The organism is Verrucosispora sioxanthis (genome assembly GCF_010560025.1).
GTDB lineage: Bacteria > Actinomycetota > Actinomycetes > Mycobacteriales > Micromonosporaceae > Micromonospora > Micromonospora palythoicola.
On sequence record NZ_SAIY01000004.1, the window covers coordinates 1 to 56,632 of the forward strand.

General features: G+C 71.0%; 53 protein-coding genes, 2 tRNA genes and 5 pseudogenes (1 of these 60 cut by a window edge). 21 read left to right on the forward strand and 39 right to left on the reverse strand.

Annotated elements, in window-relative coordinates:
- The first annotated feature begins 557 nt into the window (after positions 1-557).
- Positions 558-785, forward strand: coding sequence for a hypothetical protein (locus ENC19_RS12700; protein WP_093411487.1), 228 nt, complete (start codon positions 558-560; stop codon positions 783-785).
- Positions 786-789: 4 nt separating this feature from the next.
- Here the strand turns inward: ENC19_RS12700 and ENC19_RS12705 are convergent, their stop codons facing one another.
- The 6 genes from ENC19_RS12705 to ENC19_RS12730 all read right to left on the reverse strand — a co-directional run bounded on the left by ENC19_RS12705 (position 790) and on the right by ENC19_RS12730 (position 6,222).
- On the reverse strand, positions 790-1,587 hold the full coding sequence (locus ENC19_RS12705) for a carbon-nitrogen hydrolase family protein (protein ID WP_164447420.1): 798 nt from the start codon (positions 1,585-1,587) through the stop codon (positions 790-792).
- Between the two features lie 63 nt (positions 1,588-1,650).
- Positions 1,651-2,946, reverse strand: coding sequence for an ATP-dependent Clp protease ATP-binding subunit ClpX (clpX, locus tag ENC19_RS12710; RefSeq protein ID WP_164447421.1), 1,296 nt, complete (start codon positions 2,944-2,946; stop codon positions 1,651-1,653).
- A 208-nt stretch (positions 2,947-3,154) separates the two neighbouring features.
- Entirely contained in the window at positions 3,155-3,817 is a 663-nt protein-coding gene (locus tag ENC19_RS12715) for an ATP-dependent Clp protease proteolytic subunit (protein ID WP_164447422.1), read from the reverse strand.
- Positions 3,818-3,831: 14 nt separating this feature from the next.
- On the reverse strand, positions 3,832-4,473 hold the full coding sequence (locus ENC19_RS12720) for a ClpP family protease (protein WP_099850373.1): 642 nt from the start codon (positions 4,471-4,473) through the stop codon (positions 3,832-3,834).
- 170 nt (positions 4,474-4,643) lie between these two features.
- Positions 4,644-5,990 (reverse strand): trigger factor, encoded by a 1,347-nt coding sequence (tig, locus tag ENC19_RS12725; protein ID WP_164447423.1) that lies wholly within the window; start codon positions 5,988-5,990, stop codon positions 4,644-4,646.
- A 158-nt stretch (positions 5,991-6,148) separates the two neighbouring features.
- Positions 6,149-6,222: transfer RNA gene (locus ENC19_RS12730), tRNA-Pro, on the reverse strand.
- Positions 6,223-6,623: 401 nt separating this feature from the next.
- Here ENC19_RS12730 and ENC19_RS12735 point away from each other — a divergent pair.
- Positions 6,624-6,697: transfer RNA gene (locus ENC19_RS12735), tRNA-Gly, on the forward strand.
- A gap of 106 nt (positions 6,698-6,803) precedes the next feature.
- Here the strand turns inward: ENC19_RS12735 and ENC19_RS12740 are convergent.
- Positions 6,804-7,184 carry a VOC family protein gene (locus ENC19_RS12740; RefSeq protein WP_164447424.1) on the reverse strand — a complete coding sequence of 127 codons (381 nt, stop codon included), beginning with the start codon at positions 7,182-7,184 and terminating at the stop codon, positions 6,804-6,806.
- Positions 7,185-7,623: 439 nt separating this feature from the next.
- Between ENC19_RS12740 and ENC19_RS12745 the strand changes: the two genes are divergently transcribed.
- The gene (locus tag ENC19_RS12745) at positions 7,624-8,196 is read left to right on the forward strand and encodes a hypothetical protein (protein WP_164447425.1); all 573 of its coding nucleotides are present in this window, start codon (positions 7,624-7,626) and stop codon (positions 8,194-8,196) included.
- 29 nt (positions 8,197-8,225) lie between these two features.
- Entirely contained in the window at positions 8,226-8,507 is a 282-nt protein-coding gene (locus tag ENC19_RS12750; protein WP_208020893.1) for a hypothetical protein, read from the forward strand.
- 150 nt (positions 8,508-8,657) lie between these two features.
- Here ENC19_RS12750 and ENC19_RS12755 read toward each other — a convergent pair whose 3' ends face one another.
- Positions 8,658-9,671 (reverse strand): fatty acid desaturase family protein, encoded by a 1,014-nt coding sequence (locus ENC19_RS12755; RefSeq protein ID WP_164447426.1) that lies wholly within the window; start codon positions 9,669-9,671, stop codon positions 8,658-8,660.
- A 137-nt stretch (positions 9,672-9,808) separates the two neighbouring features.
- On the opposite strand from ENC19_RS12755, the gene ENC19_RS12760 reads away from it, so the two are divergent.
- Positions 9,809-11,089, forward strand: a complete 1,281-nt coding sequence (locus tag ENC19_RS12760) for a sensor histidine kinase (RefSeq protein ID WP_164447427.1) — start codon at positions 9,809-9,811, stop codon at positions 11,087-11,089.
- Positions 11,041-11,676 (forward strand): LuxR C-terminal-related transcriptional regulator, encoded by a 636-nt coding sequence (locus tag ENC19_RS12765; protein WP_164447428.1) that lies wholly within the window; start codon positions 11,041-11,043, stop codon positions 11,674-11,676. The genes ENC19_RS12760 and ENC19_RS12765 overlap by 49 nt, the downstream gene beginning before the upstream one ends.
- 23 nt (positions 11,677-11,699) lie before the next feature.
- Here the strand turns inward: ENC19_RS12765 and ENC19_RS12770 are convergent, their stop codons facing one another.
- Together ENC19_RS12770 and ENC19_RS12775 are read right to left on the reverse strand one after the other, a co-directional pair.
- Positions 11,700-12,758: a hypothetical protein gene (locus tag ENC19_RS12770; RefSeq protein ID WP_164447429.1), complete on the reverse strand. Its 1,059-nt coding sequence runs from the start codon at positions 12,756-12,758 to the stop codon at positions 11,700-11,702.
- Positions 12,755-13,084: a PadR family transcriptional regulator gene (locus tag ENC19_RS12775; RefSeq protein WP_164447892.1), complete on the reverse strand. Its 330-nt coding sequence runs from the start codon at positions 13,082-13,084 to the stop codon at positions 12,755-12,757. Before ENC19_RS12775 ends, ENC19_RS12770 begins: the two co-directional genes overlap by 4 nt.
- Positions 13,085-13,206: 122 nt before the next feature.
- On the opposite strand from ENC19_RS12775, the gene ENC19_RS12780 reads away from it, so the two are divergent.
- Positions 13,207-13,881, forward strand: coding sequence for a DUF1028 domain-containing protein (locus ENC19_RS12780; protein ID WP_164447430.1), 675 nt, complete (start codon positions 13,207-13,209; stop codon positions 13,879-13,881).
- A 223-nt stretch (positions 13,882-14,104) separates the two neighbouring features.
- On the opposite strand, the gene ENC19_RS12785 is transcribed toward ENC19_RS12780, so the two are convergent.
- A complete protein-coding gene (locus ENC19_RS12785) occupies positions 14,105-14,644 on the reverse strand; it encodes a hypothetical protein (protein ID WP_164447431.1) in 540 nt (179 codons plus the stop codon).
- Between the two features lie 110 nt (positions 14,645-14,754).
- Between ENC19_RS12785 and ENC19_RS12790 the strand changes: the two genes are divergently transcribed.
- Both ENC19_RS12790 and ENC19_RS12795 read left to right on the forward strand, forming a co-directional pair.
- Complete coding sequence (locus ENC19_RS12790; RefSeq protein ID WP_164447432.1) at positions 14,755-15,984, forward strand: GNAT family N-acetyltransferase; 1,230 nt, start codon at positions 14,755-14,757, stop codon at positions 15,982-15,984.
- A 28-nt stretch (positions 15,985-16,012) separates the two neighbouring features.
- On the forward strand, positions 16,013-16,339 hold the full coding sequence (locus ENC19_RS12795) for a hypothetical protein (protein ID WP_164447433.1): 327 nt from the start codon (positions 16,013-16,015) through the stop codon (positions 16,337-16,339).
- Positions 16,340-16,404: 65 nt separating this feature from the next.
- On the opposite strand, the gene ENC19_RS12800 is transcribed toward ENC19_RS12795, so the two are convergent.
- The 4 genes from ENC19_RS12800 to ENC19_RS12815 all read right to left on the reverse strand — a co-directional run bounded on the left by ENC19_RS12800 (position 16,405) and on the right by ENC19_RS12815 (position 19,357).
- Positions 16,405-16,872: a ribose-5-phosphate isomerase gene (locus ENC19_RS12800; protein WP_164447434.1), complete on the reverse strand. Its 468-nt coding sequence runs from the start codon at positions 16,870-16,872 to the stop codon at positions 16,405-16,407.
- Positions 16,873-16,941: 69 nt separating this feature from the next.
- Positions 16,942-18,138 (reverse strand): DUF1015 family protein, encoded by a 1,197-nt coding sequence (locus ENC19_RS12805; RefSeq protein ID WP_164447435.1) that lies wholly within the window; start codon positions 18,136-18,138, stop codon positions 16,942-16,944.
- Between the two features lie 112 nt (positions 18,139-18,250).
- On the reverse strand, positions 18,251-18,589 hold the full coding sequence (locus tag ENC19_RS12810; protein ID WP_164447436.1) for a hypothetical protein: 339 nt from the start codon (positions 18,587-18,589) through the stop codon (positions 18,251-18,253).
- Positions 18,590-18,757: 168 nt separating this feature from the next.
- Positions 18,758-19,357, reverse strand: coding sequence for a mycothiol-dependent nitroreductase Rv2466c family protein (locus ENC19_RS12815; protein WP_166458584.1), 600 nt, complete (start codon positions 19,355-19,357; stop codon positions 18,758-18,760).
- A gap of 239 nt (positions 19,358-19,596) precedes the next feature.
- On the opposite strand from ENC19_RS12815, the gene pepN reads away from it, so the two are divergent.
- Complete coding sequence (gene pepN / locus ENC19_RS12820; RefSeq protein WP_164447438.1) at positions 19,597-22,146, forward strand: aminopeptidase N; 2,550 nt, start codon at positions 19,597-19,599, stop codon at positions 22,144-22,146.
- 79 nt (positions 22,147-22,225) lie between these two features.
- Positions 22,226-22,789, forward strand: a complete 564-nt coding sequence (locus ENC19_RS12825) for a Uma2 family endonuclease (protein WP_164447439.1) — start codon at positions 22,226-22,228, stop codon at positions 22,787-22,789.
- A 78-nt stretch (positions 22,790-22,867) separates the two neighbouring features.
- Here ENC19_RS12825 and ENC19_RS12830 read toward each other — a convergent pair whose 3' ends face one another.
- From ENC19_RS12830 to ENC19_RS12905, 16 genes are all read right to left on the reverse strand, one after another.
- Positions 22,868-23,281: a DUF5130 family protein gene (locus ENC19_RS12830; RefSeq protein ID WP_164447440.1), complete on the reverse strand. Its 414-nt coding sequence runs from the start codon at positions 23,279-23,281 to the stop codon at positions 22,868-22,870.
- Entirely contained in the window at positions 23,268-23,570 is a 303-nt protein-coding gene (gene ctaJ / locus ENC19_RS12835; RefSeq protein ID WP_444968379.1) for an aa3-type cytochrome oxidase subunit CtaJ, read from the reverse strand. Before ctaJ ends, ENC19_RS12830 begins: the two co-directional genes overlap by 14 nt.
- A gap of 52 nt (positions 23,571-23,622) precedes the next feature.
- Positions 23,623-25,086, reverse strand: a complete 1,464-nt coding sequence (locus ENC19_RS12840; RefSeq protein WP_164447441.1) for an amidase — start codon at positions 25,084-25,086, stop codon at positions 23,623-23,625.
- A 57-nt stretch (positions 25,087-25,143) separates the two neighbouring features.
- Positions 25,144-25,572 (reverse strand): PIN domain-containing protein, encoded by a 429-nt coding sequence (locus ENC19_RS12845; RefSeq protein WP_164447442.1) that lies wholly within the window; start codon positions 25,570-25,572, stop codon positions 25,144-25,146.
- Positions 25,569-25,787: a type II toxin-antitoxin system VapB family antitoxin gene (locus ENC19_RS12850; RefSeq protein WP_164447443.1), complete on the reverse strand. Its 219-nt coding sequence runs from the start codon at positions 25,785-25,787 to the stop codon at positions 25,569-25,571. The genes ENC19_RS12845 and ENC19_RS12850 overlap by 4 nt, the downstream gene beginning before the upstream one ends.
- A 28-nt stretch (positions 25,788-25,815) precedes the next feature.
- The gene (locus tag ENC19_RS12855; RefSeq protein ID WP_164447444.1) at positions 25,816-26,844 is read right to left on the reverse strand and encodes an amidohydrolase family protein; all 1,029 of its coding nucleotides are present in this window, start codon (positions 26,842-26,844) and stop codon (positions 25,816-25,818) included.
- Positions 26,844-27,368 (reverse strand): 3-hydroxyanthranilate 3,4-dioxygenase, encoded by a 525-nt coding sequence (locus tag ENC19_RS12860; RefSeq protein WP_164447445.1) that lies wholly within the window; start codon positions 27,366-27,368, stop codon positions 26,844-26,846. Before ENC19_RS12860 ends, ENC19_RS12855 begins: the two co-directional genes overlap by 1 nt.
- Positions 27,365-27,796: a RidA family protein gene (locus ENC19_RS12865; RefSeq protein ID WP_164447446.1), complete on the reverse strand. Its 432-nt coding sequence runs from the start codon at positions 27,794-27,796 to the stop codon at positions 27,365-27,367. The genes ENC19_RS12860 and ENC19_RS12865 overlap by 4 nt, the downstream gene beginning before the upstream one ends.
- A 192-nt stretch (positions 27,797-27,988) precedes the next feature.
- Complete coding sequence (locus ENC19_RS12870; protein WP_164447447.1) at positions 27,989-28,762, reverse strand: 2-keto-4-pentenoate hydratase; 774 nt, start codon at positions 28,760-28,762, stop codon at positions 27,989-27,991.
- The gene (dmpG, locus tag ENC19_RS12875; protein ID WP_164447448.1) at positions 28,759-29,814 is read right to left on the reverse strand and encodes a 4-hydroxy-2-oxovalerate aldolase; all 1,056 of its coding nucleotides are present in this window, start codon (positions 29,812-29,814) and stop codon (positions 28,759-28,761) included. Before dmpG ends, ENC19_RS12870 begins: the two co-directional genes overlap by 4 nt.
- Positions 29,811-30,743 carry an acetaldehyde dehydrogenase (acetylating) gene (locus tag ENC19_RS12880; protein WP_164447894.1) on the reverse strand — a complete coding sequence of 311 codons (933 nt, stop codon included), beginning with the start codon at positions 30,741-30,743 and terminating at the stop codon, positions 29,811-29,813. Before ENC19_RS12880 ends, dmpG begins: the two co-directional genes overlap by 4 nt.
- Entirely contained in the window at positions 30,740-31,531 is a 792-nt protein-coding gene (locus ENC19_RS12885) for a 2-keto-4-pentenoate hydratase (RefSeq protein ID WP_164447449.1), read from the reverse strand. The genes ENC19_RS12880 and ENC19_RS12885 overlap by 4 nt, the downstream gene beginning before the upstream one ends.
- Positions 31,528-33,009: a 2-hydroxymuconic semialdehyde dehydrogenase gene (locus ENC19_RS12890; RefSeq protein WP_164447895.1), complete on the reverse strand. Its 1,482-nt coding sequence runs from the start codon at positions 33,007-33,009 to the stop codon at positions 31,528-31,530. Before ENC19_RS12890 ends, ENC19_RS12885 begins: the two co-directional genes overlap by 4 nt.
- Positions 33,010-33,029: 20 nt before the next feature.
- Entirely contained in the window at positions 33,030-34,361 is a 1,332-nt protein-coding gene (locus ENC19_RS12895) for an FAD-dependent oxidoreductase (protein ID WP_164447450.1), read from the reverse strand.
- Complete coding sequence (gene kynU, locus ENC19_RS12900; protein WP_164447451.1) at positions 34,358-35,641, reverse strand: kynureninase; 1,284 nt, start codon at positions 35,639-35,641, stop codon at positions 34,358-34,360. The genes ENC19_RS12895 and kynU overlap by 4 nt, the downstream gene beginning before the upstream one ends.
- Before the next feature lie 16 nt (positions 35,642-35,657).
- On the reverse strand, positions 35,658-36,551 hold the full coding sequence (locus tag ENC19_RS12905) for a tryptophan 2,3-dioxygenase (protein ID WP_164447452.1): 894 nt from the start codon (positions 36,549-36,551) through the stop codon (positions 35,658-35,660).
- 148 nt (positions 36,552-36,699) lie between these two features.
- Here ENC19_RS12905 and ENC19_RS12910 point away from each other — a divergent pair, with 148 nt between their 5' ends.
- The 3 genes from ENC19_RS12910 (at position 36,700) to ENC19_RS12920 (ending at position 38,644) form a co-directional block, all read left to right on the forward strand.
- Complete coding sequence (locus ENC19_RS12910) at positions 36,700-37,179, forward strand: Lrp/AsnC family transcriptional regulator (protein WP_164447453.1); 480 nt, start codon at positions 36,700-36,702, stop codon at positions 37,177-37,179.
- 73 nt (positions 37,180-37,252) lie between these two features.
- On the forward strand, positions 37,253-37,798 hold the full coding sequence (locus ENC19_RS12915) for a hypothetical protein (protein WP_235944772.1): 546 nt from the start codon (positions 37,253-37,255) through the stop codon (positions 37,796-37,798).
- Positions 37,799-37,810: 12 nt separating this feature from the next.
- A complete protein-coding gene (locus ENC19_RS12920; protein ID WP_164447454.1) occupies positions 37,811-38,644 on the forward strand; it encodes a class F sortase in 834 nt (277 codons plus the stop codon).
- A gap of 192 nt (positions 38,645-38,836) precedes the next feature.
- On the opposite strand, the gene ENC19_RS12925 is transcribed toward ENC19_RS12920, so the two are convergent.
- Complete coding sequence (locus ENC19_RS12925; protein ID WP_164447455.1) at positions 38,837-39,370, reverse strand: HNH endonuclease; 534 nt, start codon at positions 39,368-39,370, stop codon at positions 38,837-38,839.
- 250 nt (positions 39,371-39,620) lie between these two features.
- Between ENC19_RS12925 and ENC19_RS12930 the strand changes: the two genes are divergently transcribed.
- From ENC19_RS12930 to ENC19_RS12940, 3 genes are all read left to right on the forward strand, one after another.
- On the forward strand, positions 39,621-40,673 hold the full coding sequence (locus ENC19_RS12930) for a mechanosensitive ion channel family protein (protein ID WP_164447456.1): 1,053 nt from the start codon (positions 39,621-39,623) through the stop codon (positions 40,671-40,673).
- Positions 40,674-40,896: 223 nt separating this feature from the next.
- The gene (locus tag ENC19_RS12935; RefSeq protein ID WP_164447457.1) at positions 40,897-42,267 is read left to right on the forward strand and encodes an MFS transporter; all 1,371 of its coding nucleotides are present in this window, start codon (positions 40,897-40,899) and stop codon (positions 42,265-42,267) included.
- A 63-nt stretch (positions 42,268-42,330) separates the two neighbouring features.
- Positions 42,331-42,759 (forward strand): globin, encoded by a 429-nt coding sequence (locus ENC19_RS12940; protein WP_164447458.1) that lies wholly within the window; start codon positions 42,331-42,333, stop codon positions 42,757-42,759.
- A gap of 42 nt (positions 42,760-42,801) precedes the next feature.
- On the opposite strand, the gene ENC19_RS12945 is transcribed toward ENC19_RS12940, so the two are convergent.
- The 4 genes and pseudogenes from ENC19_RS12945 to ettA form a co-directional block, all read right to left on the reverse strand.
- A complete protein-coding gene (locus ENC19_RS12945; protein ID WP_164447459.1) occupies positions 42,802-43,386 on the reverse strand; it encodes a type III secretion system chaperone family protein in 585 nt (194 codons plus the stop codon).
- Between the two features lie 130 nt (positions 43,387-43,516).
- Positions 43,517-44,196, reverse strand: a pseudogene (locus tag ENC19_RS12950) (hypothetical protein).
- The gene (locus ENC19_RS12955; protein ID WP_164447460.1) at positions 44,193-44,636 is read right to left on the reverse strand and encodes an acyl-CoA thioesterase; all 444 of its coding nucleotides are present in this window, start codon (positions 44,634-44,636) and stop codon (positions 44,193-44,195) included. The pseudogene ENC19_RS12950 and the gene ENC19_RS12955 overlap by 4 nt, the downstream one beginning before the upstream one ends.
- Positions 44,637-44,650: 14 nt before the next feature.
- Entirely contained in the window at positions 44,651-46,327 is a 1,677-nt protein-coding gene (gene ettA / locus ENC19_RS12960) for an energy-dependent translational throttle protein EttA (RefSeq protein WP_164447461.1), read from the reverse strand.
- A gap of 343 nt (positions 46,328-46,670) precedes the next feature.
- On the opposite strand from ettA, the gene ENC19_RS12965 reads away from it, so the two are divergent.
- From ENC19_RS12965 to ENC19_RS12975, 3 genes and pseudogenes are all read left to right on the forward strand, one after another.
- Complete coding sequence (locus ENC19_RS12965; RefSeq protein ID WP_119579773.1) at positions 46,671-48,071, forward strand: alpha,alpha-trehalose-phosphate synthase (UDP-forming); 1,401 nt, start codon at positions 46,671-46,673, stop codon at positions 48,069-48,071.
- A 41-nt stretch (positions 48,072-48,112) separates the two neighbouring features.
- Positions 48,113-50,674 carry a trehalose-phosphatase gene (gene otsB, locus ENC19_RS12970; RefSeq protein ID WP_164447897.1) on the forward strand — a complete coding sequence of 854 codons (2,562 nt, stop codon included), beginning with the start codon at positions 48,113-48,115 and terminating at the stop codon, positions 50,672-50,674.
- Between the two features lie 687 nt (positions 50,675-51,361).
- Positions 51,362-51,957: pseudogene (locus ENC19_RS12975) on the forward strand (hypothetical protein).
- 357 nt (positions 51,958-52,314) lie between these two features.
- Here the strand turns inward: ENC19_RS12975 and cobA are convergent.
- From cobA to cobC, 3 pseudogenes are all read right to left on the reverse strand, one after another.
- Positions 52,315-53,565, reverse strand: a pseudogene (gene cobA / locus ENC19_RS12980) (uroporphyrinogen-III C-methyltransferase).
- Positions 53,566-53,682: 117 nt separating this feature from the next.
- A pseudogene (cobT, locus tag ENC19_RS12985) lies at positions 53,683-54,791 on the reverse strand (nicotinate-nucleotide--dimethylbenzimidazole phosphoribosyltransferase).
- Positions 54,791-55,873, reverse strand: a pseudogene (cobC, locus tag ENC19_RS12990) (Rv2231c family pyridoxal phosphate-dependent protein CobC). Before cobC ends, cobT begins: the two co-directional pseudogenes overlap by 1 nt.
- 121 nt (positions 55,874-55,994) lie before the next feature.
- Between cobC and ENC19_RS12995 the strand changes: the two are divergent.
- A protein-coding gene (locus ENC19_RS12995; protein WP_164447462.1) for a transglycosylase domain-containing protein crosses the window boundary here: on the forward strand, positions 55,995-56,632 show its 5' portion. It continues 1,495 nt past the right edge of the window; only the first 638 of its 2,133 coding nucleotides appear in the window; it begins with the start codon at positions 55,995-55,997; its stop codon lies off the right edge, out of view.

Here is a 56,632-nt window from a genome sequence, read left to right on the forward strand (position 1 = left end):
AACTCGGCTCCATCCAATGAAACCGCGTTTGGGGCAACCGCTCCAAACTATCCGAGCCGCGCTTCCAGGTCAACCTGAGAGATCAGGTTTCCGGAACTAAGCTCAGACCCACGCCACCGCTCGCCTTCCGGCGGTAACAGCTGTCGTGGAGAACCGCAGACCGGCCGATCATCGAAGATGACCCGCCCGGCTCCTGCCGGCCTCAGAACACTACCCGGTCGGCTTCGCGATCGCAACTCCATCTCGCAGAGTCGCCCCGCACCGCCCGGTCTCAGCCTCGCATCGACATGATCGTTGCGTAGCTGGCGCCCGTTCTCGGCCGGTTTGCCCCGGCCTCCCGCGTGCAGAGAGAAAGTTACGCGGACGCCCCGTAGAAGGCAAATCGGCCTCCATCGATGCACTGTTCGGTTCGACGCGGGCCGCTGGTCGTACGTGCTCTGCGATCGGCCCGACCTGCGGCACGGTGACCGAGAACTGGCCAAGTACGGGACGGAGTTCTCGCTGAGTGTCTTCGCGCCGACGACCACTGCGGGTTCCAACGTGCCAGAGTGTCTGGCATGGATGACGTGTCCCGGCCCGTGAGCCCGGTCCTCGCCGAGGACGCGCTGCTCGGCCTCCTGTTACCGATATGGCAGCTGCTCATCGGGGCGTTCGTACTCTTCGCGGTCCTCGTCTCGATCGGTCGCCTGGCCCGACGCGGCCCGTCCCGGATGAGTACCGCTCTCCTGATCACCGCCGCCGCCATCGCCGGCTTCGCACTCGTCGGTGTGTTGCTTCAGGGGTAGGGCCTCAGAGCCGACGGTTCGCCAGACTCGGCAACTCGGCACGGATCCGGTCAAGGCAACCCAGGTCGATGTCGGTCACCGCGAGCCCGGGTCCGTCGGGCACCTGGGACAACACCGTCCCCCACGGATCGACCACCATGCTCCGCCCGTAGCAGGTGCGGCCGGGCTCGTGATCGCCGGTCTGCCCGGCCGCCGCGACGAAGCACTGGTTCTCGATCGCGCGGGCCCGCAGCAGCACCTCCCAGTGGTCCCTGCCGGTGTGCATCATGAAGGCCGCCGGCACCACCAGCAGTCGGGCGCCGCCGACGGTGGCCAGTTGTCGGTAGAGCTCCGGGAAGCGCAGGTCATAGCAGATGGACAGACCCACCCGCAGCCCCTCGACATCGACCACGACCGGCTCGTCCCCGGGGGCCACCGTCGCGGACTCCCGATAGGAGACACGACCAGGTATTTCCACGTCGTACAGGTGGATCTTGCGATAGGCCGCGGCGAGCGTGCCGGAGCGGTCGAAGACCAGGGTGGTGTTCCAGGTACGGTCCGGATCGGGGCCGGCCTCGTGGAAGGAGCCGGCGATCAGCCAGACCCCGCGCCGACGCGCGGCGGCGGCGAAGAAGCTGCCCACCCGGCCGTCCACAGACTCCGGCGTCGGCATTCCGGCACTGGGGCCGAGATAGTCGACGTACTCCGGCAGCAGCACCAGGTCCGCGCCGGCCTCGGCCGCACGGTCGATCAGGCTTTCCGCGGCGGCGAGATTCGCCTCTCGGTCATGCCGGGAGTTGAGCTGGCAGACGGCGACGCGCATGGCTGCCAGCGTACGGGTGAGCGGGCGGCCGGGCACAGCCTGCGGTCGTGGCGCCAGCCGGGATCAGGCGGACTTCTCCTCGCGCTCGCGACGGGCGCGGCGACCCGTGAACTCGCGCGGGACAATCGTCGGGTTGACGTTCTCCAGTACCGCCTCTCGGGTGATGAGCACCCGGGCGGCGTCAGGGTTGCTGGGCACCTCGTACATCACGGAGAGCAGGACCTCTTCCATGATGGCGCGCAGCCCGCGGGCGCCGGTGCCCCGCAGCATGGCCTGGTCGGCGATTGCTTCGAGGGCCGGCCGCTCGAACTCCAGCTCCACGCCGTCCAACTCGAACAGGCGCTGGTACTGCCGGACCAGGGCGTTGCGCGGCTCGGTGAGGATCCGCACCAACGCGGTGCGGTCCAGGCTCCGGACACTCGTGATCACCGGCAGCCGACCGATGAACTCGGGGATCAACCCGAACTTGAGCATGTCCTCCGGCATCACCTGGCCGAAGATGTCGTCGGTGGAGCGGTCGGAGACCGCGCGGAGCCGGGCGCCGAAGCCGGTGCCTCCGTGCCCCGTCCGGGCCTCGATGATCTGATCCAGGCCGGCGAAGGCCCCACCGCAGATGAACAGCACGTTCGTGGTGTCAATCTGGATGAACTCCTGGTGGGGGTGCTTGCGACCGCCCTGTGGGGGCACGTTCGCGACGGTACCCTCGAGCATCTTCAACAGCGCCTGCTGGACACCCTCACCGGAGACGTCACGGGTGATCGACGGGTTCTCCGACTTACGGGCGATCTTGTCGACCTCGTCGATGTAGATGATGCCGGTCTCGGCCCGCTTGATGTCGTAGTCCGCCGCCTGGATCAGCTTGAGGAGGATGTTCTCCACGTCCTCGCCGACGTAGCCGGCCTCGGTGAGGGCGGTGGCGTCGGCGATCGCGAAGGGCACGTTCAACATCCGGGCCAGGGTCTGTGCCAGGTGGGTCTTGCCACAACCGGTCGGACCCAGCAGCAGGATGTTCGACTTGGCCAGCTCCACCCCGTCGGTGCCGGAGCCCGGAGCGCCAGCCGCCTCGGCCTGGATCCGCTTGTAGTGGTTGTAGACCGCGACGGCGAGCGCCTTCTTGGCCTGCTCCTGCCCCACGACGTAGTTGTCGAGGAACTGGCAGATCTCCATCGGCTTGGGAAGCTCTTCCCACTTCACCTCGCCGGACTCGGCCAACTCCTCTTCGATGATCTCGTTGCAGAGATCGATGCACTCGTCGCAGATGTAGACCCCGGGGCCCGCGATGAGCTTCTTGACCTGCTTCTGCGACTTCCCGCAGAAGGAGCATTTCAGTAGGTCGCCGCCGTCACCGATCCGTGCCACCTACGTTCTCCCTGCACTCATCGGCCGGAGCTCCGGCCACGACCTGCGGACGCTGACGCTCCGCCCGTCTTACTCCCGCCCCGTCGGTCGCCCGGCGAAGCGGTACGGACCCGACGTTACCCGCTGGCGGAGGTTTCTCCGACCCCCAAAACGGGTGTGTCAGAGGTCGGCCGGCAACGAGCCCGACCGACCTCTGCCCCAGTGCGGGTCAGCTGGCCGCGTTCGCGGCCAGCAGACCCTTCTTACGACTGGTGAGGATCGTGTCGACCAGCCCGTACTCGCGGGCCTCCTCGGCCGTCATGATCTTGTCGCGGTCGATGTCCTTGCGGACCAGGTCGACCGGGCGGTTGCAGTGCTTGGAGAGCATCTCCTCCAGCTGCGTGCGCATCCGCAGAATCTCCTTGGCCTGGATCTCGATGTCCGATCCCTGCCCGTAGCCGCCCTCAGTGGCCGGCTGGTGGATGATGATGCGCGAGTTCGGCAGGGCCATCCGCTTGCCCGGAGTGCCGGCCGAGAGCAGTACCGCGGCGGCCGAGGCGGCCTGGCCGAGGCAGACCGTCGAGATGTCCGGCCGGACGTACTGCATGGTGTCGTAGATCGCCGTCATCGCGGTGAACGAGCCACCCGGCGAGTTGATGTACATGATGATGTCCCGGTCGGGGTCCGTCCCCTCCAGGGTGAGCAGCTGGGCCATCACGTCGTTGGCCGACGCGTCGTCCACCTGGACGCCGAGGAAGATGATGCGGTCCTCGAAGAGCTTGTTGTACGGGTTGGACTCCTTGACCCCGTACGACGTGCGCTCGACGAACGACGGCAGAACATAGCGGTTGTGCACGGCCGCGAACTGGGGCGGCAGGCTCAGGTCGGTCATCGTCTGCTCCTCGATCAGCTCAGGGTCCCGGCGCCCTCGGGAACCTGGGCGGCTCCCGTGATCACCTTGTCGATGAAGCCGTAGTCGACGGCCTCCTGGGCGGTGAACCAGCGGTCCCGGTCCGAGTCCGCCTCGATCTGCGCCGGCTGCTGACCGGTGTGGAAGGCGACGCGCTCCTGGAACATCCGCTTGGTGTACAGCATCTGCTCGGCCTGGATGGCGATGTCGGCGGCGGTGCCGCCCATCCCACCAGAGGGCTGGTGCATCATGATCCGGGCGTGCGGGAGGGCGTAACGCTTGCCCTTCGTGCCCGCACAGAGCAGCAGCTGGCCCATGGACGCGGCCATGCCCATCGCCACGGTCGACACATCGTTGTCGATGAACTGCATCGTGTCGTAGATGGCCATGCCGGAGTAGACCGAGCCACCGGGCGAGTTGATCCAGAGGTTGATGTCGCGGTCCGGGTCCTCCGCGGCGAGCAGCAGCAGCTGCGCGCAGATGCGGTTGGCGACCTGGTCGGTCACCTCGCTGCCCAGGAAGACGATCCGCTCCTTGAGCAACCGGTTGTAGACCGAGTCGTCGAGGTTGCCAATGGTGTCACCGCCGCGGGCCTCGATCGCCCGTAGCGGCTTCGCTGGGATGTGCATGTCGGTCATGGCAGCCCTTCGCTCTCCGTACCGTCGTGTCCGACACTAACCGCTTGGCCGGTCGCCGGACTCCCGGTCCGGGCACTGTTCGCTCTCAGCGCAGCAGGCCGAAGGCGTACCCGGAAAAGGGATCGGGCCACCACCCACCGCGACCGGCGGACGGTGGCCCGACCCGGCGATCAGTGCTCGTGCGAGTGCTCCTGCTCGCTCGCCTCACGCAGCGCGTCCATGGTCACCACATTGCCGGCCGAGTCCTTGATCGTGATGCGCTCCATCACCGAGGCCAGCGCCTTGCCCCGCCGGACGTCGCCGTAGACCGCGCCGGCGGTGCCGGAGCGGACGAGCTGGTCGTAGTACTGCTGGGGGGCCATGCCGGCACGCTGGGCCCGGTGGACGATCTCGTGACCGAACTCGTCGTCGGAGACCTGCACGTCCTCGGCGTCGGCGAGGGTGTCCAGCAGCAGCTGGACCTTGACGCCCTGGGTGGCGGCGTCGGTCAGCTCGGCGTCGATCTGCTCCTCGGTCTTCTCCTCGGCGGCGAGGTAGTCCTCCATCGAGGCGCCGATGCGCTCCAGTTGGTCGGCCATCGCCTCCTTGCGGCTCTCCACCTCGTCGCGGATCACGCCTTCCGGCGCCGGCACGGCGGCGGCCTCGACGAGCTGCTCCAGGGCCTTGTCGCGGGCGGCGTAGATCTGCTCGACCCGCTTACCCCGGGTGACCCGCTCGCGCAGATCCCCCCGCAGCTCCTCGATGGTGTCGAACTCGCTGGCGAGCTGGGCGAACTCGTCGTTCAGCTCCGGCAGCTCCTTCTCCTTGACCGTCCGCACGGTCACCAGCACCTCAGCCTCACGACCGGCGAAGTCGCCGCCCACGAGCTGGGTGGTGAAGGTGGTGTCCTCGCCGGCGGAGAGGCCCACGACCGCCTCGTCCAGGCCCGGCAGGAGCTGCTTGCTGCCCACCTCGTGCGAGATGTTGCTGGCCGAGCCGCCGGGCACCTCCTCGCCGTCGACGGTGGCCCGCAGGTCGATCTGGACGTAGTCGCCCTCGGCGGCGGCACGCTCGACGGTCTTCAGGGTGGCGAACCGCTCACGCAGGCCGTTCACCTGCTCGTCGATCTCGCTGTCGTCGACCTGCAACTCGTCGACGGTGACCTCGATCGAGGCCAGGTCGGGCACGGTGATCTCCGGCCGGACGTCCACCTCGGCGGTGAAGTTGAGCGAGTCACCGTCGTTGAACTCGGTGATGTCGACCTCGGGACGGCCAAGAGTCTTCAGGTCGTGCTCACGGACCGCGGCGAGGATGTTCTGCGGGATCGCCTCCTGCACCGCCTCGTTGAGCACGGCGCCCCGACCGACCCGCTGGTCGATGATCGCCGGCGGCACCTTCCCCTTGCGGAAGCCGGGGATCTGGATCTGCTGGCCGATCTCCCGGTACGCCTTCTTGAGGCTCGGCTCGAGCTCGACGAACGGCACCTCGATGGCGAGCCGCACGCGCGTCGGGCTCAGAGTCTCGACGGTGCTCTTCACAGGCGTACTCCTTGACGGATCTCGGTTGATTCTGGGCGCACTTTCGGCCCATCGAGTGTAGGCGAGCCGGCACGCCGGACCAGCAGCGCCCGGGGCCGGCGGCGGGCCTGCCCCGGCCCGCCGGTCGTCCAGGTGCCGCCGTCTGGTGCTTACGGCAGTCGGGGTGGCGGGATTTGAACCCACGGCCCCTCGCTCCCAAAGCGAGTGCGCTACCAAGCTGCGCCACACCCCGTGGCGACGAGCAGTCTATGCCGTCCCTCCGACAACCGGATGCCGGGGCGTCACCCAACGCGCCGAACGAGGACAAATCAGACACCGGCGCTCCAGGGCGGCTGGGCGGCTGGGCGGCTGGGCGGCTGGGCGGCTGGGCGGCTGGGCGGCTGGGCGGCTGGGCGGCTGGGCGGCTGGGCGGCTGGGCGGCTGGGCGGCTGGGCGGCTGGGCGGCTGGGCGGCTGGGCGGCTGGGCGGCTGGGCGGCTGGGCGCAGTTTGCGGGATGTTGCGGTTTCCCGGCCTCGTGACACCGCAACATCCCGCATGTTGCGTCGATCAAGGCCGGCGGCACGGGGATACGGCCGCGCAGCCGCCGCGGGTATTGGGTAGGCTGTCGGGCGCACCCGGTCCTCCGGGTGTACGCGGGCGTAGCTCAATGGCAGAGCTTCAGTCTTCCAAACTGACGGTGCGGGTTCGATTCCCGTCGCCCGCTCCACGAGTGGCCCAGGTCAGACACGGTACCGACCTGGGCCATGTTCATGGCTACCGCTTGCCTTCCCGGCGCGCCTGCACAGCATCGACAACTTCGGAGCGATGAACCGTCAGAGTGGGTCGAGGCGGCGCTTGAGCAGGCAGAACTCGTTGCCTTCCGGATCGGCGAGGACGTGCCAGGACGCATCCGCGGGCTGACCCATGTCGACGGGTACGGCGCCGGCGGCCAGGAGGCGTTCGAGCTCGGCGTCCTGATCGCGGTCCGTGGGGTTCACATCGATGTGCAGCCGGGCATGCCCATTCTTCGGCTCGTCGTCGCGGATGAGGAAGATCGTCGGCTGCGGGCCGCCGAACCCTTCGCGCGGGCCTATCTCGATGTAGACCTCCTCCTCACGATCGAGCTCGACGAAGTCGAGGACTTCGCACCAGAACCGCGCCAGCACCTCGGGGTCGCGGCATTTGAGCACGATTTCACCGATTCGGCATGCCATTGACGAGACCTACTCTCAAGCATCGGAACTGCCGGGGCGGCCGCAGGCGAATCTCATGAGCCCCCCGCAGTGAGTGCAAGCCCGCGATGGTACCGGGCGGGGCGAGTGGGCTCGGAGTTCCGGCCCTCGCCTGGCCTGGGGCCGAGGAACAGGCCGGCCATTCCCACAGCATGCCTGTCATCGCCTGCCGACGAGCCATCCACGACCATCTGCCCCACCGCGAGGCGGTGTGGATTCGCCAGGCGCGACTTGGCCGGCACCGACCGTGGTGGGGCCGAATGCTCCGCCATGTCCTGTCCCCCTGTTGCGCCTGTCCGATCAAGCCGGAACAGCACGGGCCAGTCAGCCGTCAGCGTGGCAGACGCGGCGTACTGCCGCTGTCCCGCGATCAGAGAAATATGGGCACCCCCGTGCGCGTGGTGCTGCCACGATTGCCACCGTGACTGGCGACCGGCCGACCGGAGACTCCCGCGTCTGGCGTAGCGCGCTGCTGGCTCGCGTGGTCGCGGAGATCGAGGCGGAGATCCGTCGGGCGTGGGAAGGTCTCCTCTTCGATCTTGAGGTCGAACCCGATTCCGCCGAGGCGGTCGAGTTGGCCTGGCTGGTGGCCGATGATCCGGCGGCGTACGACTGGCGGACCGTCGACGGCGCGCTCGACCTGTTGAGCTGTCCGGCGTGCGGATCACGGCTGGCCCAGAGGCCGGCCGCGTGCGAGACGTGCGAGTTCCATCACCGGATGCGCTTCGGTGCCCGGGAGGTGGACCGTCGGCACGTTCCGCCCGGCAACGAGCACGCCCTGCGGGTGGCGAGCGCGGTGACGCGTACCCGTCATCGTTATTCGGCCCGGGCCCGGGTGGGCTACGAGCTGATGCTGCCGGACCTGGTTGCCGGTGCGCTGCCCACCACCAGGCAGGCGCAGGCCGGCAAGGCCCTGATAAACAAGCTGACCGATGATGAGTGTGACCGCGTGGTCAGCTTCGCCCAGGTCGAACAGTTGGCGCGCGGTCGCTGATCCCACCGTCACGAGCGTCTGGAGTGGCCATGTCCGGCGAACCGGAGCCGGGTTTGCAGCCCGAGTGGCTGCGGCCCGACCAGGAGCAGGGTGATCCGATCCTGCTGACCGTCGACGGGCAGGTCTTCCGGGTGTCGGCCCGGGCGGACGCACCCGGCACGTACGACTTCGACTGGCTCAGCGGGCCGCACGAGTACGGTTTCGGGCTGTCCCGGTCCGACGGCTCGGTGATGAGCCTGGCCGAGATGGAGACGGCGATCCGCGAGTCCCTCGCCGAGATCGACCCCGCCACCGGCTACCTGGCGGAGTGACAGCCTCCGGCAACGACACCGACGGCAGCGCCGCAACGACCACTACGGCAGATCCGCGACGACACCATCGGCAGAGCCGGCACCGTCACCGGGAGCCGAGCCGGCGCTGCGACCAAGGTCGGTGACACGATGCCCACGCACCGCCGGGACTCAGCGGGCCGCATGTTCCGCGCGGGCGGGGGCACCGACCTCGTGCAGGTGTCGTAGGGCCTGACGGTAGGAGTCGATGAGACCGGTCTGTTCATAGGCGACGCCGATCTCGGCGCAGTACGCCTGCACGATGGGCTGGGCCCTGCGCAGGTTGGGGGTGGGCATGCCGGGGAACAGGTGGTGTTCGATCTGGTAGTTCAGGCCGCCGAGCGCCACGTCGGTGAGCCAGTTGCCGCGCACGTTGCGGGAGGTCAGCACCTGCTTGCGCAGGAAGTCCTCGGTGCCGGTCGGGTGCGGCATGCCCTTGTGGTTGGGGGCGAACGTCAGGCCCAGGTAGACACCGAACAGTGCCTGGTGCAGCAGCAGGAAGGCGACAGCCTGGAGTGGCGTGAGGACCACCAGCAGCGTCGCGAGGTAGCCGACGGCGTGCAGCACCAGCAGGGCGCTCTCCACGCCTCGGCGCCGCACCGTGCCGTCGCGCAGGGCCTTGACGCTTGACACCTTGAGGCTGACCGCGAGCAACGTCAGCAGCGGGAAGAAGAGCGTGGCCTGGTGTCGGGTGATGAAGCCTTTCAGGCCCCGCCGGCCGACCGCCGTCTCGGCGGCCCAGACGAGCACCTCGGGGGCCACGTCCGGGTCGAGGTCGTCGTGGTTGGGGTTGTTGTGGTGGCGGGTGTGCTTGTCCATCCACCAGCCGTAGCTCATGCCGACGCCGAGGTTCCCGGCGAGCAGCCCGGCGAGTTCGCTGGGTCGCCTGGTGCGGAAGACCTGACGGTGTGCCAGGTCGTGTGCCACGAGGGCCACCTGGGCGAACGTGACGGCGAGGAAGACCGCCGTGACCATCTGCCACCAGGAGGAGCCGATGACGAGGAACGCCGTCCAACCGCCGACGTACATGAGCGCGACGGCGCCCAGGCGGACGAGGTAGTAGGCGGGCCGGCGCCGCATCAGTCCCGCTGCGGTGATCCGGCGGGCGAGCGCGGCGAAGTCGCTGCCGGTCGTCGTGGTCGTCATGACTCCACCGAACCATCCACGATCCGCGCCGTCAGGAGCGCTGTCTCCCGCTGTCGTGGGGGTGCTGGCACCACCGACGAACGGCGGCCGCCATGGGCAGAATGTGACCTGTGGACGTGGCCGGAGCTGGTGAACGGATGGCCCCGTGGGTCCGCCGGGGGCTGCGGTCGGTGGGTGCCGGGTTGGCCGCGATCGGTCTGTCGCTCACGAACGTCCCGCTGCTCGTCCTGTCGGTTGTCGCGTTGGTGCTGGTGCCGGTGCCCTTCCTCGGCATGGCGCTGGTGCCCTGGACGACGAGGTTGGTCAGGAGACGCACCGATCTTGAGCGGCGGCTCGCCGCCCGGGCCGGCGTCCCGGTGGCGCGCCCGTACCAGCCGCCTCCGGAGCGGAGCGTGCCCGGCGGGTGGCGCCGCTTCCGCTGGGTCGTCACCGACCCGGCCACCTGGCGGGATCTGGCCTGGCTGGTGCCGGGCGCCCTCGTCGGGATCATCCTCGGCGCGATCACGCTGGCCGTGCCGTTGTACGGGCTGGCGGGGCTGACGCTCACGCCGGTGTGGATCTGGCTCGGCACCGACTGGTACGGCTACGGCACCGTCTGGTCGGTCGACAGCTTGGGCGAGGCGCTGCTCTGCGTTCCGCAGGGTGCGGCGATCCTGGCCGTCGGCCTGTGGTCGGCGCCGTGGTTGCGGCGCGTCGACGCCTTCTTCGACCGGCTCCTCCTCGCGCCGACCCGGGCAGCCGAACTCCGGCTGCGGGTCACCCAGCTGACCGTGACCCGCGCCGACACGGTGGACGCTCAGGCCGCCGAGCTGCGCCGAATCGAACGCGACCTGCACGACGGCGTCCAGGCCCGACTCGTCTCGCTGGGCATGATGATCGGTCTCGCCGACGAACTGATCGACCGGGATCCGGCTGCGGCGCACGAGCTGCTCGCCGAGGCGCGCGAGTCGAGCGGCACGGCGCTTGTCGAGCTGCGGCACCTGGTACGCGGCATCCACCCACCCGTACTGGCGGAGCGTGGTCTGGAGGGTGCGGTGCGGGCGCTGGCGCTCAGCCTGCCCGTGCCGATCACGGTCGACGCCGAGCTTCCCGGTCGGCTCGACACTCCGGTCGAGTCGGCGGCGTATTTCGCCCTGGCCGAGACGCTGACGAACGTGGTCCGGCATAGTCGCGCGCGGCACGCGTGGGTGTCGCTGCGCCACGCCGAGGGGCGGCTGACGATGGTGGTGACCGACGACGGTGCCGGCGGTGCCGACTGCGCCGCCGGCACCGGCCTGCGCGGTATCGAGCGTCGCCTCGCCGCCTTCGATGGCACGATGACGCTGTCGAGCCCGCCCGGCGGGCCCACCGTCGTCACCATGGAGCTGCCGTGCGCGCTGTCATCGCCGAGGACCACGCACTCCTTCGCGACGGACTGACCCGGATCCTGCAGGCCTTCGACTTCGACGTCGTCGCGTCCGTCGACAACGGCCCGGCCCTGCTACCCGCCCTGGTCACCCACCGGCCCGAGGTGGCGGTGGTCGACGTCCGCCTCCCACCGACGTTCACCGACGAGGGCCTGCAGGCCGCGATCGCGGCCCGCAGCCGGATACCCGGCCTGCCGATCCTCGTGCTCTCCCAGCACGTCGAGCCCCTGTACGCCCGGGAACTGCTCAGCACTCCCCAGGGCGGCGTCGGCTACCTGCTCAAGGATCGGGTCTCCAACATCGGCGAGTTCGTCGACGCCGTCCGCCGCGTCGCCGCGGGCGGCAGCGCGATGGACCCCGAGGTGATCTCACAGCTGCTCGCCCGCCGCGAGCCGTTGGCGATCCTCACGGTCCGCGAACGGGAGGTGCTCGGCGCGATGGCCGAGGGGCGCTCCAACGCGGCGATCGCCGCCAAGCTCCGCATCACCGAGAAGGCGGTGAGCAAGCACATCAACAACATCCTCACCAAGCTGGACATGCCGCCCTCCGACGACCACAACCGCCGGGTGCTGGCCGTGCTGGCCTATCTCAACGCCTGAGGTGCCACGCGTACCGGCTCCGATCAGTCGGCGGTGTGGGGTGGCTGCGCGGCAGCCGACACCGACGGCAGGTGGCGCAGCAGCCGGAAGGCCAGGACGGCCAGGGGTACACCGACCGCCAGGACGGCGACGATCTGCACCGAGGCGATCGTCAGCAGTGCCGTGCGCTGCACCTGACCGACGAGGTCGGGCAGGGTCGCGGTGCGCTGGACGAGCGCGGTCGCGGCGAGTATGACCAGCGCCAGCGACCAGGGCAGGGTGCGAGACGGTGGGCGGAAGGCCCGTACGCCCAGGTGGACCACCATCGCAACGACGACCAGCACGCAGCACAGGCCCGGCCAGTCCAGCAGCCGCAGCGCCGGCATGCTCGCCTGGGCGACGAACAGCGGTACGGGAACCGCGAGGATGCCCACCGGTAAGGCCAGGAGCCAGCGTCGGCGCGCCACCGGCACACCGTCGCGGTGCACGGCCGACATCGCGACCAGCAGGAGAAGCTCGACGACCAGCATCGCCCACGCCGCCACGGTCAGCGGTGCGGGGCCGGCGGCCTGCTCGACGGCGACGGTGACGGCCTGCGGCGCGATGGCGATCACGGCCACCGCCTGGGCCACCCGCCGGTGCCCGAGGACCAGGGCGAGGAAGGCCGGCAACCAGGCGTACCCCGCGACGTGCAAGGTGGCCTGCCAAGTGCCGATGGGCGGCACGAGAGCCCATTCGGACGCGGGGGCGGGCAACCAGCTCAGCGCGCCGGTGAGCCACAGCGTGACGGCGAGGCCGACGGTGGCCATGGCCGCCTGGGTAAGCACGCCGGTCAGCACCGCCAGGCGGACCGCCTGCCCCCAGACGTACGGGCGCGGTGGCGCGTCCGGCCCGCCGATCCGTAACCGGACGGCGAGCGACAGGATGCTGGTCATCTCCGCCAGGCTGGGGCGTCCGTGGTCCGCGAGGTATTCGTCGGTCTCGGCGTCGCCGGTCTGCATGGTCTCCAGGAAGGCGGCGACCATGTCGTCCTCCCACTGCCGCCGGTATCCGGCGGGCAGCAGCCGCAGCACCCGGCGGTAACGCTCCTCCAGCCGGCTCATGCGGACGTCCCCTCGATCGGGTTCTGCCGGCGCAACCGGATCGAGGCGAGCCGGGCGTTGGCGGCCAACCGTCGGGCCTCCGCGTCGAGGGCGTGGCGTCCCCGTTCGGTCAGCCGGTAGTACCGGCGCAGCCGGCCCTGCCAGGCCTCCTCGCGGTCCAGCTCGATCAGGCCGCCACCGACGAGCCGGTCCAGCGCTCCGTACAGTGACCCGATTTTCAGCCGCACCCGGCCCTGGGACAGGTCCGTCACCTCGGCGACGATGCCGTAACCGTGACGCGGGCCGTCGAGCAGCGCGGTGAGGACGAAGAAGGTCGGTTCGGTCATCGCCCCGGAACTCATCGGACCAATATAATGGCCAACACGATATCTTGGCCAGCACGCGGCTGGCACAACCAGCGTCACCGGATGGGCGGCATGCCCGGTGTGCTGCCGGGTAGGCGGCGGCGGTGACCTTCTCGATCGTCGCCCGCTGTGGGCGTTCCGGGCAGTTGGGCGTGGCGGCGCTGACCGCGAAGCCGGGTGTCGGCAAGCTGGTGGCGCACGTCCATCCCCACGGCGCCGTGGCCACCCAGGCGCTGCCCAACCCGTTCCTCGCCTACGACGGTCTGCCGCTGCTCGGCGACGGCCGTACGCCGGAGGACGTGGTGACCGAGCTGCTCGACCGCGACCCGGGTCGGGACGTACGGCAGGTTGGCATGGTCGACCGGGACGGACGCTCGTACGCCTTCACCGGTGCCCGCACCCTGGACTGGTCGGGCCATCGCACCGGCACCGGCTATGCGGTGCAGGGCAACCGGCTGGTGGGCGCGGAGCCTCTCGACGAGATCGTGCGGGCGTACCAAGGCGGCGAGGATCTCGACCTGGCCGAACGGCTGCTGCTCGCGATCGAACTGGGTGAGGACGCCGGCGGTGACCGGCACGGGGCGCGCTCGGCGACCGTCATGGTGATCGGCGAGCAGCCGTATCCGCTGTGGGACCTGCGGGTCGACGACCACGATCATCCGGCGAAGGAGCTACGCCGGCTGTACGACGTCTTCCACGAGGAGGTGGCCACCGCCGTACGGCAGTTGCCCACCCGGGACGACCCGATGGGCGAAGCGGCCCGACGGGCGCTCGGCTGATGCGATGGCTGGGAGCTCACCGGCCGTTCCGGGCCCGGACGGCGCGGCCGGAGTCCCCACCGGCTGGGGATGAATCGCTTCGGGCTGGGTAAGCAGGCCGCCGTCCTGGTGGAGTGACGACCTCGGTCGCGGTGTCGCGGCCACCTCCCGGGCGGGCCGGCCGACGGACCGGCCCGCCCGGCGGCCGGGAACCTCACGCGGGTGTCCCACCGCCGGACAGGGTCTAGTTGGTCAGCCAGTTCCAGGCGTCCATGATCCACTGAGTCTGTTGCAGGAACGCGACGCCGAGACCGGTCAGGAAGACCGCCGTGACCAGGTGCGCTCCCCGGGCGGTGCGTCGTACCCGACCCAACTGCCGTTCCAGCACCACCCGGCCGAGCAGTCGGGCCAGGGTGAACAACCCGGCCGCGACCAGCAGGCTCAGCACGAAGATCACGATCGGTCCGACGAGGTCGCCGCCGCCGGAGATCGCCCAGATCCCCCAGCAGACGAACGCGAACAGGGCCCCGGCGAAGCTCCACTCGCCGCCACGCTTCAGTCGGGCCACGTGCCAGCTCAACGGTTGTCGCGGCACCGGTTCGCCCGGCCAGCCGGTGCCGGTCGGCGCGTGCTCCACCGTCGGGAACGGCTCGGTACGCGGCGCGCGGGCGCCGACCTGGGCCACGCCCCGGCGGTACGGGTCGCGCTGCGGCGGCACCCCGCCACCGGGCTGCGGTGGCACCTCGACGGTCCGCTCCGCCCACGGTTGCGTCTGCTCGGCCATGTCGTTCCCTCCCCTTCACCGACGGCGCCCCCGGACGCCGCTGGAGACTTCGAGGGTAGCCAGCCCGCAAATCGGTCGCCGTACCCACACCGATCGGCTAGACACGAGCGGTGACCACCTCCACTCTGCCGATCGAAACCGCCAACGCCGACTTCGACGAGATGAACGGGTTCCTCGGTTCCCTGTTCCACCACCCGGTCGACAGCGAGGCCCAGGAAGCCGAACGTCCGATCTTCGAACCGGAACGCGCGCTGCAGATACGCGACGGATCCGACCTGGTCGCCACCGCCATCGCGTTCACCCGGCAGCTCGGCGTGCCCGGTGGTGACCTGGCCGCCGCGCACGTGAGCATGGTCGGGGTCGCGCCCACCCACCGTCGGCGGGGCCTGCTCACCGCGATGATGCACCACCAGCTGCGTCAGATCTACGACAGTCGCCGGGAGCCGGTCGCGGTGCTCTGGGCCAGCGAGGGCCAGATCTATCCGCGCTTCGGCTACGGCCTGGCCTCCCAGCGGTTCCACGTCTCCGGCGAGACCGCCGAACTCCGGCTACCGGCACCGACGCCGGGCGAGGGCCGGCTGCGCCTGGACCGGCCGACCGACCGCCAGGCCGACCTGGCCCGGGTGTACGAGCACGTACGCGCCGATCGCCCCGGCTGGTCGGTGCGCGACGACCGGTGGTGGCGGTACGTGCTCGTCGACCCGCAGGCGCACCGTGGTGGGGCCACCGAGCGGCGGGTGGTGTTGCACGAGGGACCCGACGGTGTCGACGGCTACGGGCTGTTTCGCACCAAGGCCGAGTGGGACGACGGTGGCCCGAACAGTCTCACCACGGTCGACGAGGTGGTGGCGAGCACCCCGGCGGGGTACCTGGCGATGTGGCGGATGCTGCTCTCGCTCGACCTGACCCGACGGGTCGCGTGGATGCGGGCGGCGGTGGACGAGCCGCTGCTGCGGCTGCTGAACGAACCGCGCCGACTCAACTGCCGGCTGGTCGACGCGCTGTGGGTACGGGTGGTGGACGTGCCGGCCGCGCTCGCCGCCCGGCGCTACGCCACCGACGTCGACGTGGTCATCGAGGTGACCGACCACCTGCTGCCGGAGAACACCGGCCGGTGGCGGCTGCGCGGCGGGCCGGCCGAGGCGACCTGTACACCGGCGATCGGACCGGCCGACCTGGCCTGCGACGTACGCTGCCTCGGCGAGCTGTACCTCGGCGGCGTGAACCCGACCGCGCTGGCCGACGCCGGTCGGCTCCGCGAGCTGTGCCCCGGCGCGCTCACCGCCGCCGGTCCCGCCTTCACCTGGCACCGAGCCCCCTCCGCCATGGAGATCTTCTGACCGCCGGCGATGGGGGTACGGTCGGGGGGTGGCGGATGGCGGGGAACGGCGGCGACGGCGGCACCGGCAGCACGGCAGCCCCGGCGGTGGAGTCGACGGTGGTGCGGCGGCCAGCACGGCGGGGGTGCACGACGGCGGTGAGACGTCGCGTGGGCGACGCAACGGCGCTTCCGACGAGGGCGAGCGAGGGCTGCGCGGGCTCGTCGGGTCTGGTTCGTCACAGGTCAGCGTGACCGCGGCGATGCGGGCGCGGGACGCGGCCCGGCCCTCCGACGAGGATCTCGCCGCCGCGGCGGACCGGGTCGTCATCGTCCGCCGTAACTGGACCCCGCGCGACGAACTGCCCCGCCGCTGACCCGTCCCGATCCGGGTTCGGTGTTCCCGAACCCGGATCAGGAACGACGGTCCGAAGGTCGTGGATCAGGGCAGGTCGGGCAGCTGCCGGGTGCGCTCGTACTCGGCGACCTGGGCGATGCGCCGAGCGTGCCGGTCACTGCCCGAGAAGGACGTGGTCAGGAACGCCTCGACGATGGCGGTGGCCTCGTCGAGGGTGTGCTGGCGGGCACCGACGGCGACCACGTTGGCGTCGTTGTGCTGCCGGCCCAGCTGGGCGGTCTCGACGTTCCACGCCAGCGCCGACCGCACCCCCGCCACCTTGTTCGAGGCGATCTGCTCGCCGTTGCCCGAGCCACCGATGACCACACCCAGGCTGCCCGGGTCGGCCACCACGCGGGTGCCGGCGTGCAGGCAGAAGGCCGGGTAGTCGTCCTCCGGGTCGTAGGCGTGCGGGCCGATGTCGACCACCTCGTAGCCCTGCTTGGCGAGGTGGTTGGCCAGGTGCACCTTCAACTCGAAACCGGCGTGATCGGATCCCAGGTAGACGCGCATACCGGGCAGTCTGTCAGGCCCGTCCCACGAGGCGGCGCCGGGGCGGTGCCCCGTGGGACGGGCACCGGATCAGGCCAGTTCGGCGACCACCAGGCCGCCGCGCGCCTTCGGGGTGAACCAGGTGCTCTTGCGGGGCATCTTCTCCCGGGCCAGGTTCACCGCGACGAAGTCGTCGACGGTCACCGGCGCGATGAGGATCGCCAGTTCGGCCCGACCGGACCGCACCTCACCGGTGAGCCAGCTCGCCGGGTAGTCACCGCCGACGTAGGTGATCCGCTTGTCGCCCGGATCCAGGCCGAGGGCGTCGCGCAACAGCAGCCGCTCGACCAGAGCGTGGTCGAGGTTCTCCAGCCGACCGGCGCCGGTGTGCGGCAGCGTCACCGCGTACGCCTGATCGGGAAGCTGGAGCACGACGGTGCCGCCGGTGGCGGGGACCTCGGCCGGGCCGTCGACCGGGGTGATCCGCGCCCCGGCCGCCGTCAACCGCTCCAGCAGTTCCTCGTGGGTGGTGGTCAGCTCGCTGACCAGGCGGTTGTAAGGCTGGATGGCAACCGACGCCGGGGTGGTGACGACCGCCAGGAACCGGGGCATCCCGCCGGTCTGCGCGGCCAGGCTGCGGTGGTTGCCGTCGGCGACGACCAACTCGCCACCACCGGCCAGGGCGGTCAGCTCGTCCTGCTGCGGGCCGGGACCGACCAGCCAGATGGCGTGGGTACGTCCGGCCTGGTCGGTGTCGGTGGCGGCGGGCGCCCCGGCGGTGTCGGTGGCCGCCGCGAGCGCGGCGTGCAGCTCGTCACCACACCCGGTCTGCAGCAGCAGTACGGGTGAGAGCAGGTGCCCCAACGCCTCGGCCAGCGCCACCCGTTCGCGCACCTTCGCGATGAAGACGTCCTCGTTGCGGATGACCAGGCCGGGTTCGTCGGCCCGGGTGGAGATCTGGTCGGTGTCGACCATGGCGAACAGCCCGTAGGCCGACTCCTCGCCCGGCGCGCTGATCCGGTACAGCACCACCACCTGTTCGGCCGGGGTGTAACTGCCGTCGGCCTTCGCCTCCGCGAGCCGGCTCACCGCGTCCGGCAGGGCGTCGACGAAGGACCTGCCGAGGCTCTCCGGGGCCTTGTGCGGCATCTCGATGCCGAGGGCGCTGTGCGGATTCGCCTCGATGATCGCGGTGATCTCCGCGTCGTCGGCGAACTCGTCGTAGTTCTGGGCGCCGGTACCACCGGTGGTGATCCAGGCGCGGGAGATCGGGTGCACGACCGTCATGACCGTTGACGCTACCGGCGGCGCGTCGGGTGCCGCCGCCGGACCCGCCCCGAGCCCACCAGATGAAAGCAGGGTCACCGCCCTGACACCTCAGGTGTGGCGGGGTCCGTCGTCAGCACTCCGCCTCCGCCGCCCGTCGGTGCCGGCCGGTCGACGCCGGCACCACGGCGGGACGACGTGTCGGGGCCGGTCGTGGTCCGTGGTTGCGGATGTCGCGACCGGGAGGGGTCAACCGCGAGGTGGCGGGAACCGAGGCGACGCCCACCGCGCCGTCGCGCCCGAATCCGCCGGCCGCGTTCGGGCTGCGATCCTGCCGGGGAGCGGACCACCTGCCGGCCCGGCCGTTCCCCGGGGTCGGCGCGGTCCGGCCCGCCGCCGGCCCGAGCACGCCCCCACCACCGCCCTCCTCCCGACTCCAGCGATCGTCGACCGGGGCACGATGCTTGGCCACCAGGCACCTCCACGAGCGGTGGGCTGCGGACATCCGGACAAACGAGTCCGCGACCGCACCGGTGACGCCGGGCCCGCCAGCGGCGTGGCTGCCGGGCCTCGACGTGGCGGCGTCAGGAAGGGACCTCAGCCATCCACGAGGCGTTGAGAAGGTGCCCTTGCTTCCGGCTCAGTCGAAGATGGGGTCGAGGTCGCGGCTGCGCTTGAGTTCGAAGAAGCCGGGGGTACCGGCGACCAGCAGGACACCGTCCCAGAGCCGACCCGCGGCCTCGCCCCTGGGCGCCGGGGTGATCACCGGCCCGAAGAAGGCGACCTGCCGACCGTCGGGGCCGGGGGCGTGGATGACCGGGGTGCCGACGTCGGTGCCGACCGGCCGCATACCGGCCTCGTGGCTGGCCCGCAGCGGCGGGTCGAGGTCGCTGTCGCCGGCCGCCTCGGCCAGCGCCGGGTCGAGTCCGGCGTCGGTCAGGGCGGCGACGTACAGGTCCGGTCCGAGCGGCTCCTTGCCGAGATGGATCCGCGTACCCAGGGCCGTGTAGAGCGCCCGTACGGCGTCGGCGCCGTGGCGCTGCTGCACGGCGACGCAGACCCGCACCGGCCCCCACCCGTTGCGCATCAGCTCCTGGTAGTCGTCGGGCAGTTCCCGACCCTCGTTGAGCACCGACAGGCTCATCACGTGGAAGCGGACGTCGACCGGGCGGACCCGCTCCACCTCCAGCAGCCACCTGGACGTGAGCCACGCCCACGGGCAGATCGGGTCGAACCACATGTCTACGCTGGCGCGCTCGTTCACGACGAGATCCCTTCGCGATGGTGACGCCGACTCACCGGCGTACCTCCGATCTTTCCTCGACCGCCCGCACTCACGCGAGGATCGACCCGTGACCTCGCCCACCACCGCATACCCGTACATGGAAGACTCAGGCCGGACCGGCCGTCACGAGCGGTCGACGGACCATGCGGCCGTGACGGACGGCGAGAGTGGGATGGAGACGAACAGTGCCGGGAGTGCGCAACCTGACACAGGTCGAGGCGACCGAGCGGGCCCGCCTGCTCGACGTGACCGGGTACGACATCAGTCTGGATCTGTCCAGTGCTGTTCACGCCGCCGACGGTCGGACCTTCCGGTCGACCACCGAGGTGCGGTTCCGCTGCACCGAACCGGGGGCGAGCACGTTCATCGAGGTGGCGGCCGACTCGGTACGCTCGGCGACGCTCAACGGCGAACCGGTCGACCTGGCCGACTTCAGCGCCGAGAAGGGGCTCACGCTGACCGGGCTGGCCAGCGAGAACACGCTCGTCGTCGACGCCGACTTCGCCTTCTCCAACTCCGGGCAGGGGTTGCACCGGACCGTCGACCCGGTCGACGGTGAGACCTACCTCTACAGCCAGTTCGAGACGGCCGACGCGCAGCGGGTCTTCGCCTGCTTCGACCAGCCGGACCTGAAGAGCGTCTACACCTGGCACGCCACCGTTCCGGAGCACTGGAAGGTGGTCTCCAACATGCCGGTGGAGCGGGAGGAGGCCGCCGGCGAGGGCCACAAGACGGTGCACTTCGCCACCTCCGCCCGGATGAGCACCTACATCACCGCGCTGTGCGCCGGGCCGTACCACGAGGTCAGGTACACCCACGACGGCATCGACCTGGGCTACTTCTGTCGGGCGAGCATGGCGCAGTATCTGGACTCCGACGACCTGAACCTGGTCACCACGCAGGGCTTCGACTTCTTCCACGAGCAGTTCGGGGTGCGCTACCCGCTGCCCAAGTACGACCAGCTCTGGGTGCCGGACTTCAACGCCGGGGCGATGGAGAACTTCGGCTGCGTGACCCACGCCGAGTCGCACTACCTGTTCCGCTCGCAGGTCACCGACTTCGAGTACGAGCAGCGGGCCAACACCGTCCTGCACGAGCTGGCGCACATGTGGTTCGGCAACCTGGTCACCATGCGCTGGTGGAACGACCTGTGGCTGAACGAGTCGTTCGCCGAATGGGCCAGCCACTGGTGCAACACGCACGCCACCCGGTTCACCGAGGCGTGGACGACCTTCCTGTCCATCCGGAAGAACTGGGGCTACCGGCAGGACCAGCTTTCCTCCACCCACCCGGTCTACTGTGAGATGCCCGACCTGGAGGCCGTCGAGGTCAACTTCGACGGCATCACGTACGCCAAGGGCGCCAGCGTGCTCAAGCAGTTGGTCGCCTACGTGGGCGAGGAGTCCTTCCTGGCCGGTCTGCGCGCCTACTTCGGCCGGCACGCCTGGGGCAACGCCACCTTCGACGACCTGCTGTCCGAGTTGGAGACCGCCTCCGGTCGCAAGTTGACCACCTTCGCCTCCCAGTGGCTGGAGACCGCCCAGGTCAACACGCTGCGCCCGGAGCTGACCATCGACGCGGACGGCACGTACCAGCGGGTGGCGGTCCGTCAGGAGGCCCCGGAGGGCTACCCGACCCTGCGTACCCACCGGATCGGGGTGGGGCTCTACGACCTCACCGACGGTCGGTTGGTGCGCCGCGAGCGGTACGAGGTCGACGTCGACGGCGAGCTGACCGAACTCACCGACCTCACCGGTGTGCCCGCGGCCGACGTGCTGCTGCTCAACGACGACGACCTGAGCTACACCAAGCTGCGGCTGGACGAGCGGTCCATGGCGACGGTGGTCCAGCACATCGCCGGTCTCGACTCGTCGCTGGCGCGGGCGCTGTGCTGGACCGCCGCCTGGGACATGACCCGCGACGCCGAACTGGCCACCCGCGACTACGTCGCCCTGGTGCTGGCCGGGCTGCCGGCGGAGACGGACATCAACCTGGTCACCGCGACGCTGCGCCAGGTCAGCAGCGCGCTCACCTTCTACGCCGACCCGGCCTGGGCCCCGACCGGCTGGGCCGACCTGGCCCGTACCGCGAAGACCGCGCTCGCGGCGGCGGAGCCGGGCAGCGGTTTCCAGCTGGCCTGGGCCCGGGCGTACGTCGCCGCGGCCCGCTCCGGCGAGGACCTGGCCGTGCTGCGCGGCTGGTTGGAGGGCACCCAGGTGACCCCCGGGCTGACCATCGACACCGAGCTGCGGTGGAGCGTGTTGCAGGCGCTGGTGGCCAATGGCGTGGCCGGAGCGTCGGAGATCGAGACGGAGCTGTCCCGGGACAAGACCTCAAGCGGTGAGCGGGAGGCCGCGTACGCGCACGCGCTGGTGCCGACCGAGGCGAACAAGGCCGCCGTCTGGGCGCAGTTGACCGGCCCCGAGGCGCTGCCGAACTGGCGGCACCGGGCGCTGTTGCAGGGCTTCAGCCACCCCACCCAGGTGGAGCTGATCACGCCCTACCGGGACCGGTTCTTCGCCACGGTCGGGCAGGTCTGGGCGACCCGGGACAGCGAGCCGGCGCAGGAGTTCGCCATGCTCATGTACCCGGCGTACCTGGTGCAGGACGACACCGTCGAGGCCACCGACGCCTGGCTGGCACAGGAGGGTCACCCCGGGCCGTTGCGGCGGCTGGTCGCCGAGGGCCGCGACGGCGTGGTCCGCGCGCTCGCCGCGCAGGCCCGGGACGCCCGGACGGCCTGACAGACACTCCACCGGCCCGGGTGCGTCGTGGTTACCCGACGCACCCGGGCCGTTATCGTGGCCAAGGGAGGTGGAGGTGATGGCACAACCGGCTCACGAGTGGCGCCCACCGGAACTCGGCTGGCGGGAGCAGGATCTCGCCGAACTGCCAGAGGATGGAAGTCGCTACGAGATCATCGACGGAAGCCTCCACGTGACGCCACCGGCCGGCTACGGACACCACTGGCTGGCGGACGAGATCCGGTCGGCGATCCGTGCGTCGGCACCAACGGAGTGGATGATCATCCGCGAGGCCGGGGTTCGCGCCCCGGGCGGCAACCTGATTCCGGACATCTCGGTCCTCAAACCGGGCGCGCCGCCCGACGGCATGTGGGCGGAGCCGGCGTACGTCGCGCTCGTCGTCGAGGTCGAGTCGCCCAACAGCCGCCGACACGACCGGTTCGCCAAGCCCGCGCTCTACGCCGAGGCCGGCATCCCCTACTACTGGCGGGTGGAACGGGGCGACTTCGGCCCGGTGGTGTACCGCTACGAACTGGTCAAAGAGGTCCACTACAACCTGCTCGGCACGGTCGGGCCGGACGATCCGGTCGAGGTGACCGAGCCGTGGCCGATGCGGCTCGATCCGTCCGCCTGGCCGCGGTGAGCTGCGGGACCATGATCCTGCTCAGGAAAAAGCCCGGCCGCGCGTGACGCGGGCCGGGCTTTGTCGTACGGGTCGGGCTCAGCCTTTACCGGCGTAGCGGGAGAGCTGGTCGAGGCCCTGGATGATGCCGCCGGCGAGATCACCGCCGCCGAACGCGGCCACCATCGACAGGGCGGCGATCTTGGCGTACGTGTCCGGGACGCGCTTGCGGGCGTACCGGCCGGTGACGATCTCCAGCTGACGCTGGTTGGGTGAGATCGCGATCAGCACCGACCGGTCGGGCTCGGCGAGCTGCCGGTGCAGCCGCTCGGCGTGCTCCCGGATCGGCTCGTCGAGGCCGCCGACGAAGACGGAGAAGACCAGACCGGTCGTCCGGTCGGCCACCCGCAGCGCCTCGTCGATGCGCAGCAGCTGGCGGGTCGAGAACGGCCCGTCGAGCACGTCGGGCGGGTTCTCCGTCCCGGCCGCGTGCTGCTTCTCACCAACGGTCACTTGCGCCTCCGGTTCCACCGGTCGGCGCCTCGACGCCGGCCTGTTCCTGCGTGCGGCTGGTCAGCGCGGGCGCCTGTGCCCCCGCCGACAGCGCGGTGCCCGCGGAGTCGGCCAGTTCCTCGGGGCGGCCGAGGAACCACACCGGCGTGAAGGTGAACGGCCGGCCCGGCCGGTAACGCTTGGCACCGCCACCACCGCCCTGGCTGCCCGCGTAGACGAGGCCGGCGATCACCAGCACGATGGCTGCCGGGATGCCGACGAAGACCAGCAACGTGTCGGTTACAGACAATCCCAACGCCCCCAGGCGGAAAGAGAGACCTTCGATCGGGTCGGGTGGCAGATCACCGCGGTGACCTCCCGACTCCGCTGTCATTCACGTTAGCGGAGGCGACGCTCCGCCAGACTGCGGGGTGCCGATCCCATCCGCCACTGGAGGCCTCCAGTTGCGCAGCGGTCGCGATCAGCCTCGCGTCGTCGCCGTAGCGGCCGGTGAGCAGCACGCCGACCGGCAGTCCCTCGGCGGTCACGCCGACCGGCAGCGAAACCGACGGTTGGCCGGTGACGTTGAAGACCGCACAGTACGGCGAGAAGCGACGTTGCCGGTCGAAATCCTCCGCCGGGGTGCGCCCCTGGGAGAACCAGCCGACCGGTGCCTGCGGGGCCGCCAAGGTGGGACAGAGCAGCAGGTCGCAACCGGCGGTACGGCGGACACCGAGGCGTACCTGGGCCTGGATCTCGCCGAGGGTCGCGGTGAGCGTGCCGGCGGAGATCCCGGCGGCCTGGGTCCGCAGGAAGCGGGTCAGCGGCAGCAGCTCGGATTCCCGTTGCGGCGGCACCGGGGCGAGCGCGAGGACGTACCAGACGATCTCGAACAGCGGCCAGACCTGCGGGCCGAGCGGCGCCGGCACCTCGACGACCTCGTGCCCGGCGGCGGCGAGCAACGCGGCGGCCCGGTCCACCGCGGCGACGCAGTCCGGGTGGACCGGCTCGTCGGCGAGCATCGGGGTGGTGAACCGGCCGATCCGTAACGGGCCGGGCTCGGCGGTCCGGGCGGCGGCGAGATAGCCGCCCGACGGCGGTGGGGGCGGCAGATACGGCTCGCCGGGCACCGGCTCGGCCAGCACGTCCAGCAACGCGGCCACGTCGGAGACGGTCCGACCGAGCGGACCGTTGGTCGGCAGGCCGAAGGCGCCGAAACCGAGTGGACCGCCGGAGACCAGGCCACGGCTTGGCTTGTAGCCGATCAGCCCGCACAGCGACGCGGGGATCCGCACCGAACCACCGCCGTCCGAGCCCTGCGCCACGGGCACCAGGCCCGCCGCCACGGCCGCGGCCGCGCCGCCGCTGGAACCGCCGGCGGTGTACGCCAACGCCCACGGATTGCGGGCCGGTGGTGCCACCGAAGTCTCGGAGTACAGCGAACAGCCCAGCTCGGAGGTGGTGGTCTTGCCGAGACTGACCAGCCCGGCGGCCCGCATGAAGCGCACCACGTCGGCGTCGACGGGCGGTACGAAGTCCGCGAAGGCGGTCGAACCAAAGGTGGTGCGGACACCTGCGGTCAGGGTCAGGTCCTTTATCGCGGTCGGCACCCCGTGCAGTGGCCCGCGCCGGTCGGCCGGCGTGGCGTCGGCGACGCGGGCGGCTTCGCGCGCCAGCTCTGCGGTGACGGTGACGAAGGCACCGACGGTGTCACCGAGCGCGTCGACCCGGTGCAGATGGTGGTCGACGAGCTCCAGGCTGGACAGTTCACCACGGGCGAGCGCGGCGGCCTGTTCCAGCGCGGTCAGGTCGTGCGGCTCGGCCATGCCGCCATCCTGCCCGCTCAGGCCACTCGTCGCCGCGCCGACACGAGCGTCACGGCCTCAGGAAAGGGTGCCCGGTGGGGACACCCACTCCGAGCGTGGACCACCCACCTCCGCCAACAGGTCGAAGTCCCGGTCGTAGTGGAGCACGGTGGCCGCGTACTCGGCGGCGGAGGCCGCCACCATGAGATCCACCGGACTCGCCGCCCGATGGTGTCCCCGGGCGGTCAACGCCAGTTGCAGGTCCCGCGCTCTCGTGGCCACAGCCGGAGAGATCGGAAGGTCGATCATCAGCTCCGCACGCCGGGCGCGTACCGTCATCGCATCCCTGAAGTCGCGGGCGCTACGCCCGTCCTCCAGGTCCAACGGGAGGCAGGTCGCGACCAGCCGCTCCTCCAGCAGGGCAAGGATCCGCTTTCCGACGATCGGCTGGCGGAGGCGGCCCCAGGCCGAGGTGTCTATCAGGTACAGGCCTGGTGGAGGGGTCACGCGGCGTCCCGCTCGCCGCCGGGTGTCTTGTCGTCCTCCAGCAAGCCGGTCCAGTCCCGATCGACGGCGAGCAACTCCCGGATCGCCTCCACCCGCTCGCTGCGTTCGGCAACCATCCGGAGCGCGGCGTGAATGGTGTCCTTCTTGCTCTTGGTGCCCAGTTCGCGACGCGCCCGTTCGAGCAGCTCATCATCAAGATCAATAACAGTTTTCACGGCCCAAGTGTATATGAGACTTCCGTCTCTATATATCGACTCGGCCAAGAAAGCGGAGGGCGTTGGTGGAGAGCAGGTCGGCGCGCTGGGCGTCGGTGAGGAAGTCGGCCTGGCGGACCACCGCACCGGCCGGCCGTTCGCCCAGGGGGTACGGGTAGTCGCTGCCCACCAGCACCCGCTCGGCGCCCATGGTGTCCACGAGCAGCCGCAGCGCCGGAGTCGAGAAGACCACCGAGTCGACGTAGAACCGGTCGACATAGGAGCTGGGCGGGGCGGCGGAGGCACCGCGTACCAGGTCGCCACGGCGGTGCCAGGCGTTGTCGGCGCGCCCCAGCCAGAACGGGAAGCTGCCGCCGCCGTGGGCGAAGCAGATGCGCAACGTCTCCGGCACCCGGTCGAACACCCCGCCGAGGATCATCGCCAGCACCGACAGGTGGGTCTCGGCGGGCATGCCGGTGAGCCACCGGGCCATCCAACGGTCCAGCCGGGGACTGCCGGCCATGTCCCACGGGTGGACGAAGACCGGCGCACCGACCTCGGCGCAGTGGGTCAGGAACGTCACGATGCCGGCGTCGTCCAGGTCCCGGTCGCCGACGTGATTGCCGATCTCCACGCCGACGTGGCCGGCCGCGAGGCAGCGGTCCACCTCGGCGCAGGCCGCGTCCGGGTCCTGCAACGGCACCTGGCAGAACGGCAGCAGCCGGTCCCCGCCCGCGCCGGTGACCTCCAGGGTCAGGTCGTTGAAGATCCGGGCCACCTTCACCGCCTGGTCGGCCGGCCGGTCGTAGCAGAAGAAGACCGGGGTGGGCGAGACCACCTGCACGTCGACCCCGTCGGCCGTCATGTCGGCCAGCCGGGTGTCGGCGTCCCAGCACTCGGCGCCGACCGGGCGGAACGCCGTGTCGCCGACCATGATCATGGCGGCGCGCTCCGAGTCGATCCGCAGCCATGGCCAGCCGGACCCGCCGCACGCCACGGCCAGGTCCGGCCAACCCTTCGGTACGACGTGCGTGTGCACGTCCACCACCGGAGACACCGACGGCACCGGAGCCGCCATCAGCCCTTGCCCGGGTGCAGGGTGCCGCAGTTGTCGCAGGTACGCGCCGACTCGTCGGCGTAGAACGCGGCGAAGACCGGCGGCAGGTCGGCAGCGATGTCCCGGACCTGCAACTCGACCTCGTGCACCCGGTGGGAACACTCGGGGCAGTACCACTGGAACTTCTCCAGCGTTCCCTCCTCGCGTACCCGCTCGATCACCATGCCGATCGAGCCGGCCTCCGGCCGCTGCGGCGAGTGCGGCGTGTTCCGGGGCAGCATCCACATCTGCCCCTCGCGCACGTGCACCGTACGCGGACCCTCGGGGAGCATCAGGTTGATGTGCATGTTGCCCTTGACCTGGTAGAAGAACTCCTCGTACGGGTCGACGTGAAAGTCGGTGCGCTGATTCGGCCCACCGACGACCATCACGATGAAGTCCTCGGAGCCGGGCAGCATCTCCTTGTTGCCCACCGGCGGCTTCAGCAGGTGCCGGTGCTCGGCGATCCAGCCGGGGAAGCTGAACGGCTCGGCGATCTCACTCATGACTGGCCTCCTTCTGGGAGCAGGGCGACGGCCTGCATCTCGATCAGCAGGTGCGGATGCGGCAACTGGTGCACGGCGACCGTGGTCCGGGTCGGTCCGGTCGCGTCGAAGAACTCCGCCCACACCTCGTTGTATCCCCCGAAGTCGTTCATGTTGACCAGATAGGTGGTCACCTGGACCAGGTCGCCCAGCCCCGCACCGACCGACCGCAGCAGGTCCGCGATGTTCTCGATCACCGCCCGCGTCTGCGCCCGGATGTCCAGATCGGTCGTGCCGAACTCGTCCACCGACACGCCCGCGAACGTGTTGTCGGCCCGCCGCGACGACGTCCCCGACACGAAGACGAACCCACCCGCCACCTTCACATGCGGAAACGCCCCCCGAGGCACCGCCTTCCCGGCAACCACCCGGGCCCCGTCACCACTCACGCCAGACCACCCCCGGCACCGTCCGCCGCAGACCCGACCCACCCAACACCGGCGCGGTCCACCCCAGATCCAACCCACCTGACACCGGCGCGCGAAGCCCGACCACGTCAGGGGTTCCGGGCAGCCCGCCCGGCGGAGGGATCAAGCCTGACCGCCCGGAGCCGGGTGGGCTGCCCGGAACCCCCACGCCGATCACGACGAGGCCCGCAACGAAGCCGTACCGAGCTTCTCGACAACCGCCCGGACATGAGCACCCGCACGCAACGGAACAGCGGCCGTCGCCGCGCCCGCCAGGAACACCCAGCCCTCGCGCAACCGCACCCCGTGCCGCCCCGCCAGCCGGATTCCCTCGTCCAGGGCCCGTCGCGGATCGCCGAGGATGGCCGCCGTCGAGCCGACCTGGGCCAACCGTCCGTCGATCTCCAACAGCACGCCCAGGTTGTCCAGCCCGTCCGGCACCGGTGACCACGGCCCGATCACGAACGCGCCGGCCGACGTGTTGTCGGCGATGACGTCCGGCAGGGAGAAGGTGAAGTTCGCGTACCGGGAGTCGATCAACTCGATCGCCGGAGCGACCGCCCGCACCGCGTCGGTGAAGTCACCGACCGGTTCACCGGGCTCGGGCAGGCGGTCCAGCAGGAACGCCACCTCCGGCTCGACCCGGGGATGGATGAACGCGGCCATGTCGACCGTGCCGCCGTCGGGGATCCGCATGGTGTCGGTGAGCCGGCCCCAGATCACCTCGTCCACCCCGACCTGGGCCATCTTCGCCTTGCTGGTCAGCCCCATCTTCAGCCCGACCAGCCGCTCCCCCCGATCCAGCCGGCGCTGCACCAGTGCGGTCTGCACCGCGTACGCGGCGTCGACGTCCAGCCCGGTCTCGGCGGCGAGCTGCGCCGTCGCGGTGGCCGTGTCGGCGGCCGTACCGAGCGTCTCGGCGATCCCCGCGATGTCCGGCCCGATCATGACTTCTCCTTGCCGGCCAGGTCCAGCGCCACGTCGACGATCATGTCTTCCTGGCCGCCGACCATTCGGCGTCGGCCCAGTTCCACCAGGATCGACCGGACGTCCACGCCGTAGCGGGCCGAGGCCCGTTCGGCGTGCCGGAGGAAGCTGGAGTAGACCCCCGCGTACCCCAGGGACAGGGTTTCCCGGTCGACCTGGACGGGCCGGTCCTGCAACGGGCGGACGATGTCGTCGGCGGCGTCCATCAGCGCGAAGACGTCGCAGCCGTGCCGCCAGCCGTGCAGTTCCGCGACCGCGACGAAGACCTCCAGCGGCGCGTTGCCGGCGCCGGCCCCCATGCCGGCCAGGGAGGCGTCCACCCGCACCGTCCGGCCGGCCGGCGACCCGACCGGGCCGGCGCCGACGACCCGGCCGTGCTCGACGGCGACGACGCTGTTGGCCACGCCCAGGGAGAGGTTGTGGTGGGCGTGGATGCCGATCTGCGTGCTCGGTTCGAGGACCTGCCGGTACGCGTCGACGCGCTGCGCCACATCGGACATCAGCAGTCGGCCGCCGGAGTCGGTGACGTAGACGCAGTGCGCCCCGTACGACTCCATCAGCTTCGCCTGGGCGGCCAACCCGGCCGGGTCGTTCATGTGCGACATCATCAGGAAGCCGGACACGTCCATGCCGTTCTCCCGGGCCCAGGAGATGTGCTGGGCGGAGATGTCCGCCTCCGTGCAGTGGGTGGCGATCCGCACGCTCGTCACGCCCAGCGCCCGGGCGGCCTTCAGGTCGGCGATGGTGCCGATGCCGGGCAGCAGCAGGGTGGTGAGCTTCGCCCTCGTCATCACCTCGGCCGCCGCCGCGATCCAGTCGGCGTCGCTGGCCGCGCCGTGGCCGTAGTTGACGCTGGACCCGGCCAGACCGTCACCGTGGGCCACCTCGATCGCGGCGACCCCGGCGGCGTCCAGTGCGGCGGCGATGGTGCGAACCTGGTCGACGGTGTAGCGGTGGGCGATGGCGTGCATGCCGTCGCGCAACGTCACGTCCTGGATGTACAACTCGGTCACTTGGCCAGCACCTCCTTCCGCAGGGCGACCAACCGCTGCGCGGTGCGCAGCGCGGCCGAGGTCATGATGTCCAGGTTCCCGGCGTACGCGGGCAGATAGTGCCCAGCGCCGGAGACCTCCAGGAAGACCGAGACCTGCAACCCGGTGAGCTGCCGCCCCAACGACGGCACGTGGGTGTCGACGCGGTCGAACTGCACGTCCTGCTTGAGCCGGTAGCCGGGCACGTACTCCTGCACGCTGGCCACCATGTCGCCGACGGAGGCGGCGATGGCGGCGCGGTCGGCGTCGGCATCCGGACAGAGACAGTAGACGGTGTCGCGCATCAGCAGCGGCGGGTCGGCCGGGTTGAGCACGATGATCGCCTTGCCTCGCTCAGCGCCGCCGACCACCTCGATCGCCCGGGCCGTGGTCTCGGTGAACTCGTCGATGTTGGCCCGGGTGCCCGGGCCGGCCGACCGCGAGGCGATCGACGCGACGATCTCCCCGTACGCGACCGGGGTCACCCGTCGCACCGCGGCGACGATCGGCACGGTCGCCTGCCCACCGCAGGTGACCATGTTCAGGTTGGTCTCGCCCAGATGCTCCTCCAGGTTGACCGGCGGCACGACGTACGGGCCGATCGCCGCCGGGGTCAGGTCGATCACGGTCCGCCCCTGTGCCCGCAGCACGGCGTCGTGGTGCCGGTGCGCACCCGCCGAGGTGGCGTCGAAGACCAGTTCCACGTCGGCGAACTCGGGCATCGCGACAAGTCCCTCGACACCCTGCGCGGTGGTCGCCACGCCGAGCCGGCGGGCCCGGGCCAGCCCGTCGGAGGCCGGGTCGATACCGGCCATCGCCACCATCCGCAGCGAGTCCGACAGCCGCAGTATTTTGATCATCAGGTCGGTGCCGATGTTGCCCGACCCGATCACCGCCACACCCGTCATCAGTGCACCTCCTTGGAGAAACAGGTCCGCACCGAGCCGAGACCGGAAATGCGTGCCTCGTAGGCCGCGCCCGGCGTCACCGCCACCATCGGGCCGAGCGCGCCGGAGAGCACCACGTCACCGGCGCGCAGCGGATCACCGGCGCGGGCCGTCGTGCCGGCCAGCCAGGCCAGCGCGTGCCACGGGTTGCCCAGGCAGGCCGCCCCGGCGCCCACCGACACCGGCTCTCCGGCGTGTTCCAGGACCATCCCGCACAGCCGCAGGTCGACCTCGGCCGGCCGGCGGGGCGTGGTGCCGAGCACGAACAGGCCGCTGGAGGCGTTGTCGGCCACCGTGTCCACGATGGAGATGTCCCAACCGGCGACCCGCGAGTCGACGATCTCGATGGCCGGCAGCAGGTGGTCGACGGCGCGCAGCAGGTCGGCGGTGGTGACCCGGTCGTCGGGCAGGTCGGCACCGAGCACGAAGGCGACCTCCGCCTCCACCCGGGGTTGCAGCAGGCGCCCGATCGCCACCTCGGCACCGTCGGGCACCGCCATCGCGTCGGTGAGCACCCCGAAGTCCGGCTCGTACACCCCGAAGCTCTCCTGGACCGCCCGGGAGGTCAACCCGATCTTCGCGCCCACCCGGCGCTGCCCGGACGCCAGCCACTCGCCCACCTGGCGCTGCTGCACCCGGTACGCGGCCTGGACGTCCCCCTCCGGCAGCAGCCGCCCACGCAACGGCGGACACGGTCTGCCGCCGGCGCGAGCCTCGGCGAGCTCCCGGGCCGCCGACTCGACGTCGTTCATGACAGCTCCACGCAGACGTTCGTCAGCTCCGAGTAGAAATTCAGCGAGTGCACGCCGCCCTCCCGACCGATGCCCGAGGCCTTCACCCCGCCGAACGGGGTCCGCAGGTCGCGCAGGAACCACGTGTTGACCCAGACGATGCCGGCGTCCAACCGGGCACCGGCCCGGTGCGCCCGACCCACGTCGCGGGTCCAGACCGTCGCCGCCAGGCCGTATTCGGTGCCGTTGGCCAGCGCGTACGCCTCGTCCTCGTCGTCGAACGGTGCCACGTGCACCACCGGCCCGAAGATCTCCTCGCGGTTGGTCCGCGCGTCCGGGCCGAGCCCGGTCAGCACCGTCGGCTGCACGTACGCGCCACCGTCGCGGGCGTCGTCGAACCGGGGCACCCCGCCGCCGGCGAGCACCCGGGCGCCCTCGGCCCGCGCCAGGTCGTAGTGCCCGAGCACCTTGTCCCGGTGGCCGTGCGAGATCAACGGCATGTTCACCGTCGCCTCGTCGGCCGGCCAGCCGTACGCCAGGTCGCCGGCGCGCTCGGCCAGCCGCGTGGTGAACTCCTCGAACACCGGCCGCTGCACGTAGATCCGCTCCGTGCAGAGGCACACCTGACCGCCGTTGGTGAAACTCGACCGGACCGAACCGGCCACCGCCGCGTCCAGGTCCGCGTCGGCGAAGACCAGTCCGGCGTTCTTGCCACCCAACTCGAAGCTGACCGCCTTCACCCCGTCGGCGGCGGCCCGCATGATGGCGCCGCCGGTGGCCGACTCGCCGGTGAAGGTGATCGCGTCGACGTCCGGATGGCGGGTGAGGAACTCGCCGGCCGAGCCGGGTCCGAAACCGTGCACCAGGTTGAACACGCCGTCGGGCACCCCGGCCGCCGCCATCACCTCGGCGAGCAGCGTGGCCGACGCCGGCGTCTCCTCGCTCGGCTTGACCACCACCGCGTTGCCGCAGGCCAGAGCGGGGGCGACCTTCCAGGTGAGCAGCAGCAGCGGCAGGTTCCACGGCACGATGACCGCGACCACGCCGACCGGCTTGCGCACCGCGTAGTTGAGCGCCCGCCCACCGGTCGGGGTGACCGTGGTGAACGACTCGGTCGGCGCGGTCGCCACGATCTCCGCGAAGGCCCGGAAGTTCGCCGCGCCGCGCGGGATGTCCAGGGTGCGGGCCTGCGAGATGGACTTGCCGGTGTCGGCGACCTCGGCGGACACCAGGTCGTCGAAACGACGCTCCAACTCGTCGGCGATCCGGCGCAGCACCTCGGCGCGTTCCCGCTCCCCCGCCCGACCCCACGGGCCCCGCAACGCCGTCCGCGCCGCCGCCACCGCATCGTCCACAGTGGACCGGTCCGCCTCGACCACCTCGAACACCGGTTCACCGGTCACCGGGCTGCGTTTGGTGAACCGGTTTCCGGCGTCGACGAACTCGCCGCCGACGAAGTTCCTCAGCAGTCCGGGGCCGGCCGGTGCCCGCCCGGCCATCAGTCGGGGATCCCAGAGCGTCATCCGCGCCTCCTGAACCCGAGTGCCACCGCCGCGCCGACCACCGCCGCCAGACCGGCCGCCGCCAGGCCGACCACCTGGTACTGCCGGCGGACCCGACGGCGCACCTGCGCGTACGGGACGGTGGAGAACGACACCAGCTCGTACTGGGAGACGTACCGGCCGGGAAGCGCCCGCTCCAGGGCGTGCTCGACCTGCTTGCGGGCCCGGAAGACCGGGGAGGCGACCTTGTCGCGCATCTCCACGAAGTTGGCCAGCGCCATCCGGGCGATCGCCTCGGCGTTGTCCTGCCGGCGGTGCTGGAACAGCGGCAGCGCCGCCGACCAGTCCCCGGCACACTCGTCGAGGCAGCGGTCCAGCTCCACCACGTCCTCGAAGGCGCAGTTCGCGCCCTGGCCGTAGAACGGCACGATGGCGTGCGCCGCGTCGCCGAGCAGGGCGACCCGCCCGTCGACCTGCCACGGGTCGCACCGCACCGTGCCGAGCACCCCGACCGGGTTGTGCTGGTAGTCGTCGACCAAGTTCGGGGCGATCGGCGGCAGGTCCGGATAGTGCTGCGCGAAGTGCCGCTCGATCGCCGCCGGGCTGCCCAGCGAGGCGAAGCCCGCAGTGCCGTGGGTGGGCCAGAACAGGGTGCAGGTGAACGAGCGGTCCGGGTTGGGCAGCGCGATCATCATCGAGGTGCCGCGCGGCCAGATGTGCAGCGCACCCGGGTCGAGGGCGAAGTCGCCGTCCAGCGGCGGGATCGTCAGTTCCTTGTAGCCGTAGTCGAGAAAGTCGACGCTCTCGGTGACCAGGCCGTGGGCGAGCAGCTGCCCGCGTACCGCCGAGCCGGCACCGTCGGTGCCGAGCACCACCCGCGCGCTCTCGGTCACCAGGCCCTGCGGCGTCTGGAAGGTCATGGCCCCGGTCGCCGGGTCGAGCCCGACCAGCCGGTGCTCGAAGGCGATCCGCACCCCCGGCAGCTTGGCGGCGGCCGCCAGCAGGGCGTTGTTCAACGCACCCCGGCTGATCGAGTTGATCGCCCGGTCGCCGGAGACGCTGTACGGCTGGAATCCGGTTGGCCCGCCGACCGGATGGATCATCCGGCCCCGCATCGGCAACGCGTCCGCCATCACCTGCTCGGCCAGTCCGATGCGACGCAGCGCGTCGAGCCCTCGCTCGGAGAGCGCCAGATTGATCGAGCGGCCCCGTTCGGGGGTGCCGCTGCGCGGGTCCGGGCGGCGCTCGTAGAGCGCCACCGGATGGCCCCGGCGGGCCAGGAAGCAGGCCAGCAGGCAACCGGCCAGCCCGGCGCCGACCACCGCGATCTCGTCGCGTTCCCCGGTCACCGGGCGACCCCCGGAACCGTCGCGGCCAGCGCCTCGGCGACCCGCCAGCAGTCGTGATACGTCGAGTACAGCGGCACCGGGGCGAACCTGACCACGTCCGGCTCCCGGGCGTCGGCGATCACCCCGTGCTCGTGGCGCAACCGTCTGGTCAGCTCGTTGGCGCTGCCCGCGCCGATGCGTACCGAGAGCTGGCATCCGCGCCGGCGCGGCTCGCGTGGGGTGATCACCCGCAGCGGCCGGTCGGCGGTGACCTCGTCCAGCAGCCGCTCAAGGTAGCCGGTGAGCCGCAGGCTACGCGCCCGCAGCGCCGGCATGCCGACCGAGTCGAACAGTTCCAGCGAGGTGCGGACCGGCCCCATCGCGAAGATCGGCGGGTTGGAGATCTGCCACGCCTCCACGGTGGCCGGTGGTCGACTGACCGGAGCCATCTGGAACCGGGTCGCCGCCGCCGTGCTCCACCAGCCCTCGAAGCGGGGCAGCGTCGCGTCGCCGTGGTGCCGTTCGTGGACGAAGACCCCGGCCAGCGCGCCAGGCCCCGAGTTGAGGTACTTGTACGAGCACCAGGCGGCGAAGTCGACGTCCCAGTCGTGCAGCGACAGCGGGACGTTGCCCGCCGCGTGGGCCAGGTCCCACCCGACGACCGCGCCGGCGGCCCGGGCCGCCGCGGTGATCGCCGGGATGTCCATCAGCTCGCCGGTGAGGTAGTTGACGCCACCGAGCAGGACCAGCGCCACGGTGTGGCCCTCGGCCGCCAGGTACCCGGTGACGTCCTCGGTGCGCAGGGTGTCCTCACCGGGGCGCGGCGTGAGCCGGACGACCGTGGTGTCGGGGTCGAGACCGTGGAAGCGTGCCTGGCTGCGCACCGCGTAGCTGTCCGACGGGAAGGCGCTGTCCTCGATGACGATCCGGGTCCGCTCGCCTGCCGGCCGGTAGAAGCTGACCATCAGCAGGTGCAGGTTGACCGTCAGCGAGTTCATCACCACGGTCTCCGTGGGCAGGGCGCCGACCAGTCGGGCGGCCGGCGCCGTCAGCAGCTCGTGGTACGGCAGCCAGGGCCGTTCGGCGGCCAGATGCCCCTCCACGCCGAGCCGGCTCCAGGCGTCCAGGTCGGCCAGGAGTTCGTCGCGGGTGGCCCTCGGTTGCAGGCCGAGCGAGTTGCCCGCCAGGTAGGCGGCCTCCGGATAGCGCCCACCGTCTGCCGGCGGCACGTGGAACAGGTGCCGGTGCCCCGGTTCGGCCGCGTCGAGGCGGAGCGCTTCGGCCTCGGTGTCGTTGCTCATCGTCGTCACAACCGCCTCACATCGCCGTCCGGGCCGACCACAGTTCGGGGAAGACCACCCGGGCCATGCTGCGTTGCAGCCACGCCAGACCGGCGGAGCCGCCGCTGCCCACCTTGGCGCCCATCGTCCGCTGCACCGCCTTGATGTGGTGGTGCCGCCAGTCGCCGAACTGCTCGGCCACCTCGGTCAGCGCCTCGCCGAGCATCCGCAGGTGATTGTCGGGCCCGGCATCGGCGTAGATCCGCACCCAGGCCGCCTCCACGGCGGGGTGCGTCTCGTGTTCGGTGGCCACGTCCCGCTCCAGCAGGTCCGCCGGCAGGTCGTGACCGTGCCGTGCGAGCAGGGCGACCGCCTCGTCCCAGACGCTCGGGGTGGCCAGGGCGTCGGTGAGCTCGGCGTACACCTCGGTCTGCCGCCGGAACGGGCGGATGAGTGCCGGGTCGCGCAGCCCGAGCAGGAACTCCAGCTGGCGGTACATCGCCGACTGGAAGCCCGACCCCTCGCCGAGCAGGTTGCGGAAGCGGTTGAAGTCGGCCGGGGTCATCCAGCGCAGCCCCCGCCAGGCGGCGTTGAGCCCTTCCAGGTGCAGCGCGGCGCGGCGCAGCGGGGCCAACGCCTCCCACACCCGGTCGGCGCGCAGCAGCCGGGACGTCTCCCGCAGTTCGTGACAGGTCAGGCCGAAGTACAACTCCATGATCTGGCTGACCATCAGGAACGACATCTCGCCCGGGTCGGCGCTGAGCGGCTGTTGCAGCCGATGCAGCGTGCTGGCCTGCACGTACGCGTCGTACGGCACCCGCTCGGCGAACTCCAGGGTCGGTTCGCCGCCGTTGCGGGCGGCCCGCGCCACCCGCTGCCGTGCGGTGACCGGACGCACCTCCGTCCGGGGCCGCAGCTCCGTCTGCTCCATGCGTCCGCTCCTCCCGGCTCGCCCGTCCAGTCATGATCTCCCGTGCGGTTGGCCAGATGGAATGCCTGTTCAACGGCGCTTTCGGTGGTCGACCTAAGGAACGGAAGCCGCTCGCCGGTAATGACCTGCCGGACGTAAGGTCGCGGGCATGGACGAGATGGACTGGGCCCTGCTCCGCGAGTTGCAGGCCGACGCGCGGTTGTCCTTCAGCGAGTTGTCCCGGCGGGTGCACCTGTCCCCACCGGCGGTCGCCGAGCGGGTCCGTCGGTTGGAGGAGACCGGCGTGATCAGCGGGTACCACGCCCACGTCGACCTGGCCCGGGCCGGCCGCACCGTGGTGGCGCTGATCCGGATGTCCTGTTACGGCGCCCGGTGCATCCTGCACGATCCCGAGGTCGCGCGATGGCCGGAGATCCTGGAGATCCACCGGATCACCGGGGACGCGTGCAGTGTGTTGAAGGTCGCGGCCGGCTCGATCGGGGACTTCGAGGCGGTCATCGACCGACTCGCCCCCTACGGACAGCCGTCGAGCACGATGGTGCTCTCCACCCCACTCGCCTGGCAGCCGGTCACCGCGACGGAAGGGCGCCCTCCTGACAGCCGTCCCCGTCGCCGGGAGCCGGGTTAGCCACCGGAGCAGGGGGAAAGCCACGCGGGTCGCCCCAGCAGGAACCGGTACGCCGGTGCCGGGAGGGAGGATCATGCGAGGTCTGCGACAGTACGGAGGCGTCCAGCACGCCCCGTCGACCATCGCCCGACTGTTCGGGGCGTTCGTCCTGATCGCGGCGTTCGCTCTGGCCGGGCTGCTGCTGCCCGGCACCGCACCCGCCAGAGCGGGTGAGAACACCTTCGTCGAGGTGACGCCGAACAGCGTCCAGGCCGGCTCCCGGGTGAACATCCGGGCCAGCTGCGACAACGCCAACGACCGCCAGGCCGAGGTGACCTCGGACGCGTTCGACCGGGTCTACCTCCGGCCGGACAACGGCTTCCTCACCGGCTCGGTCACCGTGCCGGGCAACAAGGCGGCCGGCGACTATCCGGTGCACCTGCGCTGCGACAACGGCCGGACCGCGAGCACCACCCTCACCGTGCTGAACATGGACCAGCCCACCAAGGGCCCGGCCACCGGTGGTGGCGGTACGGCCGACCGGGGCACCGGGTCGATGCTGCTGCTCGGTGGCGTCGCCACGGTGACCGCGATGGTGATCTTCGGCCTGTTCAGCAGCCGGCGCCGGGCCGGTTCCTGACCCACCGTCATCATGGCGGGCTTCCGCGTACCCGCGCCGGAACCGGGCCCCGGTCCACGCCGTAGCGACCGCCGGGGCCGACGTGCCTGGCGGCGAACGGTCGCCGCGGCCGGCCGGCTGGTCCGGGTCGCCGCGCAGGTCGGTTCGGCGAGCGTCGCCACGCCCGATCCCGCGGCGGCACCGCTACCGCCCAGGCGACGCCCGACCCGGTCGGTGGGAACCAGACGTTCCGGTCACGCCGGTCCGGGACTACCGGTCCTGGTGATCGGCTCGCTGATGCTGCTGATCATCGCGATGCTCGGTGTCGAGCGGATGACCGGGCTCAGCGTGCTACCGGACCGGTTCATCGCCGGGCTGGCACCGCCGCCCAAGAAGTTCCCGCTGCTGGCGGCGAGCGAGCCGGTCGGCATCGAGATCAACAAGATCGACCTGGCCGCCCCGGTGCACAACGTGGGCATCGCGCCCGACGGCAGCATCGCCGCGCCGCCGGCCGAGCGGGCCCAGGAGGCCGGCTGGTACGACCAGGGGCCCACCCCCGGCCAGTACGGTCCGGCTGTCATCGTGGGGCACGTCGACACCACCACCGGACCGGCGGTCTTCCACCAGTTGCCCCAGTTGCGCACCGGCGACCGGGTCGAGGTCGCCCGCTCGGACGGCTCGGTGGCGATCTTCGAGGTCGACCGGGTCGACCGGTTCGACAAGGAACAACTACCCACGGACGACGTCTTCGGTGACTTCAGCCGTCCGCAGCTTCGGTTGATCACCTGCGGCGGGCGCTGGGTGGGTGGGCAGACCGGGTACGCGGACAACGTGGTGGTGTTCGCTTCGCTTGTCGAGGCTCGTTAGGGGTCGCTCTGGGAGTTTTCGGGGGAGCCCGACCCGCTCCGGGCGGTCAGGCTTGATCCCTGCGCGGGTCGGGCTCCCCCGAAAACCTGTTCGGCGCACTTCCCGCGCGGAGGGCGCGGGGATGTCGTCCGCAGCACCGCTGGGTGAAGGATCTGGATTGAGCGCTCCCGTGGCAGGGTGGGTGCTCGCCGGTCAGGCGGCTTCGGGTTCGCGGAGGTCCAACCAGTCGGCCCAGCGCGGGTCGGGGGCGCGGTGGCCGAGCACGCGCCAGGCGATCCCCTTCGGGGCGGTCGGCAACGAGTGCAGTCGCCAGCCCAGCTCGGCGGGGGTCTTGTCGCCCTTGGTGTGGTTGCACCTGGCGCAGGCGGCGACCACGTTCTCCCAGGCGTGCCGGCCGCCGCGGCTGCGGGGGAAGACGTGGTCGATGGTCTCCGCCGGCCCACGGCAATAGGCGCAACGCCAGCCGTCCCGGGCGAAGATCGCCCGGCGGGACAGGCCCACGTGGGTGCGGTAGGGCACCCGGACGAACCGGGTGAGCCGGACGACCGAGGGCACCGGCAGCGCACTGCGGGCGCTGTGCAGGATGCCCTCACCGTCGGCGACGCAGACCGCCTTGGCCGAGAGCACGAGAATCGCGGCCCGACGTACCGATACGACACACAGCGGCTCGTAGGTGGCGTTGAGGACCAGCGCGCCGGAGCCCACCGTGGGTCGTATGTCAGGCATCGCGTCACCCTCCCGGTCAAGCGGCTTACCACTCGCCACCGCCGACCGGCGTCGGGCACAGCCCCACACCACGTCGACGCCGGCCGGATCACCGACGTCCGCTGCGCCAATAGTCCCTGATCGGAACCGGGAATGCACGTACTAATCCTGGGTAGCCCCGTGCCTTCCCCCGGCCGCGCTCGGCCGGCCGGGCGGCGCCGGCCGGTGGGTCGACGGCGGACCCGCCGACCGGTTGGGGTACGAAAACAGGGTGACCGTCAGCAGCCTCAGCCCCACCCCCGCCCCGTCCCGCCCGGAGCCGGTCGAGACGCCCAGTCCGGAATGCCTGGACGAGGCCCTGTGCAAGATCGTCTGGAACTGGACCGACTCGGTGTGGTTCGCCGAGGGCAGCTTCTGGATCCTGGTCAAGCCACTACGGATCATCATGATCCTGCTGCTGGCGTTGGCCGCCCGGTGGCTGGTGCACCGCACGATCCGCCGGCTGGTACGCACCACCAGCGACGCCGGGGTGCCGACCATGCTCCGACCGCTGCGCGAGCGCATCCCGACCGCCGCCACCGAGCCGGGTGAGTTCGTCCCGGAGCGTCGCCGGCAGCGCGCCGAGGCGATCGGCTCGGTGCTGCGGAGCCTGAGCACCGCGTTCATCTTCGGCATCGCCCTACTGATGGTGCTCAAGGAGTTCAGCTTCGACCTGGCGCCGTTGCTCGCCAGCGCGGGCATTGCCGGCGTCGCGCTCGGCTTCGGCGCGCAGAGCCTGGTCAAGGACCTGATCGCCGGGTTGTTCATGCTGATCGAGGATCAGTACGGGGTGGGTGACAACGTCGATCTCGGCGAGGCGTCCGGCGTGGTCGAGGCGGTCGGACTACGGGTCACCACCGTCCGGGACGCCCGAGGGGTGCTCTGGTACATCCGCAACGGCGAGATCGTCCGGGTAGGTAACAAGAGCCAGGGGTGGGCGTTGGTGGTGGTCGACCTGCCGATCGGTTTCGCCGGCACCGAGGAGGCGACGGCCGTGCTGCGTACCGCCGCCGCCTCGATCGCGGTGGACCCGGAACTGGCCCCGTCGATCGTCGAGCCGCCGGAGGTGCTGGGCGTCGAGCAGGTCACGGTGGAGGGCACGGTGATCCGTACGGTGGTGAAGACCACCGCCGACGGTCAGTTCGCGGTGGGCCGCGAGCTGCGTCGCCGACTCGCCGAGGCGCTGGAGAACTCCGGTATCACCGCGAGGATCGCGGCAGGCCGGCTCTACCCCGGGCTACCTACTCGAACGGACTCCGAGACCGGTCAGGGCGGCGCCACCTGAGCCGACCGGCGGGGGTCGCGTCCGAGCGACCCCCTCGGGTATCGTCCGTTCGTTCAGTCGGAGATGCGACCAACCAACCGTTCGCCCTAGCCAGTTGTCAGACGATCGGGCAGAATCCGGTGCACACGCTTACCGAGCGGTGTCACGTCCTCGCTGATCTGCAGACCTGACGATGGTCCCGGGCCGCCATCACGAGTGGCCAGACACCGGGACGATGGAGGCGATGGTGTCCGACGAGCGACCTTCTCCGGAAGGGCCGGCCACCTTCCGGGAGGTTTTCGCCCAGCGTGAGTATCGGGCCGTCTTCGCGGCCAACACGCTGACCTGGGTCGGTGACTACGTAGCCCGGGCGGCCGTCACCCTCCTGGTCTATCGGGAAACCGAGTCCGTGGCGCTGTCGGCGGCCGCCTTCGCGGTCAGCTACCTGCCCTGGCTGGTCGGCGGCCCGTTGTTGGCCACGATCGCCGAGCGGCACCGGTTCCGTCAGGTGATGGTGGTCTGCGACCTCGTCCGGATGGCGCTGATGCTGCTCGTCGCCGTCCCGGGGATGCCGGTGCCGGTGATCCTGGCGCTACTGTTCGCCACCACGCTGGCGAATCCACCGAGCCAGGCCGCGCGGTCGGCACTGCTGCCGTTGATCCTGCCCGGGGACCGGCTCGTCGTCGGGCTGTCCGTCAACGCCAGCGTGGGACAGGCCGCCCAGGTGGTCGGCTACCTGCTCGGCGCCGCCATCGCGACGGTCAACCCCACCGCCGCACTGCTGATGAACGCGGGTGCGTTCGCACTGTCGGCGGTGCTCGTCCGACTCGGGGTGCGCGACCGGCCACCGGCGATGACCAGCGCCCATCGCAGTCACCTGATCCGGGAGACCGCCGCCGGCTTCCAGATGGTCTTCAAGACACCGGTGCTGCGGGCGATCGCCGTCCTGGTCTTCAGCGCCATGCTCTTCTCCATCGTGCCCGAGGGACTGGCCGCCGCCTGGGCCAACGAACACGCCGGCGAGAGCATGGACCCGGGGCTGGCCCAGGCGGTGATCATGGCCGCCACCCCGACCGGCTTCATCCTCGGCGGGCTGATCATCGGCCGTACCGTCGCACCTGCCCGCCGGCTGCTCCTGCTCCGGCCATTGGCCGTGATCGCCCCACTGGCGCTGGTGCCCGCACTGCTGGACCCGCCGCCGGTGGTGGTGGCGCTGCTCGCCGCCGTCTGCGGATTCGCGGTGGCCGGGCTGCTCCCGACGGCGAACGGGCTCTTCGTCCAGGCACTCCCGGACGGCTTCCGGGCCCGGGCGTTCGGTGTCATGGCGACCGGCGTGCAGGTCATCCAGGGTGCGGCCGTACTGGCCACCGGGTTGCTCGCCGAGCGGTTTCCGATTCCGCTCGTGGTGGGCGTCTGGAGCGTCGCCGGAGTGATGTTGATGTCGCTCGTCGTCCTGCGCTGGCCCGACCAGCAGACCGTGGCCGCCTCCGTCGAGGCCGCCCGGGCCGCCTCCACCGCGACCGACGGGACCGCCCGGGCGTCGCAGGAGGGTTCCTCCGACGACCCCGGTCCCGGGCACCTGGGCCCGGGCCGGCCTCGGCACGCGGTGACCTGAGCCACGCTCGTTCACCCGGTGCCGGACGGGCGGGCACCGGGGCGGGCCTGGCAGGATGGAACGGTGAATCCCGCAGGTGAGTCCGAAGGCCACGGCGAGGCGGTCACCTTCTTCGACGCCGTCGGCGGTGAGCCCACCTTCCGCAGGCTGGTCGAGGAGTTCTACGCCGGCATCGCCGCCGATCCGCTGCTGCGCCCGATGTATCCGGAGGAGGATCTGGGCCCGGCGGCCGACCGGATGCGGCTGTTCCTCATGCAGTACTGGGGTGGCCCGAACACCTACTCGGCGCAGCGGGGGCACCCCCGGCTGCGGATGCGCCACGCCCCGTTCCGGATCGGCGCGGCCGAACGCGACGCCTGGCTGGGTCACATGCGCCGGGCGGTCGACCGCCTCGACCTGCCTCCGGCGCTCGCCGCGGAACTGTGGAACTACCTGGAGCGGGCGGCGTACTTCATGGTCAACGACATGTCGGACCCGGCCGCACACGGCTGACCGGCACCCCGCCACCCGACGGGGTAGATGGCGTAACCCCGGTCAGAGCAGGGCACCCTCGTCGTGCAGCCAGTCGACGAAGCTGGTGGCCACGGCGGCACCGCAGTCGAGCAACTCGACCAGCAGCGCATCGTGGGCACCGGCCGCGAGCGGCACCTGCAACTCGGCGTAGATCGGCAGCTGCCCACGTTCGGTGGGGTCACCCACGTACGCCTTGCAGAAGCGTCTGGTGTGGTTCCACTCGTTGACCACCCGGTAGGCCCGGTCCGCCCAGTCCGGCGGCACCGTCGCGTGTGGCCGGGCCCGCAGCACGAGGATCTCGTCCTCCGGCCCTTCCAGGGTGACCAGCACCGCGTGCCGCTCCCACATGGCCAGCAGGTTGCCGTCGCCGTCGGCCAGGTAACGCACGTCGAGCAGGTCGAGCGCGTCGCAGATCCGGCGCAGGGTGACCTGTTCGACGGTGGCTGGCATGTCGGCGATCAACGGACGCTCCGCAGCCGGGCAGTCGTCGCCCGGTTGGCGGGGCGCCGGCGGGCCGACCCGGACGGTACCTTCCACCATGATCCTGCTTCGAGTTTCCGGGTCACCGCCACTGGCGGGACCTGGACGCCATGACCACCACGGCATCGCTCGCGCACCTCACTCCCCAGCGGATCCGGTCGCCTACAGTGGGTGGATCCGAGGATGGACGGTACCCGGACAGCCGGAACGAAGCACCCCCCCAACGCCAGCACCAAACCGGAAGGATGGGTAGCGGTCAGCCGTTCGGATGAGTCACGGATGGCCGTACGACAAGATCCGTGGCCTTCTGCGACCAGATGGCTCCGTACGGTCCCACCAGGCCGACCCATCGGCCAGCCGCCCGTACCTGCACGCCGTCAGCGTCTGACGAGTCCTCCGAGGCGGCGAGGAAACCCATGCGAACCAGACCCTGCACCATCCGCTGGGTCACCTCCACCGGACGGTCAGGCTCGTCGTCGGGGGTGACCACCACCGCCACGTGGTCCAGCAGGGCGTCGCGTAACACCCGCTGCCCCACCGCCCGACCACCGACGCCGTGCTCGGCCGCCGCGCGCAGGGTGCCCGCCGCCGCCTCGGCCAGCCGGCGCAGTTCCCGCCCGGCAGCGTCTCGACCCGACGACTGACGGCCGGCGGCAGGGCCCACCGCCACTGCGCGTCGTGGCGGGCCGGCAGGTTCGCGCCGCCGGCCGCGAGTTCGGCGAGCAACTGCCCGGCGGCGACGGTCACGTCGCCAGGGCACGCCCCAGCCACCGTGCGCACGGCCAGCACCTCCCACGGCAGCCGCGCCCAGAGGGCGGTACGCGCACCGGCAGCGGCCGGCCTCAGCCGAACCAGGGCGGCGTGCTCCAACCGGACCAGCCGGGCCAGGAACGCCCCCGCGTCGGCGCTGTCGACGATGCCGTGTCCGGCGCTCATGGCGCCGCCTGCGGCGCGTAGCCGAGCAGGAACGTCCGCTCCGGCTCACTCAGCCGCCGGGGTACCTGCCCGGCCAGGTCGAACGGCACCAGCACCGAACGGGCCCGGCTGATGAGCAGCTCGCCGTCGTACATCTCGTAACCGACGGTGAAGGAGGCGGCCCGCAACTCCTCCACCCACAGCTCGATCCGGACGGTGGGCGCGGTCTCGACGGTGGCCCGGTCGAGGGCGTAGTCCACCGGCCGCAGGTAGTCGACCTCGTGCCGGCGGATCACCACGCCCTCGGCGAACGAGTCCACCCCGTACGCCCGGGCACCGACGAACATCAACGCCACCCGGGCCTCCTCGTAGAGGGTGAGGAAGCGGGCGTTGTTGACGTGGCCGTACGCGTCCAGGTCGGACCAGCGCAGGGTGCAGTGGTAGACGAACCGGTCAGCCACGACAGACCGCCCGGTCAGTCCCGGGTCAGCTTGCGGTACGTCACCCGGTGCGGACGGGCCGCCTCGGCGCCGAGCCGGTCGATCTTGTTCTTCTCGTACGCCTCGAAGTTGCCCTCGAACCAGAACCACTTCGCCGGGTCCTCGTCGTCGCCCTCCCAGGCCAGGATGTGCGTGGCGACCCGGTCCAGGAACATCCGGTCGTGGGAGATCACCACGGCGCAGCCGGGGAACTCCAGCAGCGCGTTCTCCAGGCTGGACAGGGTCTCCACGTCCAGGTCGTTGGTGGGCTCGTCGAGCAGGATGACGTTGCCGCCGATCTTCAGCGTCAACGCCAGGTTGAGCCGGTTGCGCTCGCCGCCGGAGAGCACCTTCGTCGGCTTCTGCTGGTCGGGGCCCTTGAACCCGAACGCGGCGATGTAGGCCCGCGAGGGCATCTCGACCTTGCCCACCATGAGGTGGTCCAGCCCGTCGGAGACGACCTCCCAGACGGTCTTGTCACCGTCGAGGCCCTGCCGGTTCTGGTCGACGTAGGACAGCGACACGGTCTCGCCGACCCGGACCCGGCCGCCGGTCGGCTCCTCCAGCCCGACGATGGTCTTGAACAGGGTGGTCTTGCCGACGCCGTTCGGGCCGATGATGCCGACGATGCCGTTGCGGGGCAGCGAGAAGGAGAGGTTGTCGATCAGCAGCCGGTCGCCGAAGCCCTTGGTCAGGCCGTTCGCCTCGATGACCGTGTTGCCCAGGCGCGGACCCGGCGGGATCTGGATCTCCTCGAAGTCCAGCTTGCGGGTCTTCTCCGCCTCGGCGGCCATCTCGTCGTACCGGTCGAGACGGGCCTTGGACTTGGTCTGCCGCGCCTTGGCGTTCGAGCGCACCCAGTCCAGCTCGTCGGCCAGGCGCTTCTTCATCTTGGCGTCGCGGCGCCCCTCGACCGCCAGCCGGGCCGCCTTCTTCTCCAGGTAGGTGGAGTAGTTGCCCTCGTAGGGGTAGGCCCGGCCGCGGTCCAGCTCCAGGATCCAGTTGGCCACGTTGTCCAGGAAGTAGCGGTCGTGGGTGATGGCGACGACCGTGCCGGCGTACTTGGCCAGGTGCTGCTCCAGCCACTGCACGCTCTCGGCGTCCAGGTGGTTGGTGGGCTCGTCGAGCAGCAGCAGGTCGGGCGCCTCCAGCAGCAGCTTGCACAGCGCGACCCGGCGGCGCTCACCGCCGGAGAGCTGGGTGACGTCGGCGTCCGGCGGCGGGCACCGCAAGGCGTCCATGGCCAGTTCGAGCTTGGAGTCGATGTCCCACGCGTCGGCGTGGTCCAGCTCCTCCTGGAGCCGGCCCATCTCCTCCATCAGCTCGTCGGAGTAGTCGGTGGCCATCTGCTCGGCGATCTTGTTGAACCGCTCCAGCTTGACCTTCGTCTCCGCCACCGCCTCCTCGACGTTGCCGAGCACGGTCTTGGCGTCGTTGAGCGGCGGCTCCTGGGCGAGCATTCCCACGGTGAAGCCGGGCATCAGCCGGGCCTCGCCGTTGCTCGGCTGGTCCCAGCCCGCCATGATCTTGAGGAGGCTGGACTTACCGGCGCCGTTCGGACCGACCACCCCGATCTTGGCGCCCGGCAGGAAGTTCAGCGTCACGTTGTCGAGCACGACCTTGTCGCCGTGCGCCTTGCGCGCCTTGTCCAGGACGTAGATGAACTGGGCCACGGTGCGGGCTCCTCCGTCGCTGTCGATCGCCGATTTCGCGTGCCACGGGCGCGGGCCAGGGCCGCCGTCCGCCGTCGTCGGCCGGCAGCCGGCCGCGCGCACGCCGTCGTCAATCCTGACAGGTACGCCGGACCGCGCCCACATCGCCCCGCCAGACGGTGTCCACCGGGTCCGGCCAGCGCCCCGACCGACGGCCGGGGAGAGCGCACCTGTAAACATGATCACGTCCAGGGTTCGCCGAGTTCGGCACGGGTAGGTGAGTCCGGCACAGGGGAACAGACACCGCAGCTACGCTCAGTACGCTCATCGCGGTGGACCCGTCAGCACCCGGAGGTGGCCGATCGTGACCGTCCGTAGCTCCTTTGTCGTAGTGGCGAACCGACTGCCGGTCGACGAGGTGAGCACACCCGAGGGGCGGCAGTGGCGACGCAGCCCCGGCGGGCTGGTCACCGCGTTGCATCCCGTTCTCGCCGAGCACCAGGGCACCTGGGTCGGCTGGGCAGGCGGCACCGGCGCGGCCCCCGAGCCGTTCGACCTGGAGGGCATCCGGCTGCATCCGGTGCCACTGAGCGCCGAGGAGTTGGAGCGCTACTACGAGGGGCAGTCCAACGCCACGATCTGGCCGCTCTACCACGACGCCGTCGAGACACCCGCCTACAAGCGCCGCTGGCGTGAGGCGTACCGCCTGGTCAACGCCCGGTTCGCGGAGGCCGCGGCGGAGGTCGCCGCCGAGGGGGCCACGGTCTGGGTCCAGGACTACCAGCTCCAACTGGTGCCGGCGATGCTCCGGGAGCTGCGCCCCGACCTGCGGATCGGCTTCTTCCTGCACATCCCGTTCCCGCCGATCGAGCTGTTCATGCAGATGCCGTTCCGCACCGAGATCCTGCGCGGCCTGCTCGGCGCCGACCTGGTCGGGTTCCAGCAGCGGCTCGCCGCGCAGAACTTCGTCCGGCTCGCCCGGCACCTGCTCGGGCTGCGGTACGAGGGCCAGATGATCCAGGTGGACGGCCGCCAGGTCAAGGCCGGCGCGTTCCCCATCTCCATCGACACAAAGGAGATGGAGCGGTTGGCCGCCGACCCGGCGATCCAGGCGCGGGCCAAGGAGATCCGCGAGGAGCTGGGCAATCCCCGGACGATCATCCTCGGCGTCGACCGGCTCGACTACACCAAGGGCATCGAACTGCGCCTCAAGGCGTTCCGCGAGTTGCTTGCTGACGGAAAGTTGACAGTCCCCGACGCGGTTATGGTGCAGGTCGCCACACCGAGCCGCGAGCGGGTGGAGCACTACCAGGCACTTCGCGTCAAGGTTGAGCGCGAGGTTGGTCGGATTAATGGCGAATTCGGCCGGGTTGGCGTGCCGGCGGTGCATTATCTGCATCAGTCGTACAGTCGGACCGAACTGGCTGCGATGTACGCCGCCGCCGACGTGATGATGGTCACTCCGCTGCGAGACGGAATGAACCTGGTGGCCAAGGAGTACGTCGCATCAAGGGCGGACCACGGGGGCGCACTCGTACTCAGTGAGTTCGCCGGCGCCGCCACCGAGCTGCGTCAGGCGTTCCTGTGCAACCCGCACGACCCCGACGCGGTCAAGGACGCTCTGCTACGGGCCGTGCATGTGGAGAAGCCGGAGGCTCGTCGCCGTATGCGGACAATGCAACGCCATCTGCGCACCCACGATGTGGGGCACTGGGCGAAGTCCTTCCTCACCGAACTCGGTGTGCCCGACATGGAGGCAGCGTGAACGCGGCGTCCAACGAGAACAGCACGCCCGTCGCTGGCCCGATGGACCCGGAACTGCGCTCCGCCATCGGGCGCATCGCCCGGGTACCCCAGCTCCTGGTCGCCTGCGACTACGACGGCACGCTCGCGCCGATCGTGGAAGACCCCAGCAAGGCCGTACCGCTGCCGGAGTCGGTGGCGGCCGTGCGGGCCCTGGCGGCGCTGCCGCAGACCACCGTGGCGGTCGTCTCCGGCCGCGCGCTGCGCGACCTGGCCGCCCTCTCCCGGCTGCCGAGCGAGGTCCACCTGGTCGGCAGCCACGGCTCCGAATTCGACATCGGCTTCGTCGAGCGGCTCTCCCCCGAACTGATCGCCGTCCGCACCCGGCTGCGCGACGCCCTGCGGGACATCGCGGCGGCTCACCCCGGTGTCCGGCTGGAACGCAAGCCGGCAAGTGTCGCCGTACACACCCGTGGGGTCGATCCCCAGGTCGCCGCCGCCACCATCGACGCGGTCCGCAACGGCCCCGCGACCTGGCCGGACGTCACCGTCACCCAGGGCAAGGAGGTCATCGAGCTCTCCGTCGTGGCCACCCACAAGGGCACCGCCGTCGACCAGCTGCGCACCCAGCTCTCGGCCAGCGCCGTGCTCTTCATCGGCGACGACGTGACCGACGAGAACGCCTTCGGCAACCTGCACGGCCCGGACGTCGGCATCAAGATCGGCCCGGGTGAGACGAAGGCCGGTTACCGGGTGGCCGAGCCGATCGAGGCCGCCCGGGCGCTGGGGTTGTTGCTGGAGACCCGACGGCACTGGTTGTTCGGTGAACGGGCGGTGCCGATCGAGCGACACTCGATGCTGGCCAACGGTCGGACGGTCGCGCTGCTCACGCCGGACGCCAAGGTGAGCTGGCTGTGCAACCCCAAGCCCGACTCGGCGGCGATCTTCGCGGATCTGGTCGGTGGCAGTCCGGCCGGGCACTTCAGCGTCGCGCCGGAGCGGGGCGGCATTCCGCTGGGCCAGCGCTACCGATCGGGCACGATGACCGTGGAGACCCGCTGGTCCGGGCTCACCGTCACCGACTGGCTGGACAAGCCGGACCCCAAGGCGACGCCGGACGGCCCGGCGATCATCTCCGGCGACTCGACCCTGATCCGGGTACTGACCGGCACCGGGCGGGTCCGGGTCGAGTTCGCCCCCAGGCCGGAGTTCGCTCAGGTGGCCGTGCAGCTTCAGCCGCTCGGCGACGGCCTGCTGGTGCTCGGCTCCAACGAGCCGGTCGCGCTCTACTCCCCCGGCGTGCAGTGGGAGGTCGGCAACGACGGCGGGTACGAGACCGCCAAGGCGGTGGTCGACCTCGCCGCGCTCGGCGGCCAGGTGGTGCTGGAGCTGCGTTTCGGTACGCACAGCCTGGAACACCACCGGCTACCGATCCACGAGCGGCAGGCCGCCGCCGAGCGCCCCTGGAAGGACTGGGTGGCCTCGCTGCGGCTGCCGACCACCGCCCGGGACCTGGTCGCCCGCAGCGCGCTGACCCTGCGCGCCCTCTGCCACGAGGCCACCGGCTCGATCCTGGCGGCGGCGACCACCTCGCTGCCGGAGGAGCTGGGCGGAGTACGCAACTGGGACTACCGCTACTGCTGGCTGCGGGACGCGGCGATGACCGCCCGGGCCCTGGTCGACCTGGGCTCGATCAGCGAGGCCGAGGCATTCCTGCGCTGGGTGGACGGCTGTGTGGAGCGCACCGGTGGGCACCCCGAACGGCTGCACCCGCTCTACACGGTCGACGGCTTCGAGCTGGGTGCCGAGGCGGTCATCGACACCCTGCCCGGCTACGCCGGATCCCGCCCCGTACGCGTCGGCAACCTCGCCAACCACCAGCTCCAGCTCGACGTCTTCGGCCCTATCGCCGACCTGATCGCCGCCACCGCCGACGTGCGCGGCTCGGTACGCGCCGAGGAGTGGCGGGTGCTGGAGAACATGGTCGAGGCGGTCCGCCGTCGCTGGCACGAGCCGGATCACGGCATCTGGGAGGCCCGCCTACCACCACGGCACCACGTCTTCTCGAAGGTCATGTGCTGGATGACCGTCGACCGGGCGCTGCACGTGATGCGTCAGCACGGCGGCGAGGACCGCCCGGAGTGGGTGGAACTGCGCGACCGGATCGGCGCCAACGTGCTGGAGTACGGCTGGCACGAGCACGCCGAGGCGTACAGCGTCGCGTACGGCGACGAGGACATGGACGCCTCGTCGCTGTGGATCGGGATCTCCGGACTGCTCGCCGGCGACGATCCCCGCTTCCTCTCCACCGTGCTGAAGATCGAGGCGGATCTGCGCAGTGGGCCGGTCGTCTACCGCTACCACTGGGACGACGGGCTGCCCGGCCGCGAGGGCGGCTTCCACATCTGCACAGCCTGGCTGATCGAGGCGTACCTGCGCACCGGCCGGCGGACCGACGCCGAGGAACTGTTCCTACAGATGATCGACACGGCGGGTCCGACCGGCCTGCTGCCCGAGCAGTACGACCCGCTGGCCGAGCGCGGCCTGGGCAACCACCCGCAGGCGTACAGCCACCTCGGAGTGGTCCGCTGCGCGCTGCTCCTGGACAACATGCTCAAGCAGTAACAAATCACCCACACCAAAGCGGCCGGAGACCCCATTCTCCGGCCGCCTCCACCCACCCCCTTACCCACCCCTCACCTCCGGTTTTCCCCGTTGATCATGAGGTTGGCGGCGTTATTGATCTCCAAAACTGCCGCTAACCTCATGGTCAACACTGTGGGTGCTGTGGGGTGTGGGGCGCTGCCGGGGGGAAGTTTGGCTATTGTGCCCGGCTTTGGGCGGTCAGGCTTGGCCCCGGGGCCGGGTGCGGCGGGTGCGGCGGGTGCGGGTCACACCCTTCCTTGTCGTGCGGGAGGGGTCAGCGTTTGGTGTGGATCTTGGTGCGGTTGTGCCCTTTGGTGGGCGTTGTCGGACCAAGATTGCGGGTTGTCGGGGGCGGTTGTCGGGGTTTGGGGGTGGGTGTCGGGTTCTGGGCGTGGCTCGGGGTGGAATGGGTGCGGGCCCGGGGGCGTTGTGTACGGGTGAACGGCCGAGGAGGACACCGCCCGCCAGGGTGGGTGCGGGCCCCCGGGAATGATGGTGGGCCGGTGGTCGTTGGACATGGTCCCGGCGATGCGAAGCGGCGATACGCCCCGCGTGCCGGAAGGACTTTCCCCCTTTTTTGTTTGGGCGCCTTTGTGGTGCTTGCGTGTGCGCGCCCCGTCCCCCCTGTGGGTGTGTGTGCGTCGACCCCCGAATGGAGCTTCTGTGATGAACACGATGCTGCGGAAGAGCGTGCTGGGTATCGCGGGTCTGGCGTTCACCGGTGGTCTGTTCGCCGGTCCGGTGGCCGCTCACGCCGACACCACCCCGGTCACGACCGCCCCGGTCGCGGCGGTGCAGGCCGACGTGGTGCGGGCCGACAAGCCGGACATGGGCAAGCTGCTGCCGCACGGCGCCCGATCCAGCCAGTCGCACGTCAGAGCTGAACGGCGAGCAGATCGACAACGTCAAGGCGATCTCGCCGCGACGAAGTTGCGATGGACTGGAGCGTGCCGCCGTGGTGGTCGATCGCGACCGCGTTGCGAGTCGAAGCGCTGGATTTCAGTTCACGCTGGTGATGGCGGATGTGTCTGACTAACGGGCCTGTTCAGCAGCGCCCGTCCTCCGGCTGGGAGCACGGTGGAGCAGATCACCGACCCCGAGTACTCGACCTGGCTATCAGGGGTTGAAGCAGGTCGACGGCTGGCGGGACATGCCCACGCGGCCCAGGCCGCCAGACCGTGCAGGTGTCGGCGTACCCCGACCACTACGCCCAGTGGGAACAACAGGCCGCCGACCTCGTCGCCCAGCGCTGGACCAGCTGACAACCGACCGAGCCGAAGACATTCTCCACAGGGGAGCAGAAAACCGCTGGCAAACGCCCGGGCAGGTGCCGGCCAGCGGCACATATCCACACACCGAAGCAACCGACTACAGACCACAGACCCACCGCAGCAGACCCACCCCGGGCTGGCCTCCGGCCGGGGTTCGGGTCAGGCTGGGGGCGACCGTGCCCGGCGCAGGGATCAAGCCTGACCGCCCGAAGCCGGGCACGGTCGCCCCCAGCCCCACCGCAACCACCGAAAGCCGGGCACGGTCAGCCCCACCGCAACCACCCAGGAGCCGGACGCGGTCAGCCCCACCGCAACCACCCAACAAGCTGGAAACCCCAGAGCAAACGCTCAGTCCAGCCCAGCCGACCCCAGCGCCGATACCACGTCACCGACCACGACCACCGCCGGCGGACGCAACCCCGCAGCGGTCACCGCCTCGGCCACTTCGCCGAGCGTCGAGCGGACGATCCGCTGACCGCCGGTGGTGGCCTCCTGGATCACCGCGGCCGGCGTACCGGCTGCCCGTCCGTGCGCCAGCAGCGTGCTGGCGATCAACGGTAGGTTCTTCAGGCCCATCAGGATCACCAGCGTGCCGCGTAGACCGGCCAGCGCCTCCCAGCGGACCAGTGAGTCCGGCGATTCCGGCGCGACGTGCCCGGACACGACGGTGAACTCGTGTGCCACCGATCGGTGGGTGACCGGAATGCCCGCCGCAGCCGGTGCGGCGATCGAGCTGGTCACTCCGGGCACCACGGTGACCGGTACTCCGGCCGCCGCGCAGGCCAGCAGCTCCTCGCCACCCCGGCCGAAGACGTACGGGTCACCGCCCTTGAGCCGGACCACGAAGGCACCCGCCGATGCCCGGTCCACCAGAATCCGGTTGATCTCCTCCTGCGTCCGGGACGGGCCGTAGGGGATCTTGGAGGCGTCCACCAGTTCGACGCCCGAGCGCAGCTCGTCCAGGAGCAGTCCGGGCACCAGCCGGTCGGCGACCACCACGTCGGCCTCGTTGAGCAGCCGCCACCCACGGAGGGTGATCAGTTCCGGGTCACCGGGTCCGGCGCCCACCAGGGCGACCCGGCCGGTGCGGCCACCACCGTCAGCGGGACGGTTCGCAGGGGTCGCCGGCTCGGCCAGGTCCAGCGGCTTCCTCTCGTGTTGCAGGAGGGTACGGATGGCGTCGCGGACGCTCACCGCGCGATGGGGGTCGCCGCCGCCGTGCACCGCGACGGTGACCGGGCCGTACCGGGTCACGGCCGGGGTCCCGGAGCCGTCGCCGCGTGCCGGTCGTCGGCGCGTACCACAGAAGATCCGCTGTTGGGCGGCGAGCGGCGGCTCCGCGGCGGCGATCGGGTCGTCGATGGCGACCTGCACCAGCCAGGCGCCGTTGAGGTCGTCGGGGCGAACCGGCGTTGACGCCCAGCGCAGCTACGCCAGCGTCAGACGCGCGCAACGCCGGGGTGATCTCCGGCGTCTGGCGACCAGCGCCCGCGTCAGGCAGCGCCGGGACCCGCCGCGTGGCCACCTGCGTCCCCGCCCACCCACCACCACGCGAAGTCCAGCGGGCCGGAGCCCCAGGGGGTACGCGTTGGTGCTCACGCTGCTGCCCGCCCGACCTGGGGCGGCGCCCAGGGCGCCAGTCGCTCGACCCGCCTCGTTCCGCGCACCGGACGTGCCCGGCATCTCGCGGCGAGTTCAGAGGTTCGCTCGCTCACTTCACTCGGCCACCCCGGCGGAGTCGAAGAAGGTGGCCACCTCATTCGCAGCACCCGGACCGCGCCGGTGACCACGGGGAGAGCCAGCAACGCTGGTACCGCCGAGCCACCGGAATGTGCGAGGTCGATCGGAGGTGAACCGAGCCGGCGCAGCGCGACGGTCGCGCCGAGCTCGGCGGGCATGGTGACCGGCGACCGCAAAGCCGCCACGAGTCCGGGCGTGGAAGGTGCGTTGGAGCCGCGGCGGAGTGCCAGATCACCCCGTCAGCAACACCGGTACGCGGCGCGCGGCGGCACCGAGCACGAACCCGGCCAGGGCGGCGTGTTCCAGCCCACCGACTGCGGCCAGCACACCGAGCGGATCCGCCGGGTCGGGGTCGTGCCGGCGCAGCGCGGCCCGGACCACCTCGATCTTGTGCTGGTAGGTCGGGTCGTCGACGCCGGTCCCCCGGCCGGTGACCTCGGCGGCGTCGGCTCCGGTGAAGGCGGCGATCAGGGCGGCGGCCGGGGTGGTGTTGGCGATCCCCATGTCACCGGTCAGCAGGATTCCGGCACCGGCGTCGACCAAATCCCCGGCGACGCCGATGCCGACCTCGACCGCCGCCCGTGCCTCCTGCCGGGTCATCGCGGCGGTGACGGTCATGTCCTGGGTACCGCGCCGGACCGGTGCGTTCACCAGCCGGGGCACCACCGGTTCCGGTGCGCCGTGCAGGGCACCGGCACCGTCCGGGCGGTCGACGTCGGCCACCGGCAGCGGGGCCGCCACCCCGACGTCGATCACGGTCACCGAGGCGCCCGCCTGCCGGGCGAAGGCGTTGACCACCGCTCCACCGGCCAGGAAGTTACCCACCATCTGCCCGGTGACCTCCTGCGGCCAGGGACTGACCCGCTGGGCGTGCACGCCATGATCACCGGCGAAGATCGCCACCGCCGCCCGGTCGGGCACCGGTGGCGGGCAGCTGCCGGCCAGGCCGGCGAGGCGTACGGACAGCTCCTCCAAGGCGCCGAGCGAACCGGCGGGCTTGGTCAGGCGCGCTCTGCAGCTGCTGCAGCTGCGGTCATCGCCGCCTCGTCGAGCGGGCCGACGGCCGCGATGGTGTTCTCCAGCATCATGCCTCCATGATCTCGGCCAGCACCGTGGTGAAAGCATCGGTGGTCGCCCGATCCCGAACTGCGATCCGTTAGTCCGGACCGAGTCCGGGAAACGTGCCGCCCCGGCGCACCGCCCAGCCACGCGCCCGCAGCAGCTCCCGGATCCGGTCAGCGCCGAGATCCGCACCAGCACGAAGGCGTTGGTCGGACGGCTGGCCACGCGTACTTCGGGCAGGGCCGACAGCCGGGCGACCAGATGTTCGCGGTCGGCCGCGAGCTGCCCGGCGATGGCCCGTTCGGCCTGGGCCGCTCGGGCCCGGGCACAGGCCTCGGAGGCGGCGCCAGCGCCGGGGTGGAGACCGCCCAGAGCGGCTGTACGGCGGCCAGTCGGCGCAGCAGCGCGGCCTCGCCGAGCAGGTAACCGATCCGCAGCCCGGCCAGCCCCCACGTCTTGGTGAGGCTGCGTACGACAAGCAGTCCCGGCAGGTCCCGGCGGGCGGCGAGCGATTCGGGTTCGCCGGGCACGCCGGGCCTGGCGGCGGTGTCCGCGAACGCCTCGTCGACCACGAGGACCCGACCGGGGCGGGCGAGCGCGGCGAGGTCGGCGGCGGGATGCAGCACGGAGGTGGGATTCGTCGGGTTGCCGATCATCACCAGGTCGGCGTCGGCGGGTATCCGATCCGGGTGGAGCCGGAAACCGTCCGCCGCGTCGAGCAGCACCCGCTGCACCGGATGTCCGGCTGCCCGCAACGCGGCCTCCGGCTCGGTGAACTGCGGGTGCACCACCACCGGCCGGCGTAGCCCGCGCAGCGCCTGGGCGAGCAGCGCACGAAGCCTTCGGCGGCACCGGCGGTGAAAGCAGCACCTCCTCCGGTGGGCGACGGTGCCGGGCGGCGACGGCGGCGCGGGCCGGGGCGGGTCCGGGTACGCGGCGAGGTCGGCCATCGACGCGTGATCGGCCCGGCCAGCCAGGGTGGCAGCGGGGCGCGTCGCACGTTGACGGCGAGGTCGACCAGGCCCGTGGCGACCTCGGCGTCACCGTGGTGGGTCAGATCCGGTTCGACCGCCGTCGTGGGTGTCGCGCTCAGCTGCCCATGCATGACCGCGATCCTGCCGGGAAGGCGGCGCGGGGGACAGCAACCCGGCGGGTGGGCCGCATCACCACGCATCACTTCATGAGTATTTCTCATGTATGAATCGGAAATGTCATAACTTGGCGGTGTGAGCTTCCGACCCCTTGCTGCCGCTGGTCGTCTCGTCCCACTGCTCCGCGCCGGGCTGATCGCCGGCATCGTCGTCGCCGCCGCCGCGTACCCGGTCGTCGCGGTGACCGGCGTCGGCGCCAAGGCCACCGCGCACGCCGTGGAGAGCAAGACCCGGCTGCTGACCACCGCCCTGCCCGCCGAGACCTCCTACCTGTACGCGCCCGACGGCAAGACCGTGCTGACCATGTTCTTCGAGGAGTACCGGCAGTACACCAAGCTGTCGGACATCTCGCCCAGCATGCAGCAGGCCATCGTGGCCGCCGAGGACAACCGCTTCTACCAGCACCACGGCGTCGACCCGAAGGGCGTCGCCCGGGCCTTCGTGGCCAACGCCCGCTCCAGCGGCGTCTCCCAGGGGGCCTCCACGCTCACCATGCAGTACGTCCGGATGGCGCTGCGCGACAGCGCCACCAACCCCAGGGAGGTGCAGGAGGCCACCGCGCAGACCCCGACGCGCAAGATCAAGGAGATGCGCATGGCGGTCGACCTGGAGAAGGAGTTGAGCAAGGAGGACATCCTGGAGCGGTACCTCAACTCCGCGTACTTCGGGCACCGCGCGTACGGCATCTACGCCGCCAGCGAGATCTTCTTCTC

Coding starts and splice junctions, on each gene's coding strand:
- ENC19_RS12715 (WP_164447422.1), bottom strand. CDS start 3,817: ATGACCGACCTGAGCCTGCCGCCCCAGTTCGCGGCCGTGCACAACCGC.
- ENC19_RS12750 (WP_208020893.1), top strand. CDS start 8,226: ATGTCCGGCGAACCGGAGCCGGGTTTGCAGCCCGAGTGGCTGCGGCCC.
- ENC19_RS12935 (WP_164447457.1), top strand. CDS start 40,897: ATGGTGTCCGACGAGCGACCTTCTCCGGAAGGGCCGGCCACCTTCCGG.
- kynU (WP_164447451.1), bottom strand. CDS start 35,641: ATGAGCAACGACACCGAGGCCGAAGCGCTCCGCCTCGACGCGGCCGAA.
- ENC19_RS12755 (WP_164447426.1), bottom strand. CDS start 9,671: ATGACGACCACGACGACCGGCAGCGACTTCGCCGCGCTCGCCCGCCGG.
- ENC19_RS12770 (WP_164447429.1), bottom strand. CDS start 12,758: ATGAGCCGGCTGGAGGAGCGTTACCGCCGGGTGCTGCGGCTGCTGCCC.
- ENC19_RS12945 (WP_164447459.1), bottom strand. CDS start 43,386: ATGCCGTGGTGGTCATGGCGTCCAGGTCCCGCCAGTGGCGGTGACCCG.
- ENC19_RS12705 (WP_164447420.1), bottom strand. CDS start 1,587: ATGCGCGTCGCCGTCTGCCAGCTCAACTCCCGGCATGACCGAGAGGCG.
- ENC19_RS12760 (WP_164447427.1), top strand. CDS start 9,809: ATGGCCCCGTGGGTCCGCCGGGGGCTGCGGTCGGTGGGTGCCGGGTTG.
- ENC19_RS12920 (WP_164447454.1), top strand. CDS start 37,811: ATGGCGGGCTTCCGCGTACCCGCGCCGGAACCGGGCCCCGGTCCACGC.
- otsB (WP_164447897.1), top strand. CDS start 48,113: ATGGACCCGGAACTGCGCTCCGCCATCGGGCGCATCGCCCGGGTACCC.
- ENC19_RS12915 (WP_235944772.1), top strand. CDS start 37,253: ATGCGAGGTCTGCGACAGTACGGAGGCGTCCAGCACGCCCCGTCGACC.
- ENC19_RS12885 (WP_164447449.1), bottom strand. CDS start 31,531: ATGAACGACGTCGAGTCGGCGGCCCGGGAGCTCGCCGAGGCTCGCGCC.
- ENC19_RS12815 (WP_166458584.1), bottom strand. CDS start 19,357: ATGTGGTTCGACCCGATCTGCCCGTGGGCGTGGCTCACGTCCAGGTGG.
- ENC19_RS12740 (WP_164447424.1), bottom strand. CDS start 7,184: ATGGCATGCCGAATCGGTGAAATCGTGCTCAAATGCCGCGACCCCGAG.
- ENC19_RS12720 (WP_099850373.1), bottom strand. CDS start 4,473: ATGACCGACATGCACATCCCAGCGAAGCCGCTACGGGCGATCGAGGCC.
- ENC19_RS12855 (WP_164447444.1), bottom strand. CDS start 26,844: ATGGCGGCTCCGGTGCCGTCGGTGTCTCCGGTGGTGGACGTGCACACG.
- ENC19_RS12775 (WP_164447892.1), bottom strand. CDS start 13,084: ATGACCGAACCGACCTTCTTCGTCCTCACCGCGCTGCTCGACGGCCCG.
- ENC19_RS12825 (WP_164447439.1), top strand. CDS start 22,226: ATGGCACAACCGGCTCACGAGTGGCGCCCACCGGAACTCGGCTGGCGG.
- ENC19_RS12800 (WP_164447434.1), bottom strand. CDS start 16,872: ATGCGCGTCTACCTGGGATCCGATCACGCCGGTTTCGAGTTGAAGGTG.
- ENC19_RS12785 (WP_164447431.1), bottom strand. CDS start 14,644: ATGGCCGAGCAGACGCAACCGTGGGCGGAGCGGACCGTCGAGGTGCCA.
- ENC19_RS12700 (WP_093411487.1), top strand. CDS start 558: ATGGATGACGTGTCCCGGCCCGTGAGCCCGGTCCTCGCCGAGGACGCG.
- ENC19_RS12910 (WP_164447453.1), top strand. CDS start 36,700: ATGGACGAGATGGACTGGGCCCTGCTCCGCGAGTTGCAGGCCGACGCG.
- ENC19_RS12860 (WP_164447445.1), bottom strand. CDS start 27,368: ATGAGTGAGATCGCCGAGCCGTTCAGCTTCCCCGGCTGGATCGCCGAG.
- ENC19_RS12905 (WP_164447452.1), bottom strand. CDS start 36,551: ATGGAGCAGACGGAGCTGCGGCCCCGGACGGAGGTGCGTCCGGTCACC.
- ENC19_RS12870 (WP_164447447.1), bottom strand. CDS start 28,762: ATGATCGGGCCGGACATCGCGGGGATCGCCGAGACGCTCGGTACGGCC.
- ENC19_RS12925 (WP_164447455.1), bottom strand. CDS start 39,370: ATGCCTGACATACGACCCACGGTGGGCTCCGGCGCGCTGGTCCTCAAC.
- ENC19_RS12890 (WP_164447895.1), bottom strand. CDS start 33,009: ATGGCCGGGCGGGCACCGGCCGGCCCCGGACTGCTGAGGAACTTCGTC.
- ENC19_RS12840 (WP_164447441.1), bottom strand. CDS start 25,086: ATGGCCGAGCCGCACGACCTGACCGCGCTGGAACAGGCCGCCGCGCTC.
- ENC19_RS12805 (WP_164447435.1), bottom strand. CDS start 18,138: ATGACGGTCGTGCACCCGATCTCCCGCGCCTGGATCACCACCGGTGGT.